This is a genomic window from Mesorhizobium sp. M0062, assembly GCF_040323125.1.
Lineage (GTDB): Bacteria > Pseudomonadota > Alphaproteobacteria > Rhizobiales > Rhizobiaceae > Mesorhizobium.
Genome location: NZ_JAMYUO010000007.1, coordinates 1 through 55,105, shown reverse-complemented (window position 1 = coordinate 55,105; position 55,105 = coordinate 1). Strand labels below are relative to the sequence as shown.

The window sequence follows — 55,105 nt, the reverse complement described above, 5'->3', positions numbered from 1 at the left end:
GCTTGTCTCGCGAAGCGGTTTGCACTAGCGAAGACCGATACCCAAATTCGCGAAAATCGCAGTTTTCGCGAGCCAAAAGCGCAGGCCACCATGTCCCTTATCGATACCCGCACGCCCGATGCCAAACGTTTTATTCCCGGCGCTACCGGCGATTGGGAGATCATCATCGGCCTCGAGGTTCATGCGCAGGTGACCTCGGAAGCAAAGCTGTTTTCCGGGGCGTCGACGACTTTCGGCGCGGCGCCCAACGCCAATGTCAGCCTCGTCGACGCGGCCATGCCCGGCATGCTGCCGGTCATCAATGAGGAATGCGTCAAGCAGGCGATCCGCACCGGCCTCGGATTGAAGGCGCAGATCAACCACAAGTCGGTGTTCGACCGGAAAAACTATTTCTATCCCGACCTGCCGCAGGGCTACCAGATATCGCAGTTCAAGCAGCCGATCGTTGGCGAAGGCACGATCGTCATTTCGGTCGGTCCCGACCGGCAGGGCGAGTTCGAGGACATCGAGATCGGCATCGAGCGCCTGCACCTGGAGCAGGACGCCGGCAAGTCGATGCACGACCAGCATCCGACCATGTCCTATGTCGATCTCAACCGCTCCGGCGTGGCGCTGATGGAGATTGTCTCCAAGCCGGACATGCGCTCCGCCGACGAGGCCAAGGCGTATGTCACCAAGCTGCGCACCATCGTGCGCTATCTCGGCACTTGCGACGGCAACATGGACGAAGGCTCGATGCGCGCCGACGTCAACGTCTCCGTTCGCAAGCCCGGCGGCGAATTCGGTACGCGCTGTGAGATCAAGAACGTCAATTCGATCCGCTTCATCGGCCAGGCCATCGAGTTCGAGGCGCGCCGCCAGATCGCCATCCTCGAGGATGGCGGCAAGATCGATCAGGAAACCAGGCTGTTCGACGCCGTCAAAGGCGAGACGCGCTCGATGCGCAGCAAGGAAGAGGCGCATGACTACCGCTACTTCCCCGATCCCGACCTTTTGCCGCTGGAATTCGATCAGGCCTATGTCGACGCGCTGGCCAAGGAGTTGCCGGAACTGCCCGACGACAAGAAGGCGCGCCTGATCTCTTCACTTGGCCTGTCGACCTACGACGCCTCGATCCTGGTGTCGGAAAAGCCGATCGCCGACTATTTCGAGCAGGTGGCCTCGGGCCGCGACGGCAAGCTTGCCGCCAACTGGGTCATCAATGACCTGCTCGGCCAGCTTAACAAGGCCGGCAAGGACATTGAAAATGCTCCTATAACACCGGAGCAGCTCGGTGCCGTGATCGACCTGATCAAGGAAGGCACCATCTCCGGCAAGATCGCCAAGGATCTGTTCGAGATTGTTTGGAACGAGGGCGGCGATCCGCGCCAGCTGGTGGAAAGCCGCGGCATGAAGCAGGTCACCGACACCGGCGCCATCGAGAAGGCGGTCGACGAAGTCATCGCCGCCAACCCCGACAAGGTCGAGCAGGCTCGCGCCAAGCCGACCATGGCCGGCTGGTTCGTCGGCCAGGTGATGAAGGCCACCGGCGGCAAGGCCAACCCGCAAGCGGTTAACGATCTGGTCAAGGCCAAGCTCGGTATCGAATAGAACAATGTTCGTCCGCACCGCCAGCGAACGTGACCTTGCCGCCGTCCGCGCGCTGCTGGTCGAAACCTGGCACGCAACCTACGACGCGATCTATGGCGCCCAGCGGGTGACCGAAATTACCGACGACTGGCATTCGATCGCCTCGCTCAAGGCGCGGCTGACAAGGCCGAACTCGGAATTCCTGGTCGCCGATGACGGCAAGCGTGTCGGCGGCATGGCTTTTGCCGCCGCAACGACGGATGCGAAGATCGTGCTGCTGAACCAGCTCTATGTACTGCCGGCCTGCCAGCGGCAAGGCATCGGCCAGGCCTTGCTGGACGAGGTCGAAGCCAGCTTTCCCGAGGCGAACAGGTTGCGCGTCGAGGTGGAAGAGGCCAACGTGCCGGCAATCGCCTTCTACCGTTCGAAGGGATTTTTGCCGGTCGGCAGCACAGCCGATTGCGGCGGCGGTTCGGGGTTGCCGGCGCTGATCTTCGAGAAGCCGCTGGGATAGGCGTCCGACGAAACGTTCAGTGCTGTCCCTTCAGGACGACCAGATAGCCGCGTTCCACCGGCTGCCGGAAGGCGATCTGTTCGGATGTGCCCGGATCTTTCGATTGCTTTTCGATGACGTAGCCGCCGGGATGAGACTTGAGCCATTCCTCAGGCTTGTCGGCGTTCTCGAATGGCTTCTCTATTCGCCCAAGGAAACCGACCTCGCCCTGATAGTCGTAAGCGACGGCCCAGTCCGCGTCCTTTCGTTCGTCGATGAAGCTCGCCAGCGGCGTGAGATCGTAGCGTTTGAACACGGTTGCCGAGGCGGCGGCGTGGCCGATGGCGAAAAGGGCAAGCATGACAAAGGCCGTAGCCCTCAGCCTGGCGACTGAAATCTCGGCCATGAAGTAGCCCAGCAGAATGGTCGCGAATGGTAGTGCCGGCACGACATAGTGCGGCTGCTTGCCGGATATGGCGCTGAAGACCAGCAGCACCGCAATGAACGAGAACGACAGCAGGCGCAGGGCACGCAGATCCGGGGATTTCGTGCCGATCAGGCTGCGTATCCGGGCAGCCGGCTTCAGCCGCCACACCGGGGGGATAAAGGCCCAGGGCACGAACATGAGCGGCAATAGCATCAGGTAAAAGTAAAACGGCCGGCCATGCGAATTGTGCAGGCTTCCGATAACCCGACCTGCCGACTGGTTCCACACGAGATCGTAGACGAAACTGCCCTTGGTCAGGATGGTCGCGGGCGCCAGCCATATGGCGACCGGGACAAGGGCGGCGAGAATTGCCAGGCCGGCTCCGGCAAAGAACTGCAAAGGGGCAAGGCCGGCTCGCCGGTCACGCCAGAGAGGATAGAGCAGGACGGGCGCGCCGATGTGAATGAGCACGACCGGGCCTTTGGCCAGCACGCCGAGCCCGATGAACAGACCCGCCAGCACCGCCTGCCACCGGTTGCCGGTCCTGGCGAAGGCCAGCAACGACAGCAGTGCGGCGACCACACAAGCCGTCAAAAGCATGTCGAACAGGATCAGGGTCGAATAGATGACAAAGACGGTGCTGCCGGCCACCAGCCAGGGGATGCGACTGGCGATGTCCGGGCGCTCGGGAAACAGGGTTTTGGCCAGAAGTGTCGTCAGCCAGATGACCAGCGACGAGGCGGCGAAGATGACGAGCATCGCCGCCGCGCGGCTCACACCGAAGATGTTCCAGACGAGATCGATGAGCCAGAACAACAGCGGCGGCTTCTGCAGATAGGGCGCAAAGTTCATCGTCGGTACGAAGACATGTCCACCGAGATACATCTCCCAGGCGACGCTGAGATAACGCGTCTCATCGACCGGCAGTAGCGGACGGAAAGCGAGCGCGATGCAAAGCAGGGCCAGCAGGAAGAGGTAAGGCAGCAGCCGTTCAATTCGTGTCGGTATCAAGTTCGGGGACCGCCCAGGAAATGGTTTCCACGTCCGGTCGTGCACGATGCACCGTCTCCGGACCGAAGCAGAACCGCACCATGATTTGGGCCGAATTGCAACGATGCCGGCTTGGTATTGTGGATTACGCCTGCGTACCGGCAAATAGTTGAAAAATTTGACGATTGGCTCCGAGTATGGCTTCAGGCCGAGCGCAGCGGCGGCGTCAATTCGCGCATCAGGAGTTCCAGCTCTCGCTGGTCGCCGGTGGCGGTCTTGTCGAAGATGGTTGCCAGCTGTGATTTGACGGTGCCGTCCGAGACGCCGCTGGCAGCCGCGATTTCACGCCGTGTCAGCCCGGCGGCGACATGGCCGGCGACACGCTTTTCCGCTGCGGTCAGTCCGAACAGCGCAGCGATCGCTTCCAGCGCCGGCACTGATGCGGCGCCGGCGGCGGCAATGAAAATGGCCGCGGCGGCGCGCGGCGATATGCGGGCCGAAATGTCGCGTCGCGCCAGAGGCATGACATGCGCCACCGCCGGAGACATGGCCTTCACCAGCGGAATGTTGATGCCGGACGGTCCGAGCGCGAATTCGTCGCGCGTGCCGAGCTGGACGGCGCGGCCGATGGCGGTGTTGGCGTTGGCATAAGCGAAGGACAGCTGGCCGCGCACCGAGGACACTGAGGCGGTTTCGGTGAGCAGGGCTTCGGCTGCCGGATTGGCGAAAATGATCTGCATGTCGTCGGAAACGATCAGCACTGGATGGTCGAGGCTCTCAAGGATCGAGCGAAAGATGTCGGCCTTGCGCCGCTCGGCCTCGAACAGGTCGCCGATGGTCACCGCACGCCGGACATGGGGGGCGAGCCTGGACATCAGGTCGATATCCCTGGCTGAAATCTGGGGCCTGTCCTTGTCGGTAACCACCATCAGCGTGCCGGTGCGCGCCGGCTGCTTCATCAGCGCCACCCAGAAGAAATCGTCGAGACGGTTGGGTTCCACCCACTCGCGCACGATGCGGCTTTCGAGCCAGTTCTGGCGGGCGTCAGGGCCTTGCAGGGCGTAGACGCTATCGACGGTGAACGGCATGTCGATTTCCATCTTCGGCACCGCCTTGAAGAAGGGCACCTCGCAGGCGTAGTCGCGCTGCAGCGGCGCAAGCAGGACCGGATCGCCGCAGGAAGTCGAAAACCGGGCCGAGTTTCTCGCCGTATCGACGACCGCCAGCATGGCAAGCCGGCCGAGCGCCAATTTGCAGATTGATTCAAGCGTCGATGGCCAACGGCCGACATCGGCAATCGAATCGTAAATCGCTTCGACGATCTGCGGCAGGGCGCGACCGAATATGTTGGCCTGGACAGACACGTAGAGCCTCGTAAGGATTGCAGCGTAGTGGCAGGTCACACATTGTCTCCGCCTGAGGTCGCACACAACATAGCCGGCTTGGTTACGTCTGTGAAACGTCTCACAGCGGCGTTCGGTGTATCGTGAGCGCTTACGGGCTGGCCAGAACGTACCTGATGAGCCGTTGTCTAAGAGCGCTCGGGCCGCTCTGCGATACAAATCAAAGTGAACGGAATTGGAATTTTTCAGGGAATAAATGAGTAAACTTCCACATTGTCGATCAACCTGGTTCTGCCAAGCCACGCCGCGGCAAGCAGGCGGCCATCGCCGTCACGCCGCCACGAGGTGAGCGTCAGGCTCTCGCGCGCGGCGACATAGTCGACGCTGTCGAAGCCTGCCTCGAGAAGCGCGGCAGTGGCTTTACCGGTCACGCCGTTTTCATCGGCACCGGCCGCGAGCGCTGCCGCCGTCTGGCGCAAGATGACATTGAGCTGTCGCGCGACGTCGAGCTCGGCGGCGTCGAGATAGGCGTTGCGCGACGACATTGCCAGGCCATGCGCATCGCGCACGGTTGGCGCGCCGACGATTTCCACCGGAAGGTCAAGATCGCGGCAGAGCTTTCGGACGACGCAAAGCTGCTGGTAGTCTTTTTCGCCGAAGATGGCGTAGTCGGGCAGGGCTTGCAGAAAGAGCTTGGCCACGACCGTGGCGACGCCCTCGAAGAAGGTCGGCCTGAAATCCGATTCCAGGCCAGAAGACGGGCCGCCGACCGAAATCTTCGTCGCAAAGCCTGCCGGATACATTTCGGAAACCGTAGGCGTGAAGGCAAGCTGTGCGCCGGCCTCGGTCAGCCGGTCGAGATCGCGGGCCAGCTGCCGCGGATACTTGTCGAGATCTTCAGTGGGGGCGAACTGGGCCGGGTTGACGAAGATGGAGACGACGCAGCGATCGGCCGTTGCGAGCGCAGCCCCGACCAGCGAGATATGGCCGTCATGCAAAGCGCCCATGGTCGGCACCATGGCGACGCTCAGGCCTTCGCGCCGCCATTCGCGGATCTGCGCGCGAAGGCCGGGCACGGTGTCGACGACGAGCGGCTGGCTGATGGGGGGCCGGTTCATGCCTTGTCCTTGTCGCTCGCGGCTGAAAAGACGTGGCCCGGCCCGGGGAAGGTGCGGCTGCGCACCTCCGCTGCATAGCGCGCCGCGGCATCGGCGACCGCGCTGCGCAAATCGGCGTATTCCTTGACGAATTTCGGCACCCGGTCGACCGTCAGGCCGACCATGTCGTCGATGACCAGGATCTGGCCGTTGCAATCGCGGCTGGCGCCGATGCCGATGGTTGGAATGGCAATGCGCCGGGTGAGGTCGGCGGCAACGGTCTCGACCGTGCCTTCGATGACCAGCGAAAACGCGCCGGCTTTCTCGACCGCGTCGGCGTCGCGCATGAGCGCGGCAACATTCTCCGGCGTGCGGCCCTTGATCTTGTAGCCACCGTCCTTTTCCACCGATTGCGGCTGCAAGCCGATATGGCCCATCACTGGAATGCCGGCCGCGACGATTGCCGCGATCTGGAGGGCGACTTCGACGCCGCCTTCCAGCTTCACCGCCTGGCAGCCGGTTTCCTCAGAGATGCGGCGCGCCGAGGCAAGGGCTTGCGCGGCCGAAGTCTCGTAGCTGCCGGCCGGCATATCGACCACCACGCAGGCCTTTGATGAACCGCGCATCACGGCCTGGCCATGGGCGATCATCATCTCCAGCGAGGCGCCGAGCGTGGTCTTGTGGCCATGCAGCACCATGGCAACGCTGTCGCCGACCAGGAGAAGGTCGACATGATCGTCGAGCAGGCGGGCGACGGGATAGGTGTAAGCGGTAAGGCATACGACCGGCACGCCGCCCTTGCGGGCGCGTATTGTCTCCGCACTGGTCCTGGCGACAGCTAAGGCCATTCCTCACCTCCCGCAGCCGGCGTTGACTACAGCGCCGCGCGTCCCGTGGACGCGCAAAGGACGCTGTAGCACTTGGGTTTGCGCATGATCCTTTCCGAAAATCGATTTCGATTTTCGGGGTCATGCGGCAGCGCCGGGCGATGAGAGCTTTAGGAAGACGCAGCCGGCTTGGCAAGCGTCGGTTCGCAGGTGCGAAATGGATCGGCCAATGACCGAGCGTTTCGGCATGCCGTCAGTGCCGCAGGCGCCGCAAAACCCTTGCCTTCGCCAAGGCCTGACGCCATAAGCAGGGACAGCCACCGCCGCGCGCCCGCGAGGATCTGAATGAAAACTTTCCTTCTGCAGTTTTTCACCTGGTGGAACCGCCAGACGCTGGGAACCCGTTTTCACACCTGGCGCCACGGCAACAAGGTCGGCCAGGATGGGGCCGGCAACGTCTACTACGAAGGCGGCGTCGATTCGGAAGGCCGCACCCGCCGCTGGGTCATCTACGCCAATTATTCGGAGGCGTCGGCGATCCCCCCGGGCTGGCACGGCTGGATGCATCACCGCGTCGATGTGGCGCCGCCAAGCGATGACTATCGGCCGCGCGAATGGGAAAAGGCGCATGAGCCGAACCTCACGGGAACACCGGCGGCTTATCGCCCAAAGGGTTCCGTGCTCACCAATCAGCACCGTCCGCAGGTGACGGGCGACTACGATGCGTGGACGCCTGGTTCTTGACCGCCGGCCGGTCCTTTGTCGCCACAATTGGCGTTTAGCTGCTTGCTGATATGACAACGGCGAATAGCCTTGGGCGTGACAGAATCACCCGGGCCCAAACCACCGGTATCTCCGCATGAACATTTTCAGCCTGACATCGATGGCCGGACTGGCGGCAATTGGCGCTATCGCCATGTTCCCGACAGCGTTTGCCGCGGCGCAGGCGCCTGCGGCAGCACCCGCAATCTCCGATCGCATCACCAATCCGGTCGCCGAATTTGCCGGCATCGACAAGATCACCGGCCGTATCATCACCTTCGATGTCTACATCGACGAAACCGTGCAGTTCGGCGCTTTGCAGGTGACGCCGCGCATCTGCTATTCGCGGCCGGAGAATGAAGAGCCGAAGACCGATTCCTTCGTCGAAGTCGACGAAATCACGCTCGACCGCAAGATCCGCCGCATCTTCACCGGCTGGATGTTCGCCGAGAGCCCCGGCCTAAACGCCGTCGAGCACGCCGTCTATGACGTCTGGCTAAAGGGCTGCAAGCAGAAGTCGGATGTGCCGCCGCCCGACGCGGCCAATGCCGAGACGCCCAAGGTCGACACGTCCAAGCCAAAGCCCGCCGCTGCTCCGGCCGCCGAACAGCCGGACCCCACGGAGCCTGACGCGACCAACACCAACTGATCCTCCGGAACCGTCATGGCCACCATGCGTTGGGCCATGGACGACCGCGCATTTGCGCGCTTGGAGGATATTCTGATGTCGGACAGCAAACGGATCACGGCCAGCAAAGACGACCTGCTCGAACTCGAAAAGGGGTTCTGGACGGGCGACGAAGCTTACTACGCCGCCAATGTCGACACAGAATGCCTGGTGGCATTTCCTGAGATGGCCCAGGCAATGGACAATGCCGATCTGGCCAAGACCGCGACCAAGCCCAACCGCTGGCGCGACCTTCAGATCGACCTCAAGGGTATCATCGAGCCCGGCAGCGACATTATCATGCTGACCTATGAGGCTCATGCGACACGGGAAAACGGCGAGCCCTACGCGGCGCTGGTCAGCACTGGCTATGTCCACCGTGTCAACGGCTGGAAGATGATGTTCCATTCGCAGACGCCGATGGAAACCGCGAAGGGCTGACCCCTTTCACCGGTCGAGCCGGCTCGGCCGCTCGGTCTCCGATCAGGGATAAAAAACGGCTTCGCCCTTCAGCGCCTCGGCCAACATCTTCTCGTATTTGACGCGCGGCACGTCGACCGCGCCGAAGCGTTTGAGATGCTCAGTGGTGAATTGCGTGTCGAGCAGGGCAAAGCCGCGCGCCTTCAGCCGCTCGACCAGATGATACAGGCAGGTCTTGGACGCGTCGGTTTCCCGGGCGAACATGCTTTCGCCGAAGAACACGCGACCGAGCGAGACGCCATAGAGGCCGCCGACCAGCCGTTCCTCGCGCCATGCCTCGACCGAATGGCAGTGCCCCAGACGGTGCAGTTCGATATAGGCTTCGCGGATCGGCGCGTTGATCCAGGTCGAGCGGCGCTCCTCGCGCTTTTCGGCGCAGCCGTCGATCGTCGCCTCGAAATCGAAATCGAAGCGGATGTCGAACGGGTGCTTGCGAATTGTCTTCCGCAAGCTCTTCGGCGTGTGGAAGCCATCGAGCGGTATGATGCCGCGCGTCTCCGGCCGCACCCAGAACACTTCCGGGTCGGAAGCGCTCTCGGCCATCGGGAAGACGCCCGAGGCATAGGCCTTGAGCAACAGGTCGGTCGGAATGCGATAGCCGGGAGCGTAAGGACGGGTCATCGCGGCATCATAGCGGCAAGTCGGGCGCTATTCCTCTTTGGCCAGATACTTTTCCAGCCAGTGGATGTCGTAGTCGCCATTGGCGATATCGGCATTGCCGACCAGGTCGCGAAACAGCGGCAGCGTCGTCTTGATGCCGTCGACGACGAACTCGTCGAGCGCCCGGCGCAGCCGCATCATGCATTCGACGCGGTTGCGGCCGTGCACGATCAGCTTGCCGATCAGGCTGTCATAATAGGGCGGGATCTTGTAGCCGGAATAGACACCGGAATCGACGCGGATGCCGAGACCGCCAGGCGTATGGAAATGCGTAATCGTGCCGGGCGAAGGCGTGAAGGTGCGCGGGTCCTCGGCATTAATGCGGCATTCTATGGCGTGGCCGTTGAACTTGATGTCCTCCTGGCGCACCGAAAGCCCGCCGCCGGAGGCGACGCGGATCTGTTCGTGGACGAGATCGATGCCGGTGATCGCCTCCGTTACCGGATGCTCGACCTGCAGCCGCGTGTTCATCTCGATGAAGTAGAACTCGCCATTCTCGTACAGGAATTCGATGGTGCCTGCGCCGGAGTAGCCGAGGTCGGCGATGGCCTTGGCACAGATATTGCCGATGCGGGCGCGCTCCTCGGCGTTGAGGGCCGGCGAGGGCGCCTCTTCCCAGACTTTCTGGTGGCGGCGTTGCAGCGAACAGTCGCGCTCGCCGAAATGCACGCCGCGGCCGGCGCCGTCGCCGAATACCTGCACCTCGATGTGGCGCGGCTTTTCCAGGTATTTCTCGATGTAGACGGCATCGTCGCCGAAGGCGGCTCCCGCTTCCGTGCTCGCTGTCTGCAAGGCGATCTCAAGGTCAGCCTCGGTAAGGGCGACCTTCATACCGCGCCCGCCACCGCCTGCCGATGCCTTGATGATCACGGGATAGCCGATCTCGGCGGCAATGCGCCTAGCTTCCTTTTGATCGGTGACGGCGCCGTCGGAGCCCGGCACAACCGGAATGCCGAGCCGCTTTGCGGTGCGCTTGGCCTCGATCTTGTCGCCCATGATGCGGATGTGGTCGCCCGACGGGCCGATGAAGGTGATGTTGTGGGCGGCGAGAATGTCGGCGAACTTGGCGTTTTCCGACAGGAAGCCATAGCCCGGATGCACGGCATCGGCGCCTGTGATCTCGCAGGCTGCGACGATCTGGTGGATGTTGAGATAGCTGTCGCGCGACGGCGGCGGACCGATGCACACGCTTTCGTCGGCGAGCCTGACATGCATGGCGTCAGCGTCGGCGGTCGAATGCACGACCACGGTCTGGATGCCGAGTTCCTTGCAGGCGCGCAGCACCCGAAGCGCGATTTCGCCGCGGTTGGCGATGAGGATCTTCTGGAACATCCGGCCCGCTCTACTCGATCACGACGAGCGGCATGCCGTACTCGACCGGCTGGCCGTCCTCGAACAGGATCGCCGTCACCGTGCCGGCGCGCGGCGAAGGGATCTGGTTCATCGTCTTCATCGCTTCGATGATCAGCAGCGTCTGGCCTTCCTTGACCTTCTGGCCGACTTCGATGAAGGCCTTGGCGTCGGGCGAGGGCGCGAGATAGGCGGTGCCGACCATCGGCGAGGGGACCGCGTTCTTGGACGGATCGGCCACTGCTGGTGCGGCAGCCGCGCCGGCCGCGGGCTGCTGCGCTGCCGGAGCATAACCGGCCTGCGGTGCGGCGATGGCGTGGACGGCCGGCGCCTGGCGCGATACGCGCACCTTCAGGTCGCCGAGCTCGACTTCGATCTCGGTGAGATTGGTGTCGTTCAGTATGCCCGCCAGATCGCGGATCAGTTGCTGGTCAACACCGGTCTTCTTTATCGACATTTTCGAGCCTTCTGTTTGTGAGCCGGTCATAGGCGTGCCGCTAGCGCCTGCAGCGCCAGCGAGTAGCCAAGCGGTCCGAACCCGCAGATCATGCCGACAGCGACCGGCGCGACCATGGAGACGTGGCGGAATGGTTCCCGCGCGTGGATGTTGGAGAGGTGAACTTCGGCGACGGGCAGCGGCGCGACAGCGCGGATGGCGTCGTGAATGGCAATCGAGGTGTGGCTGTAGGCACCCGGATTGATGACGATGCCGGCTGCCTTGTCGCCGGCTTCCTGGATCCAGTCGACGAGGTCGCCCTCATGGTTCGACTGGCGAAAATCAATCTCGAGGCCAAGCGCGGCGCCCGCCTGCTTGCAGTCGTCGGCGATCGCGGCAAGCGTCTTGCCGCCATAGATGCCCGGCTCGCGCTTGCCGAGCGCGTTCAGGTTGGGGCCGTTCAGGACGAAAATCGTTTTCAAAAATGCCGACCTTTTCCGACGCCGGCCTCAAGCCGGCGCGCAGGGCCTTCTATAATGGGCATAGCCGCCCGCGGAAAGAGCACAAGTGCGATCTTTCACTGTCCACAACAGGCGGAAATGTGCCCGTGAGAAATAGGCTCGCGTGCAAGATCAGAGCGCGGCTTTCGCCGCCTCGATCTTTTCAGCCAGCACTTCCTGGCCGAGCGCCCCGAACACCACCTCATTGCCGACCACGTAGGAAGGCGTTCCGGTGATGGCCAGCTTGTTGGCGAGGTCGAAGGTCTTGGAGAAAGCCTCGGTGATGGTCGGATCCTTCATCTTCTCGCGCAATTTCGCCTCATCGGCGCCTAGCGACAGCGCAACCTTGATGGCCGCCGCCTCGGTGGCGCGGCCCTGGCCGCCGAGCAGGGCGTTGTGGAACTCGCCGTATTTCTCCGGATGCATCAGGTGGAAAGCCATCGAGACGACGCTGGCCTTTTGCGAATCCGGCCCGAGGATCGGGAATTCCTTGAGCACGAAGCGCAGCTCCGGATCGGCCTTTGTCAGAGCCTGCATGTCGTCGATGGCGCGTTTGCAGAAGCCGCAATTGTAGTCGTAGAATTCGACGATGGTGACCTTGCCCTTCGGATTGCCGACGACGCCGTCGAAGGTCGAGTTGAAAATCTCGGACTTGGCCTTCTCGATGACGCCGAGGCTGGCTATGCGCTGCTCTTCCTTCTGCTTGGCCTCGAGCGCCTCCTGCACTTCGAGCAGCACTTCGGGGTTCTTCAGGAGATAGTCGCGGATAATGCCCTCGACCTCAGTGCGATCGATCTTGGTGTCGGCAGAGGCGGTTTGCACGGTCTGCGCCGTGCCGGCCTTGGCCACCTGCGGACTGCCGGCGACGAACCCGAAAGCGAGCATGGCAAGAGCAGCCGCCACTCCCGTCGTGCCGAGCAATATTGCCTTGTTCATCGTCTCATCCTCTTTACCGGTTCCGGTCTATCCTAGTCGCCGCGGGCGACCGGAAGGTTCATTTCTTGAGTTTGCCTGAAGGGTTGTAGTTTATGATGTCCTGCGCGCGAATCCAGCCGGGTTCGCCACGCTTCAAGTCCTTTTGCGCGCGCATGGCGAAAATTTTCGCATTCGTGTAATCGCCGGAATAGAAATGGCCCTCGGCGGTGGCGAGTTCCGCCGCCGGAATGTTGCCAAGCTCGCCATAGGCCTGGGCGAGATAGCGGTATCCGACCGTGTTTTCCTTGTCGCGCCCGAGGCCGTTGTTGATCTGCACCACCGCCTTCTTCAGCGAATCGGGCGTGCCGATGGCCATCAGCGCCTGGCCGAGAGAAACGGGCAACAGGCCCGACCTCACCGGATCGAGGCTGACCGCCTTGGCATAGGCGTCCGCGGCGTCCTTGGGCTTGTTGGCCTTCATCAGTATGTCGCCGCGCATTTCCTGGAAGTAGGGGTTCTTCGGCTGTTCCTTGATCAGTGCATTGGCCTTGGTCAGCGCCGCACCCAGATTGCCGTAGAGATAGGCCATCTGCGCTTCGCCATAGCGCGAGGCGAGGCTGCCCGGGGCCTTGCGGATCAGCCGCGTGGCCGCGGCCTGGCCGCCCATATAGGCGGCGATCTTGATGCGCATCATGTCGTGCCGCTGCTGCAGTGCCGGCGGATCGACCTTGTCGACGTTAGGGCTCTGCTTGACCAGCACTTCGAGATTGGCGATGCGCTCCTGCGGCATCGGGTGGCTGATGCGGTAGGGATCGACCTGCGTGCCGGAAAGCGACAGCGCGCTCTGGAAGCGGGCGAAGGTCTTCAGCATGCCCATGCCGGACTGGCCGGTGGCATTGAGATAGGTGATGGCAGAGCGGTCGGCGGTCGACTCTTCGGTGCGCTGGTAGGCAAGAATGCTGCGCTGCGCCATCTCGCCGCCGCCCGCGGCGACACCCATGCCGGCGCCGGCAAGGCCGCGGCTGTTGGTGGTGGCGCCGGCAACGATGGCGCCGGCGCCAAGCAGCGTGGCGATGATGGCCATGGTCTTGGCGCGCTCGAGCTGGTCGCGCAATTTCTGCTGATGGCCGCCTGCGATGTGGCCGGCCTCATGGGCGATGACGCCGATGATCTCGTTGGGCGTTTCGGCCTGCATCAGCGCGCCGGTGTTGATGAACAGCCGGCGCCCGGTAACGAAGGCGTTGAAGCTCTGATCGTTCACCAGAACGATATCGACACCGTCATTGGCAAGACCGGCCGCCTTGAAGATCGGCCGCGCATAGTCGCGCACCAGCGCCTCGATCTCGGCATCGCGCACGACCGGCACCGCCTGCGCGAAGGCCGTCACCGAGCCGGTGACAGCGACGGCGGCGGCAAGCAAAAGCGTCGCGAAGCCGCGCGCTGTCTTCCCGATGGAAGATTTGGAGATCGTCGATTTGGGTCGGCTCAGCATGAGGTCCACTGGTAAACGAGCGGGCGAACGATGAAAAGTCACGGCACCGAAACTAGGCGAACTTGTGATCCTCACATCAATCGGGCATTTGTGCGGCGCTGCCGCCGGTTCATGGCTTCGAGCGGCGGGCCGGACGGAGGTCAAATGGTAGTTTCGCTGTCGCGCCGCGGTGAAGTCGAGCCGTTTCACGCCATGGACATTCTGGCCGAAGCCAACCGGCTGAAGGCGACGGGCGTGCCTGTCGTCTCCATGGCCGTCGGCCAGCCATCCGATCCGGCGCCCGTGGGCGCGAGGGAAGCAGCCGCAAATGCGCTGAGGATCGGACGCATCGGCTATACCGACACGCTCGGTCTGGCGGATCTGCGCAAGGCGATCGCCGCGCATTATGGCGACCACTACGGGATCGATGTCTCGCCGAACCGGATCGCCGTGACCACGGGATCGTCGGCCGCCTTCAATCTGGCCTTCCTGGCGATGTTCGATCCCGGCGACCGCGTCGCCATCGCATCACCCGGCTATCCGGCCTACCGCAACATCATGGCCGCGCTCGGCATCGAGATCGAGATCGAGCTCGGCACGGACGCCTACCTGCACGCCGAGCATTTGAAATCGGCGCACCAGGAAAAACCGCTGAAGGGCGTGTTGTTCGCCAGCCCGGCCAATCCGACAGGTGCGGTCATTCCCGTCGACGAGTTGTCCGCACTGGTGAGGACAGCCGAAGAACTCGGCATCGCGGTGATATCGGACGAAATCTATCATCGGCTGGCCTATGCCGCGCCCGACACCACTGCGCTGGCCCATGGCTCAGGCGTGACGGTGATCAATTCCTTCTCGAAATATTATTGCATGACCGGCTGGCGCATTGGCTGGATGGTGCTGCCGGAAGCTCTGGTGAGGCCGATCGAGCGCATCGCCCAGAGCCTCTACATCTCGCCGCCGGAACTGTCGCAGATCGCGGCGATCGAAGCCTTCAAGGCGACGCAAGAGCTGGAAGCGGTAAAGGCGCGCTACGCCTGGAACCGCGAGCTGTTGATGCGGCGCCTGCCGGAACTCGGATTTCCCTTGGCGGCGCCGATGGACGGCGCCTTCTACGCTTTCTGCGATGTTACCCGGCATACCAATGACAGCATGGCCTTTGCGCGCAAGATGCTGGCCGAGGCGCATGTGGCGGCTACGCCCGGCCGCGATTTCGATCCACTTCAGGGCCACCGCACGATGCGCTTTTCCTATGCCGGCAGCCATGACGACATGGTCGAGGCGATGGCGCGCATCGAGCGCTGGCTGAAATAGCGGGGACGAGCATGCCGGATCTTGAACAAGCGCTGGCCGATGTCGCCGCCGAGATGGCCGAGCGCACCGATCGCGGTGACGTCGCCACCTACATTCCGCAGCTCGGCAAGGTCGATCCGAAGAAATTCGGCATTGCCGCCGTGACCAATGACGGCCGCGTGCTGGTCGCCGGCGACGCCGACCAGGCGTTTTCGATCCAGTCCATCTCCAAGGTGTTTACGCTTACGTTGGCGCTCGGCAATGTCGGCGACGCGCTGTGGCAGCGTGTCGGACGCGAGCCGTCGGGCAATCCGTTCAACTCGATCGTGCAACTCGAGCATGAGAACGGCATTCCGCGCAATCCGTTCATCAATGCCGGCGCCATCGTCGTGTCCGACATACTGCTTGCCGGCCACCAGCCGCGCGAGGCGATCGGCGAAATCCTGCGCTTCATCCAGTTCCTTGCCGATGACGAAACCATCATCATCGACCGCGAGGTCGCGGGTTCCGAACGCGCCACCGGCTATCGCAACTTCGCGCTTGCCAACTACATGAAATTCTTCGGCAATCTCAAGCATGCACCGGAGCTGGCGCTGGGCGTGTACTTCCACCATTGCGCCATCGCCATGAGCTGCCGGCAATTGGCGCTGGCCGGCCGCTTCCTCGCCAATGGCGGCAGAAACCCGGCAACCGGGCACTCCGTGGTGTCTGCCGAGCGGGCGCGGCGCATCGGCGCCATGATGCTGACCTGCGGCCACTATGACGGTTCCGGCGATTTCGCCTTCCGTGTCGGCATTCCCGGCAAAAGCGGCGTCGGCGGTGGCATATTGGGGATCGTGCCGGGTGTTGCTTCGCTCGCCGTATGGTCGCCGGGCTTGAACGCCAACGGCAATTCCAAGCTGGGGTCGATCGCCTTGGAAAAACTGGCCAGGATGATGAACTGGTCGATTTTCGCCCCCTGACGCCTTCCGTCATTCGCGCATGCAAAAATCCCGCGCCGTGGTTTGAACGGCGCGGGATTTTTGTCAGGAACCTATCTTAATCGGCTGAATAGCTTAGAAAAAGCCCTTCCGCTGCCACCAGCCGGCGCGCTTCGGCTTTTCCTCGGCCTTTGCCTCGTCGGCAACGCTGGAGGAAACCACCGGCACCGCGGAGGTATCCGCGGCCACGGCTTTGCGCCGTGACGGGCGAGCCTTGGCGGGCTCGTCGTCGACGGTCGTTTCCGTGGCGGCATCGGCCGCAGCGGGGGCGGCAGCTTCGACGGCAGCTTCCGGTGCAGCCTCGGCGGCCGTCTCATCGGCGACTTCCACCACAGCCTTCTTTGCCCTTGAAGCGCGCTTCTTCTTCGGCTTTTCGGCTGGAGCGTCGTCGTTCGCCGCGGCGGGAGCCGCTGCTTCTTCAACCGCTACGGCTGCTACTGGCTCGCTTGCGGCCGTTCCGACTTCAGCGGCCTCGGCCACCGAGGCGGTTTCGCCGGCTTCGGTCTCCGTGCCGTCTTCGCGACGATTGCGCTTGCCGCCGCGCTTGCCGCGACGGCGCTTCTTGCCCTGGGCGTCATCTGATGCTTCCACCGTTTCGACGGCGCCAACCTGGGCTTCGTCTTGCTGTGTTGCATCGTCATCGCCTGGTTCAGCGGCAAAGTCGTCGCTTGCCGCCGAAACCGAAGCACCTTCGGCGCCATGCTCGCGATCGCCATGTTCGCGTTCGCGATCCTTGCCGCCGCGCCGCCTGCGACGCTTGCGACGCTTGCGATCGCGGCCTTCGCCGTCCTCAGCCGATCTCGGCTGCTGCTGCTGCGACTGCGGCTGCGCCTGACGCGGCTGCTCTGCCTGTACCACAACCTCGTCGTCTTCCTCCTCGATGACGATCTCGTCCTCGGGCTCTTCCGGCTCGACATAGGCCGGGAAGGTTCGCGCTTCGACAAAGCCTTCCGGCTTTTCGGCAATGGCGCCGCGGAAGATCGCGTAGTGCTGCACACCGACCGTATCATCGGCCTCGACGGTGATGGTCAGGCCAAAGCGGCTTTCGAGTTCCACCAGCGTGCCGCGCTTGTGGTTGAGCACATAGAGAGCGGTCGCCGCCGGGGTCCGCACCGTGATGTGGCTGCGCGAATCCTTGAGCAGGAATTCCTCGATCGCCCGCACCACCATCAGCGCCACGGACGAATCGGAGCGCACATGGCCGGTGCCGCCGCAATGTGGGCACGGCTTCATGGTCGATTCCAGCACGCTGGCGCGGATGCGCTGGCGCGACATCTCCATCAGACCGAAATGCGAGATGCGGCCGACCTGGATTCGGGCACGGTCGTTCTTGAGGTGATCCTTCAGCCGCTTCTCGACGGAGCGGTTGTTGCGGTTCTCCTCCATGTCGATGAAGTCGATGACGATCAGGCCGGCGAGATCGCGCAGCCTCAATTGCCTGGCGACTTCTTCCGCCGCTTCAAGGTTGGTGTGGAGAGCGGTGTCCTCGATCGAGTGCTCCTTGGTGGAGCGGCCCGAATTGACGTCGATGGCGACCAGCGCCTCGGTCTGGTTGATGATGATATAGCCGCCGCTCTTCAGCGTCACCTGCGGCTGCAGCATGCGGTCGAGCTGCGCCTCGATCCCGTTGCGCACGAAGATCGGCGTCGTGTCGCGGAACGGCTGAACCACCTTGGCGTGGCTCGGCATCAGCATGCGCATGAAATCCTTGGCCTCGCGGTAGCCTTCCTCGCCGGAGACAAGAATCTCGTCGATATCCTTGTTGTAGAGGTCGCGCACCGAGCGCTTGATCAGGCTGCCTTCCTCATAGACGAGGGCAGGGGCGGTGGATTGCAGCGTCAGATTGCGGACGTTTTCCCAAAGCCGCATCAGATATTCGTAGTCGCGCTTGATTTCCGCCTTGGTGCGGCTTTCGCCGGCGGTGCGCAGGATGACGCCCATGCCCTGCGGCACTTCGAGATCGGCAACGACCTCCTTGAGGCGCTTGCGGTCGACCGCACTGGTGATCTTGCGCGAAATGCCGCCGCCGCGTGCGGTGTTGGGCATCAGCACGGAATAGCGGCCGGCAAGCGACAGATAGGTGGTGAGTGCAGCGCCCTTGTTGCCGCGCTCTTCCTTGACCACCTGCACCAGCAGGATCTGCCGGCGCTTGATGACTTCCTGAATCTTGTACTGGCGGCGCACCGGCTTGCGGCGGCTGCGCACCTCTTCCAGCGCATCCTCGGCGCCTACGGATTCGATCTCGTGGTCGTCCGGATGCGAGGACTGCACCTCTTCCAGCATGCCGCGGTCATTGTCCCCGGAGGTGGCTTCGCCGCTTGCCTCGCTGGACGACCTTTCGTCACCCGGCTCCGCCGCAGGGACAGCTTCGGAGATCACATCCGCTTCGACGCTTGCCGCAATCGATGTCGGGCCGCCTTCCGACGGTTCGCTCCCGGATGTCTCGGCGTCGGAAGCTTCGCTGTCGCCATGCCCGGCATGATCGTCATGCCCGGCGGTATCGGCCGCGGCATGCTCGGAAGCAGGCTCTTCGGAGACGGCATCGCTGCCGGCATCGCCATGTTCGCCGTTCTCATCATCGGCGCCGGCGTCGCGCTTGTGTTCGCCGCGCTCACGACCCTTGCCGCCGCGCCGGCGGCCGCGCCGGCCGCGATCGCGGCTCTGGCGGTCGTCGCCGTCATTGTCCTCGTTCTCCTCGTCCTCGGCTTCCTGCGCTTCAGCGCGCAGCAAAGCCTGACGATCGGCGACCGGGATCTGGTAATAGTCGGGGTGAATTTCACTGAAGGCGAGGAAACCGTGACGGTTGCCGCCATATTCGACAAAGGCTGCCTGAAGGGAAGGTTCGACGCGCGTTACGCGGGCGAGATAGATGTTTCCTTTGAGCTGCTTCTTGTCCTGGGATTCAAAGTCGAATTCTTCAATACGGTTACCGCGGATAACGACAACGCGTGTTTCCTCCGGGTGGGAGGCGTCTATCAGCATTTTGTTGGGCATTATTTCGTTTCCTCCCGGCAGCCGTCAGCCGCAGCTTGCGAGGCAAAGCCCGCTGCTGCGTGTCTGGGATGTGGGTGCCGGATGTCTGAATGTCCGCCGGACGCCGCTTGAGCGCCATGGCGGTGCCGCCCGCAGCCACAATGGCGCGGTTTGATGCGGACCTTTCCATGATTGCGCTTGAAGCCATCGTCACCAGCAGAACCTTTGAACCAAAGCCCGGACGAACCGGACCAGCTTGTTTGCTCATACAGAGCCGGCACGGGAACAAACCCGGCCGTTTTCCTCACGCAGGCGATTCCCCCGCCACGGGCGCACACCTGCGAAATTCGTCGCGATCACCTAAGCCTTTTCGCTGGAGCGAAAGGAGCCGCCTTTCATCTGACCTGTAGCAGGAAGCTGCGGGAGAAGCGGTTCCAGGATTGCAGTGATCCACCATCGCTTTTATGATTTGACGGGGTGGAAGGCAACCCCGATTTCGGATGCCGGCAAAAAGCAGTGCCGTAACGGAAGCACAGGCCTTAATCCTCAATGAAAAGGCTTGGTTAACCTTCTCTGGATACCAATCGTTAATCGAGTCTGCGGCCTGACCGGCATTTCGACCAACCACGCGGGCGCAAGGCGCCAAACCGAGAGCGACTGCAAAGAAATGGGACTGGCGGGCACCACAGACAAGGGCCATGGCCGTGCAGGCCGTTTCCTGCGCGCTGCCGGTGTGCTGTTGCTGCTGGCGCTTTGCCTTGCTTTTGCGCCGGTTTCACGCGCCGCCGATGCGCCACTCGGCGCCACCGCCTACAAGATGGCCGGCGACGCAACCAAGATGCGCATCGTCATCGATTTCGACCGCGAGCCCGACATCAAATGGTTCCTGCTGCGCGGCCCCAACCGGCTGGTCGTGGACCTGCCGCGCACCCGATTCGCCATTGGCGCGAAGGACGCCAAGGCCCGCGGCCTGGTCAAAGCGGTGCGTTATGGCGATCAGGGCGAGGGATCGCGGCTGATCCTGACCGGCAAGGGGCCGTTCTCGGTCGACAAGCTCGAGGTGCTCAAGAACGAGGACGGCGCAGGCTATCGCATCGCCATCGACGTGTCGGCAGCCTCCGACCGCGAGTTCGACGAAGCCCTTGCCAACCAGGCGCTGACCACCGGCTCGACCGTCTCCACCGACAAGGGCTCCAGGGTCGGCACAGGGCCGATCTCCAATCCCGGGCATCGCTTCACCATCGTCATCGATCCCGGCCATGGCGGCATCGACGGTGGCGCCGAAGGCCTCAACGGCACCATCGAGAAGAACGTGACGCTGGCCTTCGCCACCGAACTGCGCGACAAGCTCGCCGCCGTCGGCAACTACGACGTGTTCATGACGCGCGATTCCGACGAGTTCCTGCGGCTCGATGACCGCGTGCGCATCGCCCGTCAGCACGAGGCCGACCTTTTGATCTCGATCCATGCCGACACGATCAGCGTCAAGGGTATCAGAGGCGCCACCGTCTATACCGTCTCCGACAAGGCGTCCGATCCGCAAGCGCAGGCGCTTGCCGACCGTGAAAACCTCTCCGACCAGTTCGCCGGCATGGTGATCAAGGACGACAACAAGGAAGTCACCGACATACTGATCGACCTGATCCGCCGCGAGACGCATAATTTCTCGATGAGCTTTGCCCACACTCTGGTCGGCCAGTTGTCCACCAGCGTCGGCCTGATCAACAATCCGCAGCGTTCGGCCGGTTTCAAAGTGCTGAAAGCGCCCGATGTGCCGTCGGTGCTGGTGGAACTCGGCTATCTCTCCAACGCCAAGGATGAAGCGCAACTGCTCGACGCCGACTGGCGCGGCAAGGCGGCGGAGAGCATCACCAACGCCGTCGCCCTGTTTGCCTCCGCCAAGATGGGAACGGGAACCGGAGGCTGAGATGGTCGCCGCCGCCCACGACCGGAGGCAGCGTTGCACGACGACAACACCAGGCGCTTTTATTTCAGGTGGGGGATGCCTAAACCGGGCACTGCCGTATTTTGCCCACATGGTGGCGACATGGGTTTTCCATCACGGATCGGGACAGTTGCGAAGGCTTGCGCGAAAGGCGGCTTCGTCTAGGAAATTCCCGGACCTCGGACTGGAGCGGGCATGATTCGTCTTATCGGCTATTTCTTTGGTATCGGCACGACGCTGGCGCTTATCGTCGCCGCGGGCGTGGCGATATACATCAGCCATCTATCGAAAGACCTGCCCGACTACGAGGTTCTGGCCAAGTACGAGCCGCCAGTGACGACCCGCATCCATGCTTCCGACGGCTCGCTGATGGCCGAATATGCGCGCGAACGGCGGCTCTATCTACCGATCCAGGCGGTTCCGGACCGGGTCAAGGCGGCGTTCCTGTCGGCCGAGGACAAGAATTTCTACAACCATCCCGGCATCGACATCACCGGGCTTGGCCGCGCCATCTACGTCAACCTGCAGAATCTGGGTTCGGGCAGGCGCCAGGTCGGCGCCTCGACCATCACCCAGCAGGTGGCGAAGAACTTCCTCTTGTCCTCGGACCAGACCTACGAGCGCAAGATCAAGGAGATGATCCTGGCCTTCCGCATCGAGCAGGCTTATTCGAAGGACCGCATCCTTGAGCTCTATCTCAACGAAATCTTCTTCGGTTTCGGCGCCTATGGCGTTGCGGGCGCGGCACTGACCTATTTCGACAAGTCGGTCAACGAACTCACCGTCGCGGAAGCCGCTTATCTGGCGTCGCTGCCGAAGGGGCCCAACAACTACCATCCCTTCAAGCATGCCGACCGCGCCATCGAGCGCCGCAACTGGGTCATCGACCAGATGGTCGAGAACGGCTACGTGACGCGCGAGGAAGGCGACAAGGCCAAGGCCGAGCCGCTTGGCGTGACGCCGCGCCGCAATGGCTCCTATCTGTTTGCGGGTGAATATTTCACCGAGGAAGTGCGCCGCCAGATCATCTCGCGCTATGGCGAGAACGCGCTCTATGAGGGCGGCCTTTCGGTGCGCACGACGCTCGATCCGAAGATCCAGCTCATCGCCCGCAAGTCGATGCAGAACGGCTTGCTCAAATACGACACGCTGCGCGGCTATCGCGGACCGGTGACGCATATCGATGCTTCCGGCGACTGGGGCGTGGCGCTGGGCAACGTCAAGGGGCTGGAAGACGTGCCGGAATGGTCGCTTGCCGTCGTGCTCGACAGCTCGGCGACCGGCCTTTCCATCGGCCTGCAGCCGACGCGGCAGATATCAGGCGACATCGTCAAGGAACGCGTCGAAGGCGCCGTCAGCAAGGAAGACATGAGCTTTGCCATGCGCCATGTGGTCGATGGCAAGACGGTCAAGGCCAAGTCTCCGGCCGATGTACTGCAGCCGGGCGACGTCATCTTCGTGCAGAAGAACGAAGGGTCGGAAGGCGCCTACACGTTGCGCCAGGTGCCGGAAGTGGAGGGCGGCCTGATCGCCATGGATCCACATACCGGCCGCGTGCTGGCCATGGTCGGCGGCTTCTCCTATGCGCAGTCGGAGTTCAACCGCGCCACGCAGGCGATGCGCCAGCCGGGATCGTCCTTCAAGCCGATCGTCTATTCGGCCGCGCTCGACAATGGCTATACGCCGGCCTCGGTGATCATGGACGGACCGATCACCATCCAGAGCGGCACCACGACCTGGACGCCGAAGAACTATGACGGCACGGTGGCCGGTCCCGCGACCTTGCGTTCCGGCATCGAAAAGTCGCGGAATTTGATGACGGTGCGGCTCGCCAACGACATGGGCATGAAGCTGGTGGTGGAATATGCCGAGAGGTTCGGCGTCTACGACCATCTGGCGCCGTATCTGCCGATGGCGCTGGGTTCCGGCGAGACGACGGTGATGCGCATGGTGTCGGCCTATTCGATCATGGCCAATGGCGGCAAGTCGATCAAACCCTCGCTCATCGACCGCATCCAGGACCGCTACGGCAAGACCGTGTTCAAGCAGGACGAGCGCGGCTGCGAAGGTTGCAATGCGCCCGAATGGAACAACCAGCCCGAACCGGAACTGGTCGACAATTCCGAGCAGGTGCTCGATCCGATGACCGCCTACCAGATCACCTCGATGATGGAAGGCGTCGTCCAGCGCGGCACCGGCGCCACCATCGCCGAGCTTGGCCGCCACATCGCCGGCAAGACCGGAACGACCAATGACGAGAAAGACGCCTGGTTCATCGGCTATACGCCGAACCTCGTCGTCGGCCTCTACATGGGTTACGACACGCCACGCGGTCTCGGCCATGGCGCCACCGGCGGTGGTCTGGCGGCGCCTATCTTCAAGGACTTCATGCGCGTTGCGCTGGACGGCACGCCCAATGTCGACTTCAAGGTGCCGGAAGGCATGAACCTGGTCGCGATCAACCGCAAGACCGGCATGCGTGCCGCGTCGGGCGATCCCGGCACCATCATCGAAGCCTTCAAGCCCGGCACCGGCCCAGCCGACAGCTATTGGGTGATCGGCATGGGCGCCGACGGGTCCAACGGCGCCGGCGGACCGCTATCGCCGCAGGCTACGGAAGCCATCCAGGCACCCGGCGGCGGACTCTACTGACGACCTGATTTTTTACGTCGAGTGGGCTGGCTTGTTGAGCCGGCCCATTTCGCTTTACAGGCAGCAATGCCGTGCCTATGTATCGCGCCGACCCAAGCGCCACTTCAAAAACAGGACAGAACAACCAGCCATGCGCGCGGAAACGCAGAATATTGTCGACGAGATCAGGCAGGCGATCACCCTGCTGAGGAGGCATCTTTGACTGGGATCAGGCTATAAAGCGGCTTGAATACCTGAACGTGCGCGCCGAGGATTCCAGCCTCTGGAATGATCCGCTGGAAGCGCAAAAGCTGATGCGCGAGCGCCAGGGCCTCGAAGACGGGATCGCCGGCGTCAAAAGCCTGACTCAGGCGCTGGAAGACAATATCGGCCTGATCGAACTGGGTGAGGAAGAGGGCGACCAGAGCGTGATCGCCGAGGCGGAAGCAGCCCTCCGCTCGATGCAGGGCGAGGCCAAGGCCCGCCAGGTCGAGACGCTGCTGTCGGGCGAGGCCGACGCCAACGACACCTATCTCGAAGTCCATGCCGGCGCCGGCGGCACCGAGAGCCAGGACTGGGCCTCGATGCTTCTGCGCATGTACACGCGCTGGGCCGAGCGTCGCCGTTTCAAGGTCGAAGTGCTGGAAGTCCATGACGGCGAAGAGGCCGGCATCAAGTCCGCCACGCTCCTGATCAAGGGCCACAATGCCTATGGCTGGCTGAAGACCGAGTCGGGCGTTCATCGCCTGGTCCGCATTTCACCCTATGACAGCAATGCGCGCCGCCACACGTCCTTCTCCAGCGTCTGGGTCTACCCGGTCGTCGATGACAGGATCGAGATCGACGTCTCGGAATCCGATGTACGCATCGACACCTACCGCTCATCCGGTTCGGGCGGCCAGCACGTCAACACCACGGACTCGGCGGTTCGCATCACCCATATCGCCACCGGCATCGCGGTTGCCTGCCAGGCCGAACGCTCGCAGCACAAGAACAAGGCGAAGGCCTGGGAAATGCTGCGCTCGCGCCTTTACGAGGAAGAGCTGAAGAAGCGCGAAGCGGTGGCCAATGCCACAGAAGCGTCGAAGAGCGACATCGGCTGGGGTCACCAGATTCGTTCCTATGTGCTGCAGCCCTACCAGTTGGTGAAGGACCTGCGCACCGGCGTCGAGAGCACCAGCCCGTCGAGCGTGCTCGACGGCGACCTCGACGACTTCATGGAAGCCTCGTTGTCGCAGCGCATCGAGGGCGGTGCCGGTGAAGCCGTGGCCGACCTCGACTAGGATATGTTCATATTCAGCTGAGGCCGGCCTGCGAATGGATGATACCTGCGCTTCCGCCACTTTCTTGAATAAGAACATCCCTTGGCGGGGGAGCGAAGGAGGAACCATGACTCGCAGGCTCACCGGCAAATGCTTTTGCGGCACGGTTCAGTATGAAGTGGCGGACGAGTTCGTCTATGCCGCGATCTGCCATTGTTCGAACTGCCGGCGCACCACAGGTTCCGCCTTCAAGCCCTTCGCCGGCATCGAGCGCGCGAAACTTGCCCTTGCCGAAGGGCATCACGGGCTCATCCATTTCGGCGATGACAGCGGCCACGATGCGCATTGCAGCCGCTGCGGCTCGTTGCTGTATTCGCTGGTCCGCGACGGCGCCTATGTCCATGTCGCCATGGGCACGCTGGTCGACGATCCGACGATCCGGCCGACCGCGCACATCTTCGTCGGCTCCAAAGCGCCATGGTTCACCATCGCCGACGACTTGCCGCAATATGAAGGGCATGTGGTCGCCGGTCCAGGCGAAGTATAGGCTGGAACCACATTCGGCCAATCCCGTTGTTTCGATGCCCGTCTGCCGGGAGTTGAGCCTGGCCTTGGATCTCGTCAGCGGTTGCAGATAGCGGCGTAGATGTGGCGGCCTCGCGCAGCAACTTCTTGCGCCAGCCTAGGAATCAGCCCAGCATCCGAGGGCTGGAAGAGAAAAAGCATTTATGGCCGGACGCGGCATATCTGCGACCTGACGATCCGGCCACTGGGAAGACACGTTCCGGGAACGGGCAAGCGAAACGCTTGATGCTCGTTTGAAAGGAACGCTTCCATGTCTGCTGCCACTCTCCGATCGGCCAGAGCCGTTCAACCGGCTGGCCGACTCCTGTTTTCCTTGTTCGTGACCCCGATCTTTGCAATCGCGATGCTTGCTGCGGTGCTGACCGCACCCGCCTTCGCCCATGACGCCAAGCCTACGGCGGCGAAGCCGCAAGGCTGGAGTTATCCCTTCGCCTGCTGCGCAAACTACGACTGCCGTACCACCCATACCGGCGAGGTGCTGGAAAAGCCGGAGGGCTATGTCATCGCCGGAACGGGGGAGGTCGTGCCGATGAGCGACAAGCGGGTCAAGGACTCACCCGACGGCGATTTCCACTGGTGCGCGCACCAGGCCGGCCTCGACGCAGGCAAGACGATCTGCCTGTTCGTGCCACCGCGTTCCTACTGAGTTCTGTTGGCAGTTCTCATCGGAAGGCCGGCCTTGGTGCTGAAGGCGCTTGCGTCAGACGGAAGCAGCGAGTGCTGAGGCGAAGTCGCGATACGGCCGCAGTGGGCGACCCAGAAGTGCCGTCAGGCGCTCGACGTCGCCGGTCTCGGGCAGCATCCCGTCGGTAAAGAAACGCTCGCCCATCAGGCGCATGTCGTAGGCCATCCAGGCGGGCAGGAACTGCTTGAGATTTTGCTCAAAACCCTCCGTATTGTCGCCGCTGTAGCTGATCGGGCGGGCGAGTACGTCTGACCAGATTGCGGCAATGTCCGTCCCGGTCAGTGTCTGCGGACCGACGAGGTTGATCCTCTCGAACGCAAGCGGCTCCTTGGACCGTTCGCGACGCAGCAGCTCAAGAGCGGCGATCTCGGCGATATCGCGGGCATCGATCATGGCGAGACCCTTGGGGCCGATCGGCATTGGGTAGGTGCCGTAGCCGGTGATGACGTCTTCGACCGTCAGATCGTTCTGGATGAAGTAGGCCGGGCGCAAGATCGTAGCTTTGAAGTCCATCTGTTCGATCATTCGCTCCACGCCGAACTTGCCCGCGAAATGCGGCACGTTCACATAGACGTCAGCGTGGATCACCGAGAGATAGACGATCCGCTCGATGCCGGCCGATCGGGCGACATTCAAGGCGATCAAAGCCTGGGTGAATTCGTCCGGCACCACGGCGTTCAAGAGGAACAGCGTGGAAACGCCAGACATGGCTTTGCGCAGCGAATCGACATCGAGAAAGTCGCCTTGCACGACGGATACGCCTGCCGGAAAACTGGTTTTCGACGGATCGCGCACGAGAGCACGCACATCGGCGCCGCGCTTGGCGAGCTGTTCGACGACTTGGCGGCCGATATTGCCGGTGGCGCCGGTAACGAGAATGGTCATGGAATTTCTCCTGTTGGGTTGCTTGACAGCCCCAATATGTGTGGCTCACAAAGAGCCCAGTAGACGGCAATTTTAGACACGTCGTCTCACTGGTGGGACAGTCATGGATCTTTTAGCCCTTGCCGATTTTAACCTCGTGGCTCGCCATGGCGGCTTCGGCAAAGCGGCAAGGTCCACCGGCCGGCCCAAGGCAACATTGTCCCGGCGCGTTGGCGAATTGGAAAGCAGTCTCGATCTGCGTCTGTTCGAACGGGGTGCGCGTAACCTGAAGCTGACCGAAGAAGGACGGGCGCTCTTCGAGCGGACGGGGGCGTTGCTTGCCGAGCTGGACGAGACGGCATCGGCGATTGCCTCGGGCGGCCAGAGACCCAAGGGCAGATTGCGGATCAGCGCGCCTTTGCATTTTTCGCAGACTGCAATGGGGAGGATCGCCGCGGGATTTGCCCTGAGGTATCCTGAGGTGAGGCTTGAAGTGACCACCGAAGACCGGCATGTCGACATGATCGAGGAAGGCTACGATCTGGTAATCCGGGTCAATCCGGATCCCGATGAAAGCCTGGTCGGACGGGCGTTTCTCCGCGACCGCCTGGTCGTTGTGGCGAGCCCGGACCTTCCTCGCCCGGCCGATGGGCTCGCCGCTCCTGGCGTTGCGCGCGGGACAGGCGAGCGGCAAACATGGCAGGTGAAGACACCAGGTGGCCGGGCAACACTTAGAATCGAGCCGGTCCTCGCCTTGTCGACGCTCATCATGGTCCGGGATGCGGTGCGAGCCGGCATCGGCGCAGGACGGCTTCCCATTTCGTTGGTGGCCCACGACCTGGCTGACGGCACACTGGTGAATTGGGGGGATATTGACGGCCCGGAGATCTCTCTATGGACGCTCTACCCGTCGCGGCGGCTGCTCAGCGCGCGCGTGTCGGCGTTCCTGGATTTTCTGAAACAGGCTTTCCCAAACGGGACGCCGGACGAACTGGCCGCCTATATCGGCAGGTGACCACGATTGGGAGGTGACGACGGGTCCGCTTCGGCCAGAGCGCCGCTCGGCTCGATCGATCAGAGCCTGCTGACAGACAGTTGTCAGGAGCCTTCCTTTATGGTGCCTTGCCGCATGGGTGGCGGGCAACGGAGAGGAAAGCTTTTCATGACCATCAAGGCCAGCTGTCATTGCAAGGCGACGACGTTCGAGGTCTCGCAGGCGCCCGAGACGGTAACACAATGCACCTGCTCGTTCTGCTCCAAGCGCGGTTCGCTGTGGGCTTACTACGTTCCGTCGCAATTCAAGCTCACCAGCTCGCCGGAAAACGTTTCCTTCTATCAATGGGGATCGAAGACCGTCAAACACGGGTTTTGCGCCATTTGCGGCTGCGGCACCTTCACCGAAACGCCGGACTGGTCGACCGGAAAACCGGACTTCGACAATCCCAAGATCTCAGTCAATTCGCGGCTGTTCGACGATTTCGACCTCGACAAGGTCGAGGTGGTCGTCATTGACGGCAAGAACCTCTGGTAGGCCAGCACCAGCCACCGAAGCGGAAGTGTGGCGCGAGCGGGGAGAAGCCGCTTTCGCCGCTCGGTTTTTCGCCGCATTTCATGTTACAAGACCGGAGAAGGGCTTATATGCGCGAGCCGCAAAGGCCGCGCTTTGGAGAGGGACGATCCTTATGAAAAAGACTGTGCTCGTCGCCGTTGCGACGGCTGTGCTGGTGAGTGCCTGCACCACGACCGATCCGTACACCGGGGAGCAGAAGGTTTCGAACACCGCAGCCGGCGCCGGCCTTGGCGCCCTGGCGGGCGCGGGCCTCGGCCTGCTTGCCGGCGGCAATGACCGCCGCAACGCGCTGATCGGCGCCGGTATCGGCGCGCTGGCCGGCGGCGCCATCGGCGCGACCATGGACCAGAACGAGGCTGAACTGCGCCGCCAGCTCGAAGGCACCGGCGTCAGCGTCACCCGCACCGGCGACCAGATCATCCTCAACATGCCGTCCGACATTACTTTCAACGTCGACCAGGATGCGGTGAAGCCTGGCTTCTACCAGGTGCTGAACTCGGTTGCGCTGGTGCTGAAGAAGTTCAAGCAGACCACGGTCGACGTGTTCGGCCACACCGATTCGACCGGCGGCGACGAACACAATTTCGATCTGTCGCAGCGCCGCGCATTGGCGGTCGCCAACTATCTCTCAGGCCAAGGTGTCGATTCGCGCCGCTTCGCCGTCACCGGATTCGGCAAGACCCGTCCGATCGCGTCCAACGGAACGGCGGCCGGCCGTGCGCAGAACCGGCGCGTCGAGATCCAGCTTTCGCCGCTGACCTGAATTGTTCGGCATCGAAATGCGAAGGCGGCCCCCGCAAGGGGCCGCTTTCTTTTTGGGCTCCTGTGGTCCGCCAAAAGGTCTAACGCATTAGAGATTTCTAATAATCCCTTTCCGGAGGCCTTGGAAGGGATTAGCATTGGTGCGGTTCCAGAGGGGATGGGGCGATACAAACGGCCATGCAGTCACTTAGTCGGCCCCGGTCCTGCACGGCCAGATAAGGAAATCTGGGAGGAATGCATGACAAGAACAGCTCGTCTTGGGCGTTGCGGCGTCCTCATTTTGACAGGTCTGGTCTCCGCTTGGTGCGCAGCGGCCACGGCTCGAGCCGAGGACGCCAACAAAGCCGACATCGAAGCGTTGAAGAAATCGCTCGCCAAATATGAAGACTACACGGTCGCCGTCCGCGACCTTTATCTGTCGACTGTCGGGTGCGTCTATTACAGCGGGGACAGGATCGAGGGCGCAATGGACTATCCGAAGGGCGCTATGGGCATCCATTTCGTCAACGTCCCGAGTGTCGGTCAGAAACTCGATCCGATGCGCCCCAATGTGCTGATCTACGAGCCGACCAAGAAAGGCTTGAAATTGGTTGGCGTGGAATGGCTGGTGCCCCTGACGCCAGACACCAAGGAACCTCCAAAACTATTTGGCCAGACCTTCATGGGACCGATGGAAGGGCACTATCCGCTCATTCCGAGGGAGTTCGTCCACTACGACCTTCATGCCTGGCTGTTCAGAGACAATCCGAACGGCATGTTCAGTCCGACCAACCCGAACGTGAAATGCAGCAAGGCAGAGTTTCCGATGCTGGAAAACCCGACCAAGATGATGCCCGGCCCGATGTGACGGACGGGCCAGGATAGGAGCGTGCCAAGAGTGCAAGCTGGCCGGCTGCATTTGAGAGCGCTCGGGAGTCAGGCTCGGACGACGATCGGCATGAGGGCCGGCGCGCATGAAGGCTGCCCGCATGAAGACAGGTATCTGGTCGCGGAAGTCGACAATGGCGCTGCGAGCCGTCAGTCGAAGGTAAAAGCGGCCCGCAAGGGCCGTTCTTGTTTGGCATGTCGGACTCCGTAATCAAGGCCTACGAGGTCGGCTGATCGACAATTGCCGCAACGATACGGCGCACGATCGGCAAGACCAGCAGCAGACTTGGAAAGCCCACTAGCCATGATGCTCCCCATGCATACGGCCAGGTCGCCACGAAACCGGTTGTCCAGCCCGCATTGATCAGCGTCGCTACCGCGGAAACAATGCACGACATCAGGATGGAAAGTACGAATGGCATTACCAGCGCATTGTAGGAGGCCGGTAGCTTCCTCGATTTCAAAACCTTGTGGGATGACGGTCGCATCACCTATCTCCTTCTCGAAAAGTGGAAGTATGCGCGGCTGGGCGCAGTCAGGCGGCCTGCGCCATTTGCTGGGCAAGGTTTCGAATAAAGCCGCGCAACGAACGCGGTTCGCGGCCCAGGGCGGCGCGCAATGTCAGACTGTTTCCGCCAAGGCCATAGTGGGCATAGTGGGCGTATATTTTGGCCAGCACCTGCATTTGGCGGTCATTGTAGGGAAGGCGTGCCTCGGCCGCCCACTCGCCAAATGTCGGCTCACCAGAAGAGATGGGTCGGCCAAGTTCCTCACTCATCATCGCAACGATGTCTTCCCGGCTGTGCATGCCGTCAGCGCACAGATCGAGGGTCGCGTAGGACAATCGCGCTTCGGTTAGGGCGATCGCCGCCACCTCAGCGACGTCGCGGTAGTCGACGCGGGCCAGCTTCGCCGTCTTTGGAAACGGTTCCGAGAAAACACCATGTTCAACGACGGACGGCCAGGCCGCTGCGAGGTTCTGCATGAAATTGGCAGGGTGCAGAATCGTATATTCCATCGTCGTCGAGTAGAGAGCAGCCTCGACAGGCACCTTGCTGGCATGGTTCTTCAGTCGCGTATTGGTAGGCTGGATCACCGACGAGAAGACGAACTTTCGAACTCCTGCTCGCGTGGCGGCCTCAACCATGGCAACGCCCATGGCTGCTTCATCGGGAGCAAAAGCCGGCCCAATGTGAAAGACGCCGTCGACGCCCTCGACCGCCCTTTCGAGGCTCTGACGATTTCGCAAATCTCCTGTCGCAACCTCGGATGCCCCTAGCTTCCGGGCCTTTTCGGCATTCGCAGGGTCGCGAACGAGCGCTCGAACATTGGCATTGCGGCGGACAAGTTCAGGCACGACAAGTCCCGCAACTCGGCCTGTGGCACCAACGACCAGAACAGTTGGATTGGCTACTTGCATGACGATTCCCTTCCATCAAGCCTGTCCTCGCGGGACAACTTGCAGAGAGGTACGACGTCGCAATTGTCGTTACACCCGTTTTTGCGATATATTATGTCGAAGATCGGGAGAATACATGAGCCGGATGGACGATTTCGAGGCTTTCATCGCGATCGTCGAGCATGGAAGTCTGACGACTGCCGCACATCGGCTGAGCCGCTCGCTGCAGTCGGTCAGCCGGTCCCTGGCGGCACTGGAGCAATCAGTCGGCGTCGAGCTGATCCACAGGACAACGCGTCGCTCGACACCGAGTGAAGTGGGAGCAGCCTTTTTCAACCGGATCAAACCCGCGGTCGACGAAATAAACGAAGCAAGACTTCAGGCGATCAATCAACGATCGGAGCCGGCAGGCGTCCTGCGCATCGGGGCGCCGGTTCTGTTTGGCCCGAACGTCCTGATGCCTGTCATCGCGGAATACATGCGGACATTTCCCCGGGTCGAGGTCGATCTTCAACTTTCCGATGGATTTGCCGATCTTGGCGCCGAAGGTCTCGACCTGGCAATACGCATCGGCGATTTGCCGGATTCCAAATTGAAAGCCAAACGCCTGGGGGCGTTGCGGCGCGTTGTGTTCGGCGCGCCTTCCTATTTCGCGCGGTGTGGCCGGCCGGCCCATCCCTTCCAGCTGAGTGAGCACAGTTGCATCATCAGAACCGCTAACGAGCGTCCAGGTGAATGGACGTTTCAGATCGACGGGAAACCCCGGACCGTGAAGGTCGCAGGCGCTTTTCGCTCCAATCTGATGACCTCGGTCTATGCCGCCGCAATCCACGGACTGGGTTTGGGCTTCTCGCCTCTGTGGCAGATAAGACATTTGGTCGACGACGGTCTCGTCGAACTGGTTTTGACGGAATTCGAGCCGGCACCGGTGCCGATCCATGCCTTGTGGCAGGAAGGCCGGTCATCTTCGGCCAAGGTTCGGGCATTTCTGGATTTATTGGCATCCCGCCTGGAACTGAAAAGCCTGTAGCATCGACGGGCTATTTAAGCCCTCCAGGCCGGAAGCGATCGGGTAGATCGAGCCTGTCTTGCGATTACCGCGCATGGCGCCGACTGATCCTGGAGCGGGCTCCAGATCTCACATCCCCGTCGCGTCCAAGCAAGCCGCGCGTCCTCGGGACGCCGCGGCTCATGGGATCAGACCTTGGCGACGATCTTCATGAAGGCCGGCATGTCGTCGCCGAAGCCGACGGTGCCGTCATTGTCTTCACCGCGGTTGTTGCCGCGGGCAGGGCGGCTGTTGCTGGCGCGCTGCGGCCTTGTGTCGCCGCGTTCCGGGGCACGGTTCTCGTTGTTGCGATCGGAGACCTTGCGGTCGCTGTTTTCGGAGCGAATCGCTTCCTTGCGCTGATGCCGTTCGCCGATGTCGGCGACCGCGGCCTCGGCTACCGCCGGCTGTTCCTCGCGCGCGGCATCTGCCGCTGGCGCGTCGTCGCTGCGCTTGGCATGGCGTTCGCGCGGCTTGCGCTCGCCACCGTCCTTGCGATCATGGACCTTGCGGTCCTCGTCCTTGCGGCCGGCGCGGCGCGGAGCGCCACGGCCACGGCGGGGCGCTTCGTCCTCGCCGCCTTCGCTGGCGACCACGGTCGACAGGTCGCCGTCATGCCACTCGATCTTGTTGCCGATCAGCCGCTCGATGGCGTCGATGTATTTGGTGTCGGACTTGGTGGCGATGGTGAAGGATTTGCCCGAGCGTCCGGCGCGGCCGGTGCGGCCGATGCGGTGGACATAATCTTCGGCGTGGATCGGCACGTCGTAGTTGAAGACGTGGCTGACGTCGGGAATGTCGAGGCCGCGCGCGGCGACGTCGGACGCCACGAGATAGCGCAATTTGCCATCGCGGAAATTGGCCAGCATCTGCATGCGGGCGCGCTGGTCCATGTCGCCATGCAGGGCGCCGGCGTCGAAATCATACTTCAGCAGCGAGCGGAACAGCTCCGCGACCTCGACCTTGCGGTTGCAGAAAATGATAGCGTTCTTCAGCTCGGCGTCTTCGGCCTTTATCAGATTGCGAAGCGTCTCGCGCTTGTCCCACGGCTTGGAGCCGGACTTGACCAGGCGCTGGATGATGTTGGTGGCAGCGGATGCCGCCTTGGAAACCTCGACGCGCACCGGCGCATGCAGGAACTTCTCGGTGAGCTTGGTGATCTCCGGCGGCATGGTCGCTGAGAAGAACAGCGTCTGCCTGGTGAACGGGATCATCTCGCAGATGCGCTCGATGTCGGGGATGAAGCCCATGTCCAGCATGCGGTCGGCCTCGTCGATGACGAGGATCTCGACGCCGTTGAGCAACAGCTTGCCGCGCTCGCGGTGATCGAGCAGACGGCCGGGCGTGGCGATCAGCACGTCGGCGCCGCGCTCCAGCTTCTTGTCCTGCTCGTCGAAGGAGACGCCGCCGATCAGCAGCGCGATGTTGAGCTTGTGGTTCTTGCCGTATCTGATGAAATTCTCTTCGACCTGCGCGGCGAGCTCGCGCGTCGGCTCGAGGATCAGCGTGCGCGGCATGCGGGCACGGGCCCTGCCTTTTTCGAGGCGGGTCAGCATCGGCAGCACGAAGGAAGCCGTCTTGCCGGTGCCGGTCTGTGCTATGCCCAGAATATCCTTGCCGAGCAAGGCATGCGGGATGGCGCCAGCCTGGATCGGCGTCGGCACGGTGTAGCCCGCATCGGTGACTGCGGAAAGGACCTTGGGCGACAGGCCGAGGTCTGAAAAGGTCAACGCTTCTAGAGCGGTCGTGGTGTCTGAGGACAAGAGTTGCTGTCTTTGGCTGGTTCGGGGAAGCGCAACGGCATCCGTCGCGGCAAGCACAGCGTGCCTGCAAGATTGGTATTGCGATTAGGCGCAAGCCCGCGATTTGTCAACAGAAACGGGCGGGATTGGCACGATTGTGAAAACGTAAGCTTAATCGCGATGCTTAATTAGGTAGTCACTCTTTGCGCCGGCTCAATAGCGAAACTGCTCGGCGAGAATGCGTTCGTTCCACGAATGGTTGGGATCAAACAGCAGCGTTGCCGTCGCAGTCGGCGATTCGCGGACCGTTACGGAAGCCACCGCCTTGACCTCGGTGTGGTCGGCGGCGGTGTTCACCGGGCGCTTTTCCGACTCCAGAATATCGAAGCGTACGGTCGCCTTGTTTGACAACAAGGCACCCCGCCAACGGCGCGGCCGGAACGGGCTGACCGGGGTCAGCGCGAGCAACGGCGCATCCAGCGGCAGGATCGGCCCGTGCGCCGAAAGATTGTACGCGGTGGAGCCGGCCGGCGTCGCGATCATCACGCCGTCGCAGTTCAGTTCCTCGATGCGGACCTGCTCGTCGACGGTGATGCGGATCTTTGCCGTCTGGTAGGACTGACGCCACAGCGCCACCTCGTTGATGGCGAGTGCCGAAACCGTCTCGCCCTCATGCGTCAACGCCAGCATTTCCAGCGGGCGGATCGTTTCGGCGACGGCGGCCGCGATGCGCTCGGTGAGGCCCCCGACGCGGTACTCGTTCATCAGGAAGCCGATGGTGCCACGGTTCATGCCGTAGACCTTCTTTCCCGTGCTCATCGTGTCGCGCAAGGTCTGCAGCAGGAAGCCGTCGCCACCCAGCGCCACCACCACCTGGGCGTCGTCGAAGGATGCCTGGCCATAGCGGGCCGACAGGCTCTCCATCGCCGCCTTGGCATCGGCAGTGTCGGAGGAGACGAAGGCGAAATTGGCTTTGCTCATGACATTCCGATGGCGGTCGGCCGATGGCGGTCGGCGGCGGTTGCGTGGGGTAGCATGGGCAAGCGCATCTGCAAAGGGAGGCATCGTCGGCGCAGTTGCGGCCGCGGCGAAACGAAATCGGCGGCTCGCGCTTCATGTCGCCGGAACGGCGAATGTGATGGTTAAGTGCGAGCTTAAGCACTCGTAAAGCCTGATCGATCATGTTAGCCGACAGAGGATGGGTGGCTGGGGGGCTAGCCAGTCGAGACCTGTATATTGCCGGTGACACGCCTGATTATCGTCTTCCTGATGCTGGGAAGCTTCGCCCTTCTCTTTGCTGAGCTTGTACGGCATTCCGAAGACATGAGCTCCAGGCCGACGGCCTCACGCTGCGGCGACGCCGGCGTGCCATGCCCGCAAAACGCGTTGTAGGCTGAAGCCAATCTGCCAACGACGATCCATCGCTCACTGCGCGACGATCTGAAGATTGGCGTTGCCGTAGAATGTGTAGGCGAGATAGGTCGGATCGCCGGTCTGGTAGAATTCTCTGCGGACATCCTGCAGGATCTCGGCCAGATAGACCGGCCTGTCCTTGATCCGCGTGCTGATGCCACCATAGAAATCGGTCGAGAAGGCCGCTGCCGCGCGGTCGGTCAGTGGCCACATGCCGCCGATGAAGCCGGAAGCGCCGCCCGCCAGAACCGCCGGACCCCAGCCCTGCACGAAGCCGCCGAGCATCTGGGAACGGCCTGTGTCGCAGGCGTTGAAGAAGTAGAACGGATTGCCCTTGCCATGCGCGGTGGCGACCAACGCAGCCCATGTATCCGGGTCGAGCGACTGATCGACGAGATCGATGGCAAAGACCGGCCGGCCGCTGCCCGGTTGGTTGACCGCGCCATGACCGGAGAAATGAATGAAACCGGTCGAGACTTCACCGACCAGTTTCTCGAAAGAGGTGAAATCGCCATCGAAGCGGCGGTAGCCGTAAAGCTTGCTCAGCGCCGCGATCTCGTCCTGTTGGAAGCGCAGCGAGCGCTTGTCGACATAGGAGGGCGCGACAGCCGCGACGCCGGTGAAGGTCATGCGGTCGAGCGGGTTGTCGACCTGTGAGGCACTGCTGCGCGGAGCCCAGCGCGCCAGCCGATAGCCCATGCCGAGAAAACCGTCGGCGGTGGCGCCGTCGACGCTGCGCGGGCGGATCAATTCCCAGGGCAGTGTCGGGCTGTTCGAGGTGATCTGGATCGAATGCAGCTCGCCTTTGCCGCGCAGCGACCAGAACACGTCCTTGAACGCTTTCGGCACATAGTCGCGGTAGAGCGCATCGCCAAAACCTTCGGCGGCGAGCGTGACAAAGCGCTTTTGCGTCCCCGGATCGCTGCTTGCGGCAGGCTGCTGCAGCGATACCGCGCCGCGCAGGCTCAGGCCGAGCTGCAGCAGGCGGCGATATTCGGAGTCCAGCCATGCCGCCATCTCAGGTGGCGTCGAGAACGTATCGGTCACCGGACCGGCCAGATGCGGCGAATGGATGATGATCTGCCCCGAACCCAGCCCGCTCGGATCGTCATAGAGTATGGTCACGTCGAGATCGGGGACGTCATCGCCGGCTGCGCCGCCGAGCGTCACATTGCCAGTTACCGCCGGCTGCGGCGCCGCTGCGGCCAGCATCAGCATGGCAGGTGCTGCGGAGCGTTCGGCTGTGGCGCTCGGAGCGGCTGCCTCGACAGGCGCTGTGCGACGGATGACAACGGACCGCGACGCCGATCCGAGGAACCTCCCGGCGCTGTAGATGCGTGCGATGAACTGGGACGGCTTGCTGTCCTTGGCGATCGGCCGCGCCTTGACGTCGAAGCGGACGAAGTCGCTGTCGCCCTGGCGGTAGAGCGTCGTCCGTCGGCTCCATTTGCCGCCGTCGGTGAGATCGAAGCCGGAGGCGAACAGATCGATGTCGATCGGCCATTGCTCGGCTCCTGCCGGCATCGCCATGGCCAGGGCGCCATCTTCCGTCACCGACGAGCCCGGCGCTGCCTTCACCTTCACTTCGGGCGTGAATTGCTCTTCGGTAAGGGCGATCGAAACGGTCACCGTCTCGCCGGCGACAATCTCATCCGGCGCATCGATGGTTGGATGGCGCACCACTTCGACAGCGCCCGTCTCGGGTTGTGGAAGGGCGCCGCCGGAAGGAGGGCTTTGCGCCTGGTCGATGGGCGGCGGCGCTGGTTTCGGTGGCGCCTGCGCCTCCGGCGGACTTTCGGCGCCGGTCGCGGGTGGCGGGGCCGATGTCATGCCGTCCTCAGGGGGGATCCCTGCCTTATCGGGGGGCGGTTCGGCGCCGGTGGCTCCGCCATCCTGCGGATAGGTCCCGCCGAGATTGTTCTGGGCAGCGGCCGCAGCTGCGTCTTCAAGACGTTGCTTTTCCTCTTCGTATCGTTGCCGAGCCTGCTCTTCCTGCAATTGGCGCTGCTGTTCCTGGCGTTTGTATTCCTCGTAGAGCGCCGCCTCCTTGGCGCTGTCGCCCATCGCGGCATCGGGACTGCCGGAGCCCGGGGCAACGTCCATGGGGTAGGGCTCCTGACCGCTGCCATCGGCGTAGTCGCTGCCATCAGGCTCCCAACCGCCACTCCCGGAGATGTAGCCGCCGCTCGCCATCGCCGGCGGTGCCGGTTCCGGCACAAGCGGCAGCGCCGGTGCCGCGCCGGCCACCTGGTCCGGCGTCAGCACAAAGGCAGCGTCTGCCGAGCGGCCATATGCCATCCATGGCCACTGGGCGCCTGACGTTTTGTCGATAGTGGTTTGCCTGACCGAGGCGAGGATGATGGCTATGTCCGCGCCGCGCTTGACCAGCGCAGCGGTGAGCGCATCGGCAAATACGGTGACGGGGCGGGCTTCGTCCAGTGCAACGGTTCCGGGTTTGGCCGACAGAGCGACGATGGCGTGGGTGAGGGGATCGACCGCAGCCAGACCCTGCATCACGCCGGAAGTAGGGTTGTGGCCATCGCCGGGATTGTCGAGCAGAACCACCTTCAATGTCGGGGTTGCCTCGAGCGCCTGCATGAACAGATCGAGGGGCAATGCCGTCTGGTCGACCGTTTCCTTTGAATCGATCCGGGTGCCGCGCGTCAGTAAATAGTTCCTGCCGTTGGCCTGCGCGGTGTGGCCGACATAGTAGAAGATGCCGACGGAGTCCGGATTGGCCAGGGATTGGGCGAAATCATGCATGGCGCGCGCGACATCGGCGCGGTCGCCATCCGACACCTGCCGGACGGTGAAGCTAAGCGATCGTAGTGTCGCTGCAACGAGTTCGGCACTGAGGTCGGCGTTGGCGATTGCCGGTGAGCCCTCAGAGGCCGGATTGGCGACAACCAGCGCTATCCGCGCTTCGCCGCGCGCAGCGGAGAAGAGCGCCATGGTCATCAGCAGCACGACCGCCAGAAAAAGGCGCATGACCGTGATCCAAGCCCTGCAGGCTGCGGCGCTCACGCCACGGCTTGCCCCAATTCATCAATGGCCCAACCTTGACCATATCATGTCGGCTTCGCCGGCGCACTGCCGGTGCCGATCATGCAGTTGTGTCGCAAAAGATATTGACTGTATGTTTAGTAATTAATACCGTTGCCGAGATACCGAGTTGGTCAGCCGGCATTCGCCGGTGAATGATCACCAGGACGAAGGGAACTTAGGGACTCGAGGCGCAATCCCGCCGGTCCCAACAATGGGAGACACAAGCATGCAGTTGAAATCGACCGCCACGGCGCTCGGCCTGTCGCTGCTGGCGATGACCGGCATTGCCCGCGCCGAGGGCGAACTCCAAATCTACAATTGGGGCAACTACACCAGCCCGGACCTGATCAAGAAGTTCGAGGAAACCTACAAGGTCAAGGTTACCGTCACCGACTACGACTCCAACGATACGGCTCTGGCCAAGGTCCGCCAGGGCGCTTCCGGCTATGACATCGTCGTTCCATCGGCCAGCGTGATGCCGATCTGGATCAGCGAAGGCCTGCTCTTGGAAACCGATCCCAACACGATGGAGAACTTTAGAAACGTCGATCCGAGATGGGTCGACGTGCCGTTCGACCCCGGCCGCAAATATTCGGTGCCGTGGCAATGGGGCACGACCGGCATCTCGGTCAACAAATCGGTCTATGCGGGCGATCCGAACACCTCGGCGATTTTCCTCGATCCGCCGCCGGAACTCGTGGGCAAGATCAATGTCGTGCCCGAAATGGGAGACATCATGTTCCTCGCCATTGCCTATGAGGGCGGTAAGTACTGCACCGACGACAAGGTGCTTTTGAAAAAGGTGCATGACAAGCTCATCGAGGCGAAAGCGAAATGGCTGTCGCTCGACTATGCGGCCGTCGACGGTCTCGGCAGGGGTGACATTGCCGCCGGCGTCAACTGGAACGGCATATCGCTGCGCGAGCGGCTGGAGAACGACAAGATCGTCTACGGCTATCCCAAGGAGGGCTTTCCAATCTGGATGGACAGTGTCGCGGTGCTCAAGGATGCCAAGAACGTCGAGAACGCCAAGCTCTTCCAGAATTTCATCATGGACCCCAGGAATGCAGCGATGATCTCGGCCTTCGCGCACTACGCCAATGGCATCAAGGGCTCCGAGCCCTTCCTGCCGGCCGATATGAAGGGCGCGCCCGAAGTGGATGTTCCGGCCGAATTTGCCGACAAGGGCCAATTCATGCCGGCCTGTCCCGCCGACGTCCAGGCGCTCTACACCAGGATCTGGACCGATCTGCAGAAATAGCGGCCCCGCCAGCCGAAGCTGACCACCAAACATCGGGCCGCGGATCGCGGCCCTGCCATCGCCAATGCCAGATGCCGTAAAGCCGCCGCGGGAGATTTTCGATGTCCGATCTCAACCTTTGCTACATGCCGGCCAGCGAGGCGTTGCGGCTGTTCAAGGCGAAGAAACTATCGCCTGTGGAACTGATGCAGGCCACCATCCGCCGCGCCGAGGCGACGAAAGAAACGATCAATTGCCTCACCTTCACGCATTTCGACGAGGCGATGGATCTCGCCAGAAAAGCCGAGGCGAAATACGCCAGAGGCGCCAGGACCGGCGCGCTCGAGGGCCTGCCGATCGGCATCAAGGATGAGAGCTACATCAAGGGCAAGCCGACCTCGCATGGCTCGCTGCTGTCCGGGGACGCGCTTGGCGGCCATACCTCGACGATGAACGAGCGTGTCATGAAGGCCGGCGGCATCGTCCACGCCCGCACGGCGACGCCCGAATTCAGCTGCGCCGGTTATACCTGGTCGAAGCGCTGGGGCGTCACGCGCAACCCCTGGAACCCGGATTTCACGCCGGGCGGTTCGTCGGGAGGTTCGGCGGCAACGCTGGCCTCCGGCACGTCGTCGATCGCAACCGGCTCGGACATAGCGGGCTCAATCCGCATCCCTGCCTCGGCCTGCGGCCTGGTCGGCTTCAAGCCGCCTTACGGCCGCAATCCCGATGAGCCGCCGTTCAATCTCGATTTCTACTGCCACACCGGGCCCTTGGCCCGAAACGTCGGGGATGCGATCCTGCTGCAGAACGTCATGGCCGGGCCGAGCCCGCTCGACATCGCCACGCTGCGCCCGAAACTGCGCCTGCCGCTCGACTACAAGCCGATCAAGGGTTGGAAGCTCGCATTCTCCATGGATCTCGGGTCCTTCGAGGTGGATGCGGACGTGCGCAAGAACACGCTCGCTGCCTGCGATGTGTTCCGCTCGCTCGGCGCCACTGTCGAGGAAGTCGATCTCGGTTGGGGCGACGAGGTGCTCAGGGCCGGCATGGCCTATCTCGAACATCTCTTCGGCGCCTCGCTGTCGCCGCTGCTCGCCAAGCACGGCAAGGACATGACCAGCTATGCCAGGCAGTTTGCGCAGGACGGCCAGAAGTCGAAGGCCACGGACTTTGTCGCAACTTTGGACGTGGCGGCCAGGATGTACCAGACGCTGGGGCCGTTGCTGGAAAAATACGATGTGTTGATCTGCCCGACCAATGCGCTTCCCGCGGTGCCGGCGGAATTCGATCAGACCAAAGGCAAGGTCGAGATCAATGGACGAGAGGTGAACCCGTCGCTGGGCTGGGTGATGACGACGCCGTTCAACATGCTGAGCCGCTGCCCGGTTCTGTCGATGCCGTCGGGCCGCGCCGCCAATGGCGTGCCGACAGGCATCCAGATTGTCGGCCGCACCTATAGCGACGCTGACGTGTTCCGGGCGGGTATGGCCTATGAGACGGCTCGTGGTCAGTGGTACACGAATGCCGGGACACGCCCGACGCTGTGAGTCCGCAGGGCGCCGGCATGCCAAGGCAGCGGCGGGATGTTTCGGCCGCCGGGGAAAGGCCTGACGACAATGGCGCAACGCATAGCCACTCCGGATGCGGGAAAAAGCAAGGCGGCCAAGGGTGCGGCGAACGACGCCGCGCCCAAGGACCGCCGGCGCGAGCGCGGCGAAGCGAGCGTCCAGCGCATCATCGACGCCACCATCGAGCTCATCGCGGAGGAGGGGCTGGCCAGCGTCACCATGCAGCGCATTGCCGGGCATGTCGGCTCGTCCAACGCACTGGTGGTCTTCCATTTTCGCAGCAAGGAGAACCTGTTCCGAGCCGTGCTGCAATATCTCAGCGACCAATATGACGCGCTGTGGCTGACGCTGGTGCGGGCGCCCGGCCTGTCGCCGGTGGAGCGGGTGTTGGGCGCGGTCGACTGCGCGCAGCGCTTTGCCCGGCAGCATCCGAAATGGGTTTCCGTCTTCGTCGTGTTCTCCAGCGACCGCAAGAGCATGCAGATCTACAACGAGATAGGCCTGCCCAGCGATCTCGCCTACACGGCCGAAGCGCGCGAACTGCTGATCGAGATTTCGCGCAGCGGCGGTTACACCGGCGTCGACATAGACACGCTGTCGGAGAGCCTGAATTATCTGGTTCACGGCGCCTGGTATTGGGACCATCTCAACCCGTCCAGCCGCGACACCGACGTGCTGCGCAAGACCATGCTGCTCCTGCTGCACGAGGCCTTTCCGCGGCATTTTGACTTGGGGTGAGATGCGGCCATTGCGAGCGACGGAAAGCGTCCTCTGCAAACCTAAACCCGAAAATCTCTACGATGCCTTGATCTCTGTAAAAATGCTTGCACAATCCAGAGGTGCGATTTAAACAACCTAAGGATGCATTCGAGGGTGGGTAGATGTGGCATTGGGCGATACTTCTGTTGCTGATTGGTGTGCCGGTTTTCTTCGCCGTCCGGTCGTCGCGCAAATCCTCACAGAGCCCAGATGACCTCGTGGGGTTCGGCGGCTGGCTGATCCTGCTGGCGATCAGTCTGTCCCTTTTGCCGTTGCGCACACTTGTCGATATGGCCAGTCTGGTCAAAACCTACCAACAGCTTGTTACAGTGCCCAACGGGGCCTTGGCCATCTATGGCGAGGCAGCCCTCAATCTGGCATTTCTGATGCTTCAGCTGGTCGTGCTTGTTTCGATGCTGCGGCGAAGCCACCGCTTTCCGCAGCTGTTCATATGTCTGTGGTTCGCGATCCCTCTCTTATTCGTACTGGACACAGTTTGGATATCGACTGTGCTTGGTGTCCCGGTAAACCGTTTGCTTGCCGGAGGGGCTCTGGTTACACCTTTGGCATCCTTCATAGTCACAGGGATCTGGGCCGCTTATGTATACAGGTCGGTCAGGGTGAGAAACACGTTCGGCGATACGGCGGCCATACAGGCTGCCACATTTTCCTAGAAGGTCCGACGGCTGCGAGTTGGCCTGATGTCGTGCTGCCAGCTCCGCCGAATAGAACCGTCGGCAGTCCTCCTTCGACTAACGAGCTTCGAGTGGCCTGCCACCCGAAGCTCGAAGAGCGAAGGGTGGTGCCCCCGGACGGAATCGAACCGCCGACCTTCGGTTTACAAAACCGCTGCTCTACCAGCTGAGCTACAAGGGCACGGCGCTCCGGTTAGCATATTTCGTGCGCCAGTAAAGACAAAACTCCGTTTTCGATCGCTAATGGACCCCGCCGAGGTGGGCGGGCCGCCATGCTGAAAACCGCCAATGCGATCCCTACATATCTCTCAGGTGCAAACGCATCGAACGGGGTGTCGCATGATCAGACTTGTCATCATCCTGCCGCTTGTCGTCATTGCCTGGCTGCTTGCGGTAAAGCTCATCAGGGACGTGAAGAGCGCCAATGTCGACTGGACCGGCATCGCCGCCATCGTCGGTTTTATCGCGATGGCGTTTTGGCTGCGGCATGTGACTGGGATGGGGATGAATGGTGGATGGTGAATGGGCGAACGCCTTTCGGACCATTGACTACTCACTACTCGCTCAAAACCTCGAACCTTTCACCACGTCACCGCGACTGATCTCCAGAGGCGAATGGTCGCCTCGATCAAGGAGATCATCATGTTGAAGCGCAGTCTTACTTCGGGCCTGGTCGCCATCTTCGTCGCCACCGGCGCGCTCGCCGGTACCGTGCAGTCGTCCTCCGCTCACAGCCATCATCACCACCATCACAAGCACCACGACAAGCCCTCTTGGTGGTGGAACCATCACCACAAGCACCATCACCACAAGCATCATCATCACCACGGCAAGGTGATCATCTTCCTTTGAGCGAGACGACCTGCCTCGCGGAAGGGCGGCTTCGGCCGCCCTTTTTTGCGTTGAGCGCTCGATCGATCAGATCTTGGTTTCCATCGGCTGATTTCCGGCCTTCAAGAAAATCCCAAATTCTTTCGAACCTTTTTCCGCGCCGAAACGACAGATGATCAAGAGGCGGATGGATCGCCTCTCGCAACGAAACAAGGAGATCGTCATGTTCACGCGCAAAATCGCTTCTGCCCTCATCGCCAGCACCGTCGCCGCCACCTCGCTGGTCGGCACCGTCCAGCCCTCGGCCGCCCACAGCCATCACCACAACCGCGAAATCGGCATCGGCATCGCCGCCGGCGTCGGCGGGTTCGTGCTCGGCAGCCTGCTCAACCAGCAGCCCCGCACCGTCTATGTCGACGACGAGGGTGGCTCCTGGCACGTCCGCCGCTGCGCCAACCGCTACGCCAGTTACGATCCGTACTCCGACACCTATGTCGGCTATGACGGCTACCGCCACTATTGCCGCCTCTAAGAGAGGGAAGGCACACAATACGGAAAGGGGGGCTGTACGCAGCCCCTCCTTTCTGCATTGAGTGCGGTGCGGGCTATGGTTTGAAGATCGGCAATCCGGCTGCACGGCAGGTGCCGGCAACGCTGGCATTCTGCGATTGATCGCCCATGGCGATGAGTTCGAACCTGCTTCTTTCATCCGGATAGATCTTGGCGGCGAATGGTTGGTCTGTTGTATGACCACCGGACTTCGCCGCGACATGGCCGCAGACCAGGACTTCCCGGCGGCCGTTGAGCGTCCGCTCGCCGGCGCGCATCGTCCCGAATTTGGCGGACGCAGGATCCTGCAAATGCTGGCGAATTCCGATCGTGATTGTCTCCTCCAAAGCGAGCGAGATCGGAATCTCGCTGACTTGCTCGGAGACAGGGGCGGGCTCGGGCGCCGTCGCCACGCATCCGCACAGTGAAGCGGCGAGCAAAAGCTGAAGCGTTCTCCGCATTATGATCGGAACCCGCCGATCATCCTCGTCACCTCAGCGGCGGCGTCGCGCACCAGCGGCCCGATCTCGTCCAGCCGCTCCATCGTCACCCGCACCGTCGGTCCGGAGACCGAGACACCGCCGATCGGCTCGCCGAACTCGTTGAAAATGGCGGCGGCCACGCAGCGCATGCCGGGATGCCGCTCCTCGTCGTCGACCGACCAGCCGCGGTGCTTGATGACAGCCAGGTCATGGGCCAGCGCCGAAATGTCGGACAGCGTCTTGTCGGTGAAGCGCTGCAGGCCCGACTTGCGCAGGATGGCGGCGACGCGTTCCGGCTCGAGCTGCGCCAGCACCGCCTTGCCGATGCCCGAGGCATGGAAGGAGCTGCGCGTGCCCGGGCGGAAGAAGGCGCGGATCGCCTGATGGGTCTCGACCTGGCTGACGAAAACGACGCAATCGTCCTCGGCGACGCCGAGATTGGCGGTTTCACCGGTCTTCTCCATCAATTCCTGCATGACCACGCGGGCCCGGTCGACAAGCTTGCGGCGGCGCAGGAAGGCGGCACCCATGCGGTAGGTCTCGACGCCGATCGACCACAGCTGGTCCGATGTATCGAACTCGACCATGCCGTGGTTCTGCAGCGTCGTCAGCATGCGGTAGGCGGTGGACGCCGCGAGCTCGCTGCGCGCCGAAATCTCGCTCAGCGACAGGCCACTGCCTTCAGCGACGATGGCCAGGATGCGCAAGGCCCGGTCCAGCGACTGTACAGAACCGGCCTCGGACGGACCGTTGAAAGCGCGCGGCCGGCCGCGCTGGCGTTTTTCGCTGGTTTCCATGGCGGCATTGTCGCCGGTTTCGCCGAAATCGCAATGAAAAACTTTTTCATCGATTTTGATGGCGGATTCATGGAAAACGAAAAACCTAGGGGAATCAGTGTATAGAAGCGGTTTTCTCGAAATGAAAAATTATTCTGAAAAAATTGAAAAATGAAAACGACACTGGCATTGTCAACCAACCAACAATCTTGAGGAGGCTGGACATGGCCAGGATGCGCGCTGTCGATGCAGCGGTTCTCGTTCTCGAAAAGGAAGGCGTTTCCTGCGGCTTCGGTGTGCCGGGCGCGGCGATCAATCCGTTCTATTCGGCGCTGAAGGCGAGGGGCTCGATCCGCCACATCCTGGCTCGTCACGTCGAAGCGGCCTCGCATATGGCCGAAGGCTACACGAGAGCCAAATCAGGCAATATCGGGCTGTGCATCGGCACGTCGGGCCCGGCCGGCACCGACATGGTCACCGGGCTCTATTCGGCGGCGGCGGACTCCATCCCGATCCTGTGCATCACTGGTCAGGCGCCGCGGGCACGGCTCAACAAGGAGGATTTCCAGGCGGTCGATATCGCCGCCATAGCCGCACCCGTCGCCAAATGGGCGGTCACGGTCATGGAGCCCTATCTCGTGCCGATGGCGCTGCAGAAGGCATTTCATCTGATGCGCTCGTCGCGACCGGGCCCGGTGCTCATCGACCTGCCGGTCGACGTGCAATTGGCCGAGATCGAATTCGATATCGATGCCTATGAACCGCTGGTCCCGTTCAAGCCGGCAATGTCGCGCGCCCAGGCCGAAAAGGCCTTGGCGATGCTCAATGCCGCGGAAAAGCCGCTGATCGTCGCCGGCGGCGGCATCATCAACGCCGATGCGTCGGATCTGTTGATCGAATTTGCCGAGATAACGGGCGTGCCGGTCATCCCGACGCTAATGGGCTGGGGCGCGATCCCCGACGACCACCGGCTGATGGCCGGCATGTGCGGGCTGCAGACCTCGCATCGCTACGGCAATGCGACGATGTTGGAAGCCGATTTCGTCTTTGGCATCGGCAATCGCTGGGCCAACCGCCACACCGGTTCGGTCGATGTCTACACCAAGGGCAAGAAATTCATCCATGTCGACATCGAACCGACCCAGATCGGCCGGGTGTTCGCGCCGGATCTCGGCGTCGTCTCGGACGCCGGTGCGGCACTAAAGATGCTGCTCGACGTCGCCACCGAATGGAAGACGGCAGGAAAGCTGCGCGACTGGTCGGGCTGGGCGAAGGAATGCCAGACCCGCAAGAAGACGATGAAGCGCAAGACGCATTTCGAGCAGGTGCCGCTGAAGCCGCAGCGCGTCTATGAGGAGATGAACAAGTCGTTCGGCCGTGACACCACCTACGTCACCACGATCGGCCTCTCGCAGATCGCCGGGGCGCAGTTCCTGCATGTCTACAAGCCGCGCAACTGGATCAATTGCGGCCAGGCCGGCCCGCTCGGCTGGACGCTGCCGGCAGCGCTTGGCGTGCGCGCCGCCGATCCGGATCGCACCATCGTGGCGCTGTCGGGCGACTACGACTTCCAGTTCATGATCGAGGAACTGGCGGCCGGCGCACAGCACAAACTGCCGTATATCCATGTCGTCGTGAACAATGCCTATCTCGGCCTGATCCGCCAGGCGCAGCGCGGTTTTGCGATGGATTTCGAGGTGAGCCTGGCCTTCGAGAACGTCAACCGCGCCAACGATCCGGAGGCCGGCTACGGCGTCGATCATGTCGCGGTCGCAGAAGCGATGGGCTGCAAGGCGGTCCGGGTGCGCAAACCGGAAGAGTTCGCCGGCGCGTTCAAGGAAGCGCAGCGGCTGATGAAGGAATACCAGGTGCCGGTGGTGCTCGAATTCATCCTCGAGCGCGTCACCAACATTTCCATGGGCACGGAAATCGACAAGATCACCGAATTCGAGGACCTTGCCGAAAGCCATGAGGATGCGCCAACGGCGATTGTGTTGCTCGATTAGGCGCGCCGATATTCAGGTGAGACAGGCCTGCAAACGGCGCCTTCCTGCGCTTCCGGTGCTCACGTACAGAAAGTACGTTCCGCTCCGGTTTTCGAAAGTCACCGTTTTCGACTCTGCCCGACCTGAATCTCAACACGCCTAGGGCCAAGCAGAAGAAGGAGAAAAAGAATGCCGCGTTTTTCAGCCAATCTGTCGATGCTCTTTGGCGAGCATGAGTTCCTCGATCGCTTCGATGCCGCAGCCCGCGCCGGCTTCAAGGGCGTCGAATATATCGGCCCCTATGATCATACGCCTGACGTGGTCGCGGCCCGGCTGAAGAAGAACGGCCTGACACAGGTGCTGTTCAACCTCCCGGCCGGCGACTGGGGCAACGGCGAGCGCGGCATCGCGGTTTTGCCCGACCGCGCGCCAGAATTCCGGCAAGGCATCGCCAAGGCGATCAGCTATGCCCATGCGCTCGGCTGCGAGCAGGTCAATTGCCTCGCCGGCATCGCGCCGCAGGGCGTGGATCGTTCGGTGCTGGAAAATACTTTAGCCGAGAACCTCGCGTTTGCAGCCGAGAAACTGGAGCAGGCCGGCATCCGGCTTTTGATCGAGCCGATCAACACGCGCGACATACCGGGTTTTTTCCTGAACTATTCGGAGCAGGCGCTGGCGCTGATCGAGCGCGTCGGTTCGAAGAACCTGTTCCTGCAATACGACATCTATCACATGCAGATCATGGAGGGGGATCTCGCCCGTACCATCGAGGCCAACCTCGGCCGCATCGCGCATATCCAGCTTGCGGACAATCCCGGCCGTCACGAGCCGGGGACGGGCGAGATCAATTATCCCTTCCTCTACGAGCATATCGACAGGATCGGCTATTCCGGCTGGGTCGGAGCGGAATACAAACCGAAGGCGGGGACGGAGGCTGGGCTGGGGTGGTTTCGGGAGCTTAACGGGCAGGGGAGTGCCGCGGCTTAGCTGTTACGATTGAAGTCGCGTTCCTTCGCGCCCCCCTCTGGCCTGCCGGCCATCTCCCCCACAGGTGGGGAGATCGGACGTCATCCCGGCTTTTCGCCAATCCCCAACATTGCAGGGTGAGCGAGGCGCCGAAACTGCCAATCTCCCCACAAGTGGGGGAGATGGCCGGCAGGCCAGAGGGGGCGCGAAGGAACTCAGCCTCAACAAAGGAGAAAACAATGGAAACCATCGGCTTCATCGGCCTTGGCATTATGGGCGCGCCGATGGCCGGGCATCTCCTGGATGCCGGCTACACCGTCATTGCCAGCGACCACCGCTCGAAGCCGCCGGCCGACCTCGTCGCCAAGGGCTTGAGAAGCATCACCGGCCACGCGGCAGTGGCGAAAGCCGCCGATATCGTCATCACCATGGTTCCTGACACCCCGCAGGTTGCCGAGGTGCTGTTCGGCGACAATGGTGTTGCATCCGGCCTGAGCAAGGGCAAGCTCGTCATCGACATGAGCTCGATCTCGCCGATCGAGACCAAGACCTTTGCCAAAAAGATCAACGATCTCGGCTGCGACTATCTTGACGCGCCGGTGTCGGGCGGCGAGGTCGGCGCAAAGGCGGCGTCCCTGACCATCATGGTCGGCGGCGAGGACAAGGCGTTCGAGCGCGCCAAGCCCGTGTTCGAAAAGATGGGCAAGAACGTCACGCTTGTCGGCCCGAACGGCGTCGGCCAGACCACCAAGGTTGCCAACCAGATCGTCGTAGCCCTGACCATCGAGGCGGTCGCCGAGGCGCTGGTCTTTGCCGCAAAAGCCGGCGCCGACCCCGCCAAGGTCCGGCAGGCGCTGATGGGCGGGCTGGCGGCATCGCGCATCCTCGAGGTGCATGGCGAGCGCATGATAAAGCGCACCTTCGCGCCGGGCTTCCGCATCGAACTGCACCAGAAGGATCTCAGCCTGGCGCTGGAAGGCGCCAAGGCGCTCGGCGTCTCATTGCCCAACACCTCGACGACGCAGCAGCTGTTCAACTCGTGCGCGGCGAATGGCGGGGCGAAAGAGGATCATTCGGCGCTGGTGCGGGCGCTGGAGCGGATGGCGGGGCATGAAGTGGGTGAATAGTGAACGGTGACGGTAAGAACGCTTTCCATTCAGCATTCACTATTCACTTTCCAAGGAACTTCCGTGCCGCATAAAGGCTCACCGCCGCGGCGTTCGACACGTTGAGCGAGCGGATGGCGCCGGGCATGTCGAGGCGGGCGAGTGTCGTCACCGTCTCGCGCGTCTTCTGGCGCAGGCCCTTGCCTTCGGCGCCGAGCACCAGGGCTATCTTTTCGCCTGAAAAACTCGTTTCGAGTTCGGCCGGCCCGTCCGAATCGAGGCCGATGGTCTGGAAGCCGGCTTCGTGCAGCTGTTCCAGCGCGTCGGCGAGGTTCTTCACCTCGACCTGGTCGATATGTTCCAGCGCGCCGGAGGCGGATTTGGCCAGCACGCCGGATTCCTGCGGGCTGTGGCGGGCCGTGGTGATCAGCGCACCGGCGCCGAAGGCGACCGCCGAGCGCAGGATGGCGCCGACATTGTGCGGGTCGGTGACCTGGTCGAGCACCAGCACCAGTTTGGTATCGCCGAGCGCGTCAAGGCGCTTGGGCTTCAGCGGCTCGGCCTCGATCAGCACGCCCTGGTGGACGGCGTCCGAACCGGTGATCTTGTCGATGTCCTTCGGCTCGACCAGTTCGGCCTTGAACGGCAAAGCGGCGAGGTCGGCGATCGCCAGCCGCTCGGCGGCATTGCGCGTCACCAACATCTTTCTGATCCGCCGGCGCGGATTGTCGAGCGCGGCGCGCACCGTGTGCAGGCCATAAAGCCGCACCAGCCCGTCGGCGGCGTTCTCGCCCGGCGGCACCGGCTGGCGCGGCCGGAAGGCGGGCGCGCCGCCGGCCTTCTCGTCGCGATGGGCGCGGCGCAGCTTGGCGTAATGGGTGTCTTTGGCGGTCTTGGGCGTGTTGTCATTGCTCATGGCCGGCTTCTATAGCCGCGTCGCCGGGCTGTGGATACAGGCAGAAACCCGGCTTGCCGGGCAGGCTGTCAAATTCAGCGCATTTTGCCTTGGGGTGCGGTTGACACCCACTGGCCTTGCCGCCATAAGGCGCTTCGCTGATTTCGGACAAAACCCTGGTTTCGACCTGATCGGCGAGAATGCCTCGTTGCAAGGCTTCGACGGCAGGCTGGAGAGGTGCCCGAGTGGTTAAAGGGGACGGACTGTAAATCCGTTAGCTTAGCTTACGTTGGTTCGAATCCAACCCTCTCCACCACTGCCAGCCCGCGAACCTTGAGGACGATGCGGGTATAGCTCAGTGGTAGAGCAGCAGCCTTCCAAGCTGAATATGCGGGTTCGATTCCCGCTACCCGCTCCAAACACTCATCAGATCTCTGCGAATATCTCGACAACGTTGCCATCCGGATCGCGGAAGAACACTGTCCTGTGGCCCCATTCCTGGTCGGTGAGCGGCAGGACCGGCTGCACGCCCTTGGCCTGAAGCGCCTCGGCGCAGGCAGCGACCATCTCCGGCGCCACCCGGAATGCCAGCTGCAGCGACAGCGCATCCCGCTGCTGCGGCGTGTCGTTGAACATCATGCCGAGGCTGGTCAAGGCCAGCGTGTTCAGGCCGACTCGGTATTCGATCCAGCGTTCGCTAAGCTCGCGCTTCAGCTCAAATTCCATCACATCCCCGTAGAAGTGCCGCATGGCGGACATGTCGCGGGCGAAGATGACGGTGTAGTCGATCTGACGGATTTCATTGAGCGCGTTCATTGGTGGTGTCCTTTGGGTTGCGTTGTGGGCCTCGATGGCCCACGCCTTTCCGGACACGACGCAAGTGACGGCGAGCGGAAACAGCCAGCGTCGGGTGAGGTGCATGGGCGATCCTTTCAGGCGATCGCCCGCAATCTAGCTTGCCTTTAAAGGGGTACAAGACTACCGTTTATACTGGTATTGACGGTGACAGAATGACGTATGACCGCCCACGGCGCGACGAGCTTGCCCGCTTCCTGCGCGAGCGGCGGGACCGCTTGCCGCGGATCGATGGCGCCAATGGCCGCCGCCGGGCACCGGGCCTCAGGCGCGAAGAGGTCGCCGCCGAGGCGGGGATCAGCACCACCTGGTACACCTGGCTCGAGCAGGGACGGGAGGTGAACGCGTCGCCGCAGGTGCTTCGCTCGCTAGCGCGGGTGCTGAAGCTGAGCCGGTCCGAGCAGGCCTATCTGTTCCAATTGGCGCGGCCCGATCTCGACTGGCGAAACCGGCTCGGCGAGCAAGGCCTGCCCAGCGCGCCGTTGCTCAGCCTGCTCGACGGGCTGGCGCCGCACCCGGCATATGTCGTCAATCGCTACTGGCAGGTCGTCGCCTGGAACCACCCCGCGGCGGTGCTGCTTGGGGATTTCGAGACGGATGATGAGTGGTCCGGCAGCCTGCTCGCCCGGCTGTTTCTCGACCTGGAATGGCGGCAGCGTTTTGTCGACTGGCCGGAGGTTTCGCGCTCGGCGGCGGCGCAGTTCCGGCTTGCCACTGTCGCCATGACTCGCGATCCGGTGCTGGCCACACTGGTTTCGTCACTGAAAGCGGCAAGCGAAGCGTTCGCCACGTGCTGGAACAGCCGCGACATCGCCGAGCCACCGATCTGGCGGAAATCCATCCGGCACCCTGTCGCCGGCGCGATGTCGTTCGATTTCGCCACGCTGCAGCCGGGCGGCCGCGACAGTGATTTCTCGGTTTCCGTCTACACGCCGGTCGATGCGTCGACTGCCAGGCGGTTCGCCGCGCTGGTCGGAGCAACGCCCGACAGCCGCAAGGCGGTGCCGGGCGTGTTTGCGCGTGATGCAGGCGCAGAAGTCTAGCTGTTGAAAGCGGACGCGACCTGGTGTTGCTGCGGCACCTGTCCGTTCGGCGTCAGTCTGTCGACAATGCCGGGCAGGGCTGTGGACAATTGATTGAGCAACTCCTGCTCGTCCAGTCCGGTCCTTTGCGCGATCTCTCGAATGACCTGCGGGCCGATCGCCTTGCCGAGATCATTGGCGTTGATCGGCTGGTTCTGCCCGGTGCCGACCCAGGAGTCAGCAACATTGCCTTGGCCGGCATTCTTGAGCTTGTCGAGCAGTCCGCCCAGTCCGCCAAGCAGGCCGCCGTCGCCTGAGGCCGTGGTTCCGGTGGGGGCTGGCGTTTGAGGCTGGGCGGGCTCGCCCGTCTCTTCGGCACTCGTCTGTTCGGCGCTTCTGCCGCTCAGCATCTTTCCCACCAGCAGCGCGCCGAGCGCGATCATCAGCGGTTTGGTGATGTTGCCGCCGGGTACGGCGTTGTCAAAAAGTCCCATAGGTCAATCCTCCATAACGACCAAGCCCGTCCCGCCGGCTACAATGGAGCATGCGGGCGGAAATTCAAGTTGGCTTGAGCTTTTGACAATCATGTGACCATGATCGGCCGGCGGGGGAATGGAGAGGAAAAATGGGCATTATCAGTTGGATCATCCTCGGCGTCATCGCCGGCTTTATCGGCAGCAAGATCGTCAACAAGACCGGCCAGGGCCTGATCATGGATATCGTGCTCGGCATTGTCGGCGCCATCGTCGGAGGGCTGATCTTCAGCGCCTTTGGCGCCACGGGCGTGACCGGCCTCAACATCTGGAGCCTGATCGTCGCCGTCATCGGCGCGGTGGTCGTGCTGTGGGCCTATCACCAGTTCTCCGGCAAGCGAACGCTTTAGGCGCCAGTCTGCCGACTGGTTGAACCGCAGGACGGCCGAACCTGCTTCGACGCGTTGACTTGAAGGTCAGGCGACGACGGTCAGCCTTCGTTTGCGTTCATCGAGCGAGACGATGGTCAGCCCGCTCGCGACCACCAGCAGGATGCCGCAGACCGCCAGGGCATTCGGGAACTGCCCGAACACCAGCACGCCTGAGATGACCGCCCAGACGGTGAAACAGTAGTAGAACGGCGCCACGATGCCGGTCGGACCGACGCGATAGGCCATGAAGATGAAGAAATGGCCGAAGATCAGGAAGAATCCGGCGCCGGCCATGAGCAGCAGGTGCCGGGCTTCCGGCATCACCCAGCGCTCGGAAACGAGATGCGCGGCGCCCGCGCCGATCAGCACCACCACGACGGCGGAAATGGCGACGATCATGCCCGGCACCTCGGCCGCGACCCGCCTGCCGGCAAGATCGCGTGCCGCTGCCAATGCCGCGTTGCCGAGCGCCAGCAACGCATAGACCGAGATGCCCTGCATGGTCGGCTGGGCCACCATAAGCGCACCGATGAAGCCGAGCCCGATCAGCGCCATGCGCACGCCGCCGATCCGTTCGCCGAACAGGATGGAGGAGCCGACCAGCATCAAAAGCGGGGTGATCTGCCCGAGCGCGGTCGAATCGGCGATCTGCATGTTGGCCAGCGCCACGACGTAGCAAAGGATGGCCGCCAGCTCGAGCAGGTTGCGGCGCAGCACGCGTTTGTCGAAGATCAAAGGGATCTGCCTGCGATAGCCCAGCAGGAACAGCAGCGGCATGCCCCATAGCGTGGCCGCGACCCCGCGCAGGAACAGCACTTCATAGGACGGCAATCCCGCTGTGGCGAGCTTCATCATCGTGTCGTTGACGAGGTACGACCCCGTCGAAACGATCATGAACAGCGGGCCGCGTATGGAGGTCGGTATGAATTGCATGGGGCAACCAAATCAGACCGCCGCCGCAGCGGCAATGGGCCAGGCGCCGGCTGCAAATCCGGCAGGCAAAGGCCAGGACATGGGCGGGACAGGACATGGGCGGGAATAGCAAACAGGTGCTGGAGCCCGCAGCCCCCATTTCATTTCCGCTCGCGCGTTCCTATATCAGCGCCACATCCCCGCAATCGGATCATCGGTTGAGACCGAGTGGACAGCGCACCCGGCCACAAGGCACTTGTGTTTTTCGGCCGTAGTCGCTAATCGCCCCGCATTCGACTGAACTGAAGGTCAAGGCCGTCCAAGGAAAGAGACTATGGCAAAAGGTAAATTCGAGCGTAACAAGCCTCATGTGAACATTGGCACGATTGGCCACGTCGATCATGGCAAGACGTCGCTGACGGCGGCGATCACGAAGTATTTTGGCGAGTACAAGCGCTACGACCAGATCGATGCGGCGCCCGAAGAGAAGGCCCGCGGCATCACGATTT

General features: G+C 62.5%; 54 protein-coding genes and 3 tRNA genes. 33 read left to right on the top strand and 24 right to left on the bottom strand.

The features are described from left to right. The first annotated feature begins 90 nt into the window (after positions 1-90). Both gatB and NKJ64_RS10950 read left to right on the top strand, forming a co-directional pair. Positions 91-1,590 carry an Asp-tRNA(Asn)/Glu-tRNA(Gln) amidotransferase subunit GatB gene (gatB, locus tag NKJ64_RS10955; protein WP_352462532.1) on the top strand — a complete coding sequence of 500 codons (1,500 nt, stop codon included), beginning with the start codon at positions 91-93 and terminating at the stop codon, positions 1,588-1,590. Between the two features lie 4 nt (positions 1,591-1,594). Then, the gene (locus NKJ64_RS10950; RefSeq protein WP_352462531.1) at positions 1,595-2,083 is read left to right on the top strand and encodes a GNAT family N-acetyltransferase; all 489 of its coding nucleotides are present in this window, start codon (positions 1,595-1,597) and stop codon (positions 2,081-2,083) included. Positions 2,084-2,099: 16 nt separating this feature from the next. On the opposite strand, the gene NKJ64_RS10945 is transcribed toward NKJ64_RS10950, so the two are convergent. From NKJ64_RS10945 to panB, 4 genes are all read right to left on the bottom strand, one after another. Continuing rightward, on the bottom strand, positions 2,100-3,500 hold the full coding sequence (locus NKJ64_RS10945; protein ID WP_352462530.1) for an ArnT family glycosyltransferase: 1,401 nt from the start codon (positions 3,498-3,500) through the stop codon (positions 2,100-2,102). 182 nt (positions 3,501-3,682) lie between these two features. After that, positions 3,683-4,843, bottom strand: a complete 1,161-nt coding sequence (locus NKJ64_RS10940; protein WP_352462529.1) for a helix-turn-helix transcriptional regulator — start codon at positions 4,841-4,843, stop codon at positions 3,683-3,685. 224 nt (positions 4,844-5,067) lie between these two features. Then, positions 5,068-5,925, bottom strand: a complete 858-nt coding sequence (gene panC / locus NKJ64_RS10935; protein WP_023706622.1) for a pantoate--beta-alanine ligase — start codon at positions 5,923-5,925, stop codon at positions 5,068-5,070. An 11-nt stretch (positions 5,926-5,936) separates the two neighbouring features. Further along, the gene (gene panB / locus NKJ64_RS10930; RefSeq protein ID WP_352462527.1) at positions 5,937-6,767 is read right to left on the bottom strand and encodes a 3-methyl-2-oxobutanoate hydroxymethyltransferase; all 831 of its coding nucleotides are present in this window, start codon (positions 6,765-6,767) and stop codon (positions 5,937-5,939) included. A 324-nt stretch (positions 6,768-7,091) separates the two neighbouring features. Here panB and NKJ64_RS10925 point away from each other — a divergent pair, with 324 nt between their 5' ends. From NKJ64_RS10925 to NKJ64_RS10915, 3 genes are all read left to right on the top strand, one after another. Continuing rightward, positions 7,092-7,490 (top strand): NADH:ubiquinone oxidoreductase subunit NDUFA12, encoded by a 399-nt coding sequence (locus tag NKJ64_RS10925; RefSeq protein WP_023667491.1) that lies wholly within the window; start codon positions 7,092-7,094, stop codon positions 7,488-7,490. A 115-nt stretch (positions 7,491-7,605) separates the two neighbouring features. After that, positions 7,606-8,157: a DUF2155 domain-containing protein gene (locus tag NKJ64_RS10920; protein WP_023667490.1), complete on the top strand. Its 552-nt coding sequence runs from the start codon at positions 7,606-7,608 to the stop codon at positions 8,155-8,157. 75 nt (positions 8,158-8,232) lie between these two features. Beyond that, on the top strand, positions 8,233-8,616 hold the full coding sequence (locus NKJ64_RS10915) for a hypothetical protein (RefSeq protein ID WP_023667489.1): 384 nt from the start codon (positions 8,233-8,235) through the stop codon (positions 8,614-8,616). Between the two features lie 42 nt (positions 8,617-8,658). On the opposite strand, the gene aat is transcribed toward NKJ64_RS10915, so the two are convergent. The 6 genes from aat to NKJ64_RS10885 all read right to left on the bottom strand — a co-directional run bounded on the left by aat (position 8,659) and on the right by NKJ64_RS10885 (position 14,008). Further along, a complete protein-coding gene (aat, locus tag NKJ64_RS10910; RefSeq protein WP_023710574.1) occupies positions 8,659-9,276 on the bottom strand; it encodes a leucyl/phenylalanyl-tRNA--protein transferase in 618 nt (205 codons plus the stop codon). 27 nt (positions 9,277-9,303) lie between these two features. Beyond that, on the bottom strand, positions 9,304-10,647 hold the full coding sequence (accC, locus tag NKJ64_RS10905; protein ID WP_023681497.1) for an acetyl-CoA carboxylase biotin carboxylase subunit: 1,344 nt from the start codon (positions 10,645-10,647) through the stop codon (positions 9,304-9,306). A 10-nt stretch (positions 10,648-10,657) separates the two neighbouring features. Further along, entirely contained in the window at positions 10,658-11,122 is a 465-nt protein-coding gene (gene accB / locus NKJ64_RS10900) for an acetyl-CoA carboxylase biotin carboxyl carrier protein (protein WP_023681496.1), read from the bottom strand. 26 nt (positions 11,123-11,148) lie between these two features. Next, on the bottom strand, positions 11,149-11,583 hold the full coding sequence (gene aroQ / locus NKJ64_RS10895; protein WP_023667485.1) for a type II 3-dehydroquinate dehydratase: 435 nt from the start codon (positions 11,581-11,583) through the stop codon (positions 11,149-11,151). Positions 11,584-11,733: 150 nt separating this feature from the next. Beyond that, the gene (locus NKJ64_RS10890; protein WP_023667484.1) at positions 11,734-12,537 is read right to left on the bottom strand and encodes a DsbA family protein; all 804 of its coding nucleotides are present in this window, start codon (positions 12,535-12,537) and stop codon (positions 11,734-11,736) included. Between the two features lie 58 nt (positions 12,538-12,595). Continuing rightward, complete coding sequence (locus NKJ64_RS10885; RefSeq protein ID WP_352462525.1) at positions 12,596-14,008, bottom strand: M48 family metalloprotease; 1,413 nt, start codon at positions 14,006-14,008, stop codon at positions 12,596-12,598. 144 nt (positions 14,009-14,152) lie between these two features. On the opposite strand from NKJ64_RS10885, the gene NKJ64_RS10880 reads away from it, so the two are divergent. Together NKJ64_RS10880 and NKJ64_RS10875 are read left to right on the top strand one after the other, a co-directional pair. Next, complete coding sequence (locus tag NKJ64_RS10880; protein ID WP_352462523.1) at positions 14,153-15,298, top strand: pyridoxal phosphate-dependent aminotransferase; 1,146 nt, start codon at positions 14,153-14,155, stop codon at positions 15,296-15,298. An 11-nt stretch (positions 15,299-15,309) separates the two neighbouring features. After that, positions 15,310-16,239 (top strand): glutaminase, encoded by a 930-nt coding sequence (locus NKJ64_RS10875; RefSeq protein WP_352462522.1) that lies wholly within the window; start codon positions 15,310-15,312, stop codon positions 16,237-16,239. A 93-nt stretch (positions 16,240-16,332) separates the two neighbouring features. On the opposite strand, the gene NKJ64_RS10870 is transcribed toward NKJ64_RS10875, so the two are convergent. Then, positions 16,333-19,251, bottom strand: coding sequence for an Rne/Rng family ribonuclease (locus tag NKJ64_RS10870; protein ID WP_352462520.1), 2,919 nt, complete (start codon positions 19,249-19,251; stop codon positions 16,333-16,335). Between the two features lie 646 nt (positions 19,252-19,897). Between NKJ64_RS10870 and NKJ64_RS10865 the strand changes: the two genes are divergently transcribed. From NKJ64_RS10865 to NKJ64_RS10845, 5 genes are all read left to right on the top strand, one after another. After that, the gene (locus NKJ64_RS10865; protein ID WP_023688387.1) at positions 19,898-21,157 is read left to right on the top strand and encodes an N-acetylmuramoyl-L-alanine amidase; all 1,260 of its coding nucleotides are present in this window, start codon (positions 19,898-19,900) and stop codon (positions 21,155-21,157) included. Positions 21,158-21,370: 213 nt separating this feature from the next. After that, complete coding sequence (locus NKJ64_RS10860) at positions 21,371-23,827, top strand: penicillin-binding protein 1A (RefSeq protein ID WP_023667477.1); 2,457 nt, start codon at positions 21,371-21,373, stop codon at positions 23,825-23,827. A 130-nt stretch (positions 23,828-23,957) separates the two neighbouring features. Then, positions 23,958-25,089, top strand: a protein-coding gene (gene prfB / locus NKJ64_RS10855) for a peptide chain release factor 2 (protein WP_155922402.1) whose coding sequence is annotated in 2 segments (ribosomal slippage) — positions 23,958-24,023 and positions 24,025-25,089 — 1,131 coding nt in all. Because the reading frame shifts where the segments join, the coding sequence is not laid out codon by codon here. Between the two features lie 106 nt (positions 25,090-25,195). Continuing rightward, a complete protein-coding gene (locus NKJ64_RS10850; protein WP_023681488.1) occupies positions 25,196-25,615 on the top strand; it encodes a GFA family protein in 420 nt (139 codons plus the stop codon). A gap of 288 nt (positions 25,616-25,903) precedes the next feature. Beyond that, positions 25,904-26,299, top strand: a complete 396-nt coding sequence (locus NKJ64_RS10845; RefSeq protein ID WP_023667474.1) for a hypothetical protein — start codon at positions 25,904-25,906, stop codon at positions 26,297-26,299. A gap of 54 nt (positions 26,300-26,353) precedes the next feature. Here NKJ64_RS10845 and NKJ64_RS10840 read toward each other — a convergent pair whose 3' ends face one another. Continuing rightward, complete coding sequence (locus NKJ64_RS10840) at positions 26,354-27,223, bottom strand: NmrA/HSCARG family protein (RefSeq protein ID WP_023667473.1); 870 nt, start codon at positions 27,221-27,223, stop codon at positions 26,354-26,356. 103 nt (positions 27,224-27,326) lie between these two features. Here NKJ64_RS10840 and NKJ64_RS10835 point away from each other — a divergent pair, with 103 nt between their 5' ends. From NKJ64_RS10835 to NKJ64_RS10820, 4 genes are all read left to right on the top strand, one after another. Next, a complete protein-coding gene (locus NKJ64_RS10835) occupies positions 27,327-28,217 on the top strand; it encodes a LysR family transcriptional regulator (protein ID WP_023681487.1) in 891 nt (296 codons plus the stop codon). Between the two features lie 147 nt (positions 28,218-28,364). Further along, on the top strand, positions 28,365-28,733 hold the full coding sequence (locus tag NKJ64_RS10830; RefSeq protein ID WP_023667471.1) for a GFA family protein: 369 nt from the start codon (positions 28,365-28,367) through the stop codon (positions 28,731-28,733). 151 nt (positions 28,734-28,884) lie between these two features. Then, on the top strand, positions 28,885-29,535 hold the full coding sequence (locus tag NKJ64_RS10825) for a YiaD family glycine zipper/OmpA-like lipoprotein (protein WP_023667470.1): 651 nt from the start codon (positions 28,885-28,887) through the stop codon (positions 29,533-29,535). A gap of 237 nt (positions 29,536-29,772) precedes the next feature. Continuing rightward, positions 29,773-30,381: a hypothetical protein gene (locus NKJ64_RS10820; RefSeq protein ID WP_023691231.1), complete on the top strand. Its 609-nt coding sequence runs from the start codon at positions 29,773-29,775 to the stop codon at positions 30,379-30,381. A gap of 238 nt (positions 30,382-30,619) precedes the next feature. Here NKJ64_RS10820 and NKJ64_RS10815 read toward each other — a convergent pair whose 3' ends face one another. Both NKJ64_RS10815 and NKJ64_RS10810 read right to left on the bottom strand, forming a co-directional pair. Next, positions 30,620-30,889: a DUF2798 domain-containing protein gene (locus NKJ64_RS10815; RefSeq protein WP_023667468.1), complete on the bottom strand. Its 270-nt coding sequence runs from the start codon at positions 30,887-30,889 to the stop codon at positions 30,620-30,622. 47 nt (positions 30,890-30,936) lie between these two features. Next, positions 30,937-31,821, bottom strand: coding sequence for an NmrA/HSCARG family protein (locus tag NKJ64_RS10810; protein ID WP_023702467.1), 885 nt, complete (start codon positions 31,819-31,821; stop codon positions 30,937-30,939). A 115-nt stretch (positions 31,822-31,936) separates the two neighbouring features. Here NKJ64_RS10810 and NKJ64_RS10805 point away from each other — a divergent pair, with 115 nt between their 5' ends. Continuing rightward, a complete protein-coding gene (locus NKJ64_RS10805; protein WP_352462518.1) occupies positions 31,937-32,830 on the top strand; it encodes a LysR family transcriptional regulator in 894 nt (297 codons plus the stop codon). 167 nt (positions 32,831-32,997) lie between these two features. Here the strand turns inward: NKJ64_RS10805 and NKJ64_RS10800 are convergent, their stop codons facing one another. From NKJ64_RS10800 to NKJ64_RS10790, 3 genes are all read right to left on the bottom strand, one after another. After that, a complete protein-coding gene (locus tag NKJ64_RS10800) occupies positions 32,998-34,611 on the bottom strand; it encodes a DEAD/DEAH box helicase (RefSeq protein WP_031193139.1) in 1,614 nt (537 codons plus the stop codon). Positions 34,612-34,803: 192 nt separating this feature from the next. Next, positions 34,804-35,571, bottom strand: coding sequence for an NAD kinase (locus tag NKJ64_RS10795; RefSeq protein WP_023715779.1), 768 nt, complete (start codon positions 35,569-35,571; stop codon positions 34,804-34,806). 444 nt (positions 35,572-36,015) lie between these two features. Then, positions 36,016-38,991 carry a caspase family protein gene (locus tag NKJ64_RS10790; protein ID WP_023828629.1) on the bottom strand — a complete coding sequence of 992 codons (2,976 nt, stop codon included), beginning with the start codon at positions 38,989-38,991 and terminating at the stop codon, positions 36,016-36,018. Positions 38,992-39,274: 283 nt separating this feature from the next. On the opposite strand from NKJ64_RS10790, the gene NKJ64_RS10785 reads away from it, so the two are divergent. The 4 genes from NKJ64_RS10785 to NKJ64_RS10770 all read left to right on the top strand — a co-directional run bounded on the left by NKJ64_RS10785 (position 39,275) and on the right by NKJ64_RS10770 (position 43,292). After that, complete coding sequence (locus NKJ64_RS10785; RefSeq protein ID WP_023828628.1) at positions 39,275-40,309, top strand: extracellular solute-binding protein; 1,035 nt, start codon at positions 39,275-39,277, stop codon at positions 40,307-40,309. A gap of 101 nt (positions 40,310-40,410) precedes the next feature. Continuing rightward, positions 40,411-41,838, top strand: a complete 1,428-nt coding sequence (locus tag NKJ64_RS10780; protein ID WP_023828627.1) for an amidase — start codon at positions 40,411-40,413, stop codon at positions 41,836-41,838. Positions 41,839-41,907: 69 nt separating this feature from the next. Further along, positions 41,908-42,597, top strand: coding sequence for a TetR/AcrR family transcriptional regulator (locus tag NKJ64_RS10775; protein ID WP_023828626.1), 690 nt, complete (start codon positions 41,908-41,910; stop codon positions 42,595-42,597). Positions 42,598-42,740: 143 nt separating this feature from the next. After that, on the top strand, positions 42,741-43,292 hold the full coding sequence (locus tag NKJ64_RS10770; protein WP_023741405.1) for a DUF2569 family protein: 552 nt from the start codon (positions 42,741-42,743) through the stop codon (positions 43,290-43,292). A 126-nt stretch (positions 43,293-43,418) separates the two neighbouring features. Here NKJ64_RS10770 and NKJ64_RS10765 read toward each other — a convergent pair. Further along, a tRNA-Thr gene (locus tag NKJ64_RS10765) sits at positions 43,419-43,494 on the bottom strand. A gap of 158 nt (positions 43,495-43,652) precedes the next feature. On the opposite strand from NKJ64_RS10765, the gene NKJ64_RS10760 reads away from it, so the two are divergent. The 3 genes from NKJ64_RS10760 to NKJ64_RS10750 all read left to right on the top strand — a co-directional run bounded on the left by NKJ64_RS10760 (position 43,653) and on the right by NKJ64_RS10750 (position 44,676). Next, positions 43,653-43,835: a hypothetical protein gene (locus NKJ64_RS10760; protein ID WP_023829536.1), complete on the top strand. Its 183-nt coding sequence runs from the start codon at positions 43,653-43,655 to the stop codon at positions 43,833-43,835. A 120-nt stretch (positions 43,836-43,955) separates the two neighbouring features. Further along, complete coding sequence (locus NKJ64_RS10755) at positions 43,956-44,165, top strand: hypothetical protein (RefSeq protein WP_023829537.1); 210 nt, start codon at positions 43,956-43,958, stop codon at positions 44,163-44,165. A 202-nt stretch (positions 44,166-44,367) separates the two neighbouring features. Next, positions 44,368-44,676: a BA14K family protein gene (locus NKJ64_RS10750; protein WP_023667455.1), complete on the top strand. Its 309-nt coding sequence runs from the start codon at positions 44,368-44,370 to the stop codon at positions 44,674-44,676. A 73-nt stretch (positions 44,677-44,749) separates the two neighbouring features. Here the strand turns inward: NKJ64_RS10750 and NKJ64_RS10745 are convergent, their stop codons facing one another. Continuing rightward, a complete protein-coding gene (locus NKJ64_RS10745) occupies positions 44,750-45,106 on the bottom strand; it encodes a hypothetical protein (protein ID WP_286487386.1) in 357 nt (118 codons plus the stop codon). Between the two features lie 47 nt (positions 45,107-45,153). Next, on the bottom strand, positions 45,154-45,972 hold the full coding sequence (gene bhcR / locus NKJ64_RS10740; RefSeq protein ID WP_023667454.1) for an HTH-type transcriptional regulator BhcR: 819 nt from the start codon (positions 45,970-45,972) through the stop codon (positions 45,154-45,156). Between the two features lie 203 nt (positions 45,973-46,175). Here bhcR and gcl point away from each other — a divergent pair, with 203 nt between their 5' ends. The 3 genes from gcl to NKJ64_RS10725 all read left to right on the top strand — a co-directional run bounded on the left by gcl (position 46,176) and on the right by NKJ64_RS10725 (position 50,029). Continuing rightward, a complete protein-coding gene (gene gcl / locus NKJ64_RS10735) occupies positions 46,176-47,957 on the top strand; it encodes a glyoxylate carboligase (protein WP_027050436.1) in 1,782 nt (593 codons plus the stop codon). A gap of 168 nt (positions 47,958-48,125) precedes the next feature. Beyond that, positions 48,126-48,923: a hydroxypyruvate isomerase gene (gene hyi, locus NKJ64_RS10730; RefSeq protein WP_023715773.1), complete on the top strand. Its 798-nt coding sequence runs from the start codon at positions 48,126-48,128 to the stop codon at positions 48,921-48,923. Positions 48,924-49,084: 161 nt separating this feature from the next. Further along, positions 49,085-50,029: a 2-hydroxy-3-oxopropionate reductase gene (locus NKJ64_RS10725; protein ID WP_155923842.1), complete on the top strand. Its 945-nt coding sequence runs from the start codon at positions 49,085-49,087 to the stop codon at positions 50,027-50,029. 43 nt (positions 50,030-50,072) lie between these two features. On the opposite strand, the gene rlmB is transcribed toward NKJ64_RS10725, so the two are convergent. After that, a complete protein-coding gene (rlmB, locus tag NKJ64_RS10720) occupies positions 50,073-50,924 on the bottom strand; it encodes a 23S rRNA (guanosine(2251)-2'-O)-methyltransferase RlmB (protein WP_023667451.1) in 852 nt (283 codons plus the stop codon). On the opposite strand from rlmB, the gene NKJ64_RS10715 reads away from it, so the two are divergent. The 3 genes from NKJ64_RS10715 (at position 50,923) to NKJ64_RS10705 (ending at position 51,321) form a co-directional block, all read left to right on the top strand. Continuing rightward, the gene (locus tag NKJ64_RS10715; protein WP_023818201.1) at positions 50,923-51,156 is read left to right on the top strand and encodes a hypothetical protein; all 234 of its coding nucleotides are present in this window, start codon (positions 50,923-50,925) and stop codon (positions 51,154-51,156) included. The genes rlmB and NKJ64_RS10715 overlap by 2 nt on opposite strands. Next, positions 51,135-51,219, top strand: a tRNA-Tyr gene (locus NKJ64_RS10710). Before NKJ64_RS10715 ends, NKJ64_RS10710 begins: the two co-directional genes overlap by 22 nt. A 28-nt stretch (positions 51,220-51,247) precedes the next feature. Beyond that, positions 51,248-51,321 (top strand) — tRNA-Gly (locus NKJ64_RS10705). An 8-nt stretch (positions 51,322-51,329) separates the two neighbouring features. On the opposite strand, the gene NKJ64_RS10700 is transcribed toward NKJ64_RS10705, so the two are convergent. Beyond that, positions 51,330-51,719 (bottom strand): VOC family protein, encoded by a 390-nt coding sequence (locus tag NKJ64_RS10700; RefSeq protein ID WP_023829540.1) that lies wholly within the window; start codon positions 51,717-51,719, stop codon positions 51,330-51,332. 194 nt (positions 51,720-51,913) lie between these two features. Here NKJ64_RS10700 and NKJ64_RS10695 point away from each other — a divergent pair, with 194 nt between their 5' ends. Continuing rightward, entirely contained in the window at positions 51,914-52,801 is an 888-nt protein-coding gene (locus NKJ64_RS10695) for a helix-turn-helix transcriptional regulator (RefSeq protein WP_352462517.1), read from the top strand. Here the strand turns inward: NKJ64_RS10695 and NKJ64_RS10690 are convergent. Beyond that, positions 52,798-53,274, bottom strand: a complete 477-nt coding sequence (locus tag NKJ64_RS10690; protein WP_352462516.1) for a YidB family protein — start codon at positions 53,272-53,274, stop codon at positions 52,798-52,800. The genes NKJ64_RS10695 and NKJ64_RS10690 overlap by 4 nt on opposite strands. Positions 53,275-53,405: 131 nt before the next feature. Here NKJ64_RS10690 and NKJ64_RS10685 point away from each other — a divergent pair, with 131 nt between their 5' ends. Then, complete coding sequence (locus tag NKJ64_RS10685) at positions 53,406-53,663, top strand: GlsB/YeaQ/YmgE family stress response membrane protein (protein ID WP_023667446.1); 258 nt, start codon at positions 53,406-53,408, stop codon at positions 53,661-53,663. 66 nt (positions 53,664-53,729) lie between these two features. On the opposite strand, the gene NKJ64_RS10680 is transcribed toward NKJ64_RS10685, so the two are convergent. Further along, positions 53,730-54,617, bottom strand: coding sequence for a DMT family transporter (locus tag NKJ64_RS10680; RefSeq protein ID WP_023695297.1), 888 nt, complete (start codon positions 54,615-54,617; stop codon positions 53,730-53,732). 313 nt (positions 54,618-54,930) lie between these two features. Between NKJ64_RS10680 and NKJ64_RS10675 the strand changes: the two genes are divergently transcribed. After that, on the top strand, positions 54,931-55,105 hold a 175-nt coding region (locus NKJ64_RS10675), incomplete at its 3' end, for a GTP-binding protein (RefSeq protein ID WP_352462613.1).

Excerpts from the sequence above, each read along its gene's own strand:
- gatB (WP_352462532.1), top strand. The coding sequence starts at position 91 with ATGTCCCTTATCGATACCCGCACGCCCGATGCCAAACGTTTTATTCCC.
- NKJ64_RS10950 (WP_352462531.1), top strand. The coding sequence starts at position 1,595 with ATGTTCGTCCGCACCGCCAGCGAACGTGACCTTGCCGCCGTCCGCGCG.
- panB (WP_352462527.1), bottom strand. The coding sequence starts at position 6,767 with ATGGCCTTAGCTGTCGCCAGGACCAGTGCGGAGACAATACGCGCCCGC.
- NKJ64_RS10925 (WP_023667491.1), top strand. The coding sequence starts at position 7,092 with ATGAAAACTTTCCTTCTGCAGTTTTTCACCTGGTGGAACCGCCAGACG.
- NKJ64_RS10920 (WP_023667490.1), top strand. The coding sequence starts at position 7,606 with ATGAACATTTTCAGCCTGACATCGATGGCCGGACTGGCGGCAATTGGC.
- NKJ64_RS10915 (WP_023667489.1), top strand. The coding sequence starts at position 8,233 with ATGTCGGACAGCAAACGGATCACGGCCAGCAAAGACGACCTGCTCGAA.
- aat (WP_023710574.1), bottom strand. The coding sequence starts at position 9,276 with ATGACCCGTCCTTACGCTCCCGGCTATCGCATTCCGACCGACCTGTTG.
- accC (WP_023681497.1), bottom strand. The coding sequence starts at position 10,647 with ATGTTCCAGAAGATCCTCATCGCCAACCGCGGCGAAATCGCGCTTCGG.
- accB (WP_023681496.1), bottom strand. The coding sequence starts at position 11,122 with ATGTCGATAAAGAAGACCGGTGTTGACCAGCAACTGATCCGCGATCTG.
- NKJ64_RS10890 (WP_023667484.1), bottom strand. The coding sequence starts at position 12,537 with ATGAACAAGGCAATATTGCTCGGCACGACGGGAGTGGCGGCTGCTCTT.
- NKJ64_RS10885 (WP_352462525.1), bottom strand. The coding sequence starts at position 14,008 with ATGCTGAGCCGACCCAAATCGACGATCTCCAAATCTTCCATCGGGAAG.
- NKJ64_RS10880 (WP_352462523.1), top strand. The coding sequence starts at position 14,153 with ATGGTAGTTTCGCTGTCGCGCCGCGGTGAAGTCGAGCCGTTTCACGCC.
- NKJ64_RS10875 (WP_352462522.1), top strand. The coding sequence starts at position 15,310 with ATGCCGGATCTTGAACAAGCGCTGGCCGATGTCGCCGCCGAGATGGCC.
- NKJ64_RS10870 (WP_352462520.1), bottom strand. The coding sequence starts at position 19,251 with ATGCCCAACAAAATGCTGATAGACGCCTCCCACCCGGAGGAAACACGC.
- NKJ64_RS10865 (WP_023688387.1), top strand. The coding sequence starts at position 19,898 with ATGGGACTGGCGGGCACCACAGACAAGGGCCATGGCCGTGCAGGCCGT.
- NKJ64_RS10860 (WP_023667477.1), top strand. The coding sequence starts at position 21,371 with ATGATTCGTCTTATCGGCTATTTCTTTGGTATCGGCACGACGCTGGCG.
- NKJ64_RS10850 (WP_023681488.1), top strand. The coding sequence starts at position 25,196 with ATGACTCGCAGGCTCACCGGCAAATGCTTTTGCGGCACGGTTCAGTAT.
- NKJ64_RS10845 (WP_023667474.1), top strand. The coding sequence starts at position 25,904 with ATGTCTGCTGCCACTCTCCGATCGGCCAGAGCCGTTCAACCGGCTGGC.
- NKJ64_RS10840 (WP_023667473.1), bottom strand. The coding sequence starts at position 27,223 with ATGACCATTCTCGTTACCGGCGCCACCGGCAATATCGGCCGCCAAGTC.
- NKJ64_RS10835 (WP_023681487.1), top strand. The coding sequence starts at position 27,327 with ATGGATCTTTTAGCCCTTGCCGATTTTAACCTCGTGGCTCGCCATGGC.
- NKJ64_RS10830 (WP_023667471.1), top strand. The coding sequence starts at position 28,365 with ATGACCATCAAGGCCAGCTGTCATTGCAAGGCGACGACGTTCGAGGTC.
- NKJ64_RS10825 (WP_023667470.1), top strand. The coding sequence starts at position 28,885 with ATGAAAAAGACTGTGCTCGTCGCCGTTGCGACGGCTGTGCTGGTGAGT.
- NKJ64_RS10820 (WP_023691231.1), top strand. The coding sequence starts at position 29,773 with ATGACAAGAACAGCTCGTCTTGGGCGTTGCGGCGTCCTCATTTTGACA.
- NKJ64_RS10815 (WP_023667468.1), bottom strand. The coding sequence starts at position 30,889 with ATGCGACCGTCATCCCACAAGGTTTTGAAATCGAGGAAGCTACCGGCC.
- NKJ64_RS10810 (WP_023702467.1), bottom strand. The coding sequence starts at position 31,821 with ATGCAAGTAGCCAATCCAACTGTTCTGGTCGTTGGTGCCACAGGCCGA.
- NKJ64_RS10805 (WP_352462518.1), top strand. The coding sequence starts at position 31,937 with ATGAGCCGGATGGACGATTTCGAGGCTTTCATCGCGATCGTCGAGCAT.
- NKJ64_RS10795 (WP_023715779.1), bottom strand. The coding sequence starts at position 35,571 with ATGAGCAAAGCCAATTTCGCCTTCGTCTCCTCCGACACTGCCGATGCC.
- NKJ64_RS10790 (WP_023828629.1), bottom strand. The coding sequence starts at position 38,991 with ATGCGCCTTTTTCTGGCGGTCGTGCTGCTGATGACCATGGCGCTCTTC.
- NKJ64_RS10785 (WP_023828628.1), top strand. The coding sequence starts at position 39,275 with ATGCAGTTGAAATCGACCGCCACGGCGCTCGGCCTGTCGCTGCTGGCG.
- NKJ64_RS10780 (WP_023828627.1), top strand. The coding sequence starts at position 40,411 with ATGTCCGATCTCAACCTTTGCTACATGCCGGCCAGCGAGGCGTTGCGG.
- NKJ64_RS10775 (WP_023828626.1), top strand. The coding sequence starts at position 41,908 with ATGGCGCAACGCATAGCCACTCCGGATGCGGGAAAAAGCAAGGCGGCC.
- NKJ64_RS10770 (WP_023741405.1), top strand. The coding sequence starts at position 42,741 with ATGTGGCATTGGGCGATACTTCTGTTGCTGATTGGTGTGCCGGTTTTC.
- NKJ64_RS10760 (WP_023829536.1), top strand. The coding sequence starts at position 43,653 with ATGATCAGACTTGTCATCATCCTGCCGCTTGTCGTCATTGCCTGGCTG.
- NKJ64_RS10755 (WP_023829537.1), top strand. The coding sequence starts at position 43,956 with ATGTTGAAGCGCAGTCTTACTTCGGGCCTGGTCGCCATCTTCGTCGCC.
- NKJ64_RS10750 (WP_023667455.1), top strand. The coding sequence starts at position 44,368 with ATGTTCACGCGCAAAATCGCTTCTGCCCTCATCGCCAGCACCGTCGCC.
- bhcR (WP_023667454.1), bottom strand. The coding sequence starts at position 45,972 with ATGGAAACCAGCGAAAAACGCCAGCGCGGCCGGCCGCGCGCTTTCAAC.
- gcl (WP_027050436.1), top strand. The coding sequence starts at position 46,176 with ATGGCCAGGATGCGCGCTGTCGATGCAGCGGTTCTCGTTCTCGAAAAG.
- hyi (WP_023715773.1), top strand. The coding sequence starts at position 48,126 with ATGCCGCGTTTTTCAGCCAATCTGTCGATGCTCTTTGGCGAGCATGAG.
- NKJ64_RS10725 (WP_155923842.1), top strand. The coding sequence starts at position 49,085 with ATGGCCGGCAGGCCAGAGGGGGCGCGAAGGAACTCAGCCTCAACAAAG.
- NKJ64_RS10715 (WP_023818201.1), top strand. The coding sequence starts at position 50,923 with ATGGCCGGCTTCTATAGCCGCGTCGCCGGGCTGTGGATACAGGCAGAA.
- rlmB (WP_023667451.1), bottom strand. The coding sequence starts at position 50,924 with ATGAGCAATGACAACACGCCCAAGACCGCCAAAGACACCCATTACGCC.
- NKJ64_RS10700 (WP_023829540.1), bottom strand. The coding sequence starts at position 51,719 with ATGAACGCGCTCAATGAAATCCGTCAGATCGACTACACCGTCATCTTC.
- NKJ64_RS10695 (WP_352462517.1), top strand. The coding sequence starts at position 51,914 with ATGACGTATGACCGCCCACGGCGCGACGAGCTTGCCCGCTTCCTGCGC.
- NKJ64_RS10690 (WP_352462516.1), bottom strand. The coding sequence starts at position 53,274 with ATGGGACTTTTTGACAACGCCGTACCCGGCGGCAACATCACCAAACCG.
- NKJ64_RS10685 (WP_023667446.1), top strand. The coding sequence starts at position 53,406 with ATGGGCATTATCAGTTGGATCATCCTCGGCGTCATCGCCGGCTTTATC.
- NKJ64_RS10680 (WP_023695297.1), bottom strand. The coding sequence starts at position 54,617 with ATGCAATTCATACCGACCTCCATACGCGGCCCGCTGTTCATGATCGTT.